51 protein-coding genes and 1 other RNA gene (2 of these 52 only partly in view) are annotated in these 56,317 nt (G+C 71.5%); 21 read left to right on the forward strand and 31 right to left on the reverse strand.

The annotated features are described in order from the left end of the window. Together AC07FA_RS03235 and AC07FA_RS03240 are read left to right on the forward strand one after the other, a co-directional pair. On the forward strand, positions 1-438 hold the end of the coding sequence (locus AC07FA_RS03235; RefSeq protein ID WP_479072944.1) for a bifunctional RNase H/acid phosphatase. The gene continues 813 nt to the left of window position 1, outside the view; the window shows 438 of its 1,251 coding nt (coding positions 814-1,251); its start codon lies off the left edge, out of view; its stop codon occupies positions 436-438. A 2-nt stretch (positions 439-440) separates the two neighbouring features. Further along, positions 441-1,223 (forward strand): sulfite exporter TauE/SafE family protein, encoded by a 783-nt coding sequence (locus AC07FA_RS03240; RefSeq protein ID WP_479072945.1) that lies wholly within the window; start codon positions 441-443, stop codon positions 1,221-1,223. A 3-nt stretch (positions 1,224-1,226) separates the two neighbouring features. Here AC07FA_RS03240 and eda read toward each other — a convergent pair whose 3' ends face one another. Further along, complete coding sequence (gene eda, locus AC07FA_RS03245) at positions 1,227-1,868, reverse strand: bifunctional 4-hydroxy-2-oxoglutarate aldolase/2-dehydro-3-deoxy-phosphogluconate aldolase (protein WP_479072946.1); 642 nt, start codon at positions 1,866-1,868, stop codon at positions 1,227-1,229. Positions 1,869-1,926: 58 nt separating this feature from the next. Beyond that, the gene (yaaA, locus tag AC07FA_RS03250; protein WP_479072947.1) at positions 1,927-2,727 is read right to left on the reverse strand and encodes a peroxide stress protein YaaA; all 801 of its coding nucleotides are present in this window, start codon (positions 2,725-2,727) and stop codon (positions 1,927-1,929) included. A gap of 159 nt (positions 2,728-2,886) precedes the next feature. On the opposite strand from yaaA, the gene AC07FA_RS03255 reads away from it, so the two are divergent. From AC07FA_RS03255 to rnpB, 3 genes are all read left to right on the forward strand, one after another. Beyond that, positions 2,887-4,395, forward strand: a complete 1,509-nt coding sequence (locus AC07FA_RS03255) for an RNB domain-containing ribonuclease (RefSeq protein ID WP_479072948.1) — start codon at positions 2,887-2,889, stop codon at positions 4,393-4,395. A 314-nt stretch (positions 4,396-4,709) separates the two neighbouring features. Then, positions 4,710-5,279, forward strand: coding sequence for a Uma2 family endonuclease (locus AC07FA_RS03260; RefSeq protein WP_479073432.1), 570 nt, complete (start codon positions 4,710-4,712; stop codon positions 5,277-5,279). 53 nt (positions 5,280-5,332) lie between these two features. Beyond that, positions 5,333-5,734, forward strand: an RNA gene (rnpB, locus tag AC07FA_RS03265) — RNase P RNA component class A. A 68-nt stretch (positions 5,735-5,802) separates the two neighbouring features. Here the strand turns inward: rnpB and AC07FA_RS03270 are convergent. Together AC07FA_RS03270 and AC07FA_RS03275 are read right to left on the reverse strand one after the other, a co-directional pair. Further along, positions 5,803-6,807: an NEW3 domain-containing protein gene (locus AC07FA_RS03270; protein ID WP_479072949.1), complete on the reverse strand. Its 1,005-nt coding sequence runs from the start codon at positions 6,805-6,807 to the stop codon at positions 5,803-5,805. Between the two features lie 39 nt (positions 6,808-6,846). Continuing rightward, positions 6,847-8,292 (reverse strand): Gfo/Idh/MocA family protein, encoded by a 1,446-nt coding sequence (locus AC07FA_RS03275; protein WP_479072950.1) that lies wholly within the window; start codon positions 8,290-8,292, stop codon positions 6,847-6,849. Between the two features lie 509 nt (positions 8,293-8,801). On the opposite strand from AC07FA_RS03275, the gene AC07FA_RS03280 reads away from it, so the two are divergent. Together AC07FA_RS03280 and AC07FA_RS03285 are read left to right on the forward strand one after the other, a co-directional pair. Further along, entirely contained in the window at positions 8,802-12,776 is a 3,975-nt protein-coding gene (locus tag AC07FA_RS03280; RefSeq protein WP_479072951.1) for a golvesin C-terminal-like domain-containing protein, read from the forward strand. 1 nt (position 12,777) lies between these two features. Continuing rightward, positions 12,778-13,218 (forward strand): hypothetical protein, encoded by a 441-nt coding sequence (locus AC07FA_RS03285; RefSeq protein WP_479072952.1) that lies wholly within the window; start codon positions 12,778-12,780, stop codon positions 13,216-13,218. Positions 13,219-13,303: 85 nt separating this feature from the next. On the opposite strand, the gene AC07FA_RS03290 is transcribed toward AC07FA_RS03285, so the two are convergent. The 3 genes from AC07FA_RS03290 to AC07FA_RS03300 form a co-directional block, all read right to left on the reverse strand. After that, positions 13,304-14,206 carry a glycosyltransferase family 2 protein gene (locus AC07FA_RS03290; RefSeq protein WP_479072953.1) on the reverse strand — a complete coding sequence of 301 codons (903 nt, stop codon included), beginning with the start codon at positions 14,204-14,206 and terminating at the stop codon, positions 13,304-13,306. A gap of 62 nt (positions 14,207-14,268) precedes the next feature. Next, entirely contained in the window at positions 14,269-14,850 is a 582-nt protein-coding gene (locus tag AC07FA_RS03295) for a GNAT family N-acetyltransferase (RefSeq protein ID WP_479072954.1), read from the reverse strand. A gap of 73 nt (positions 14,851-14,923) precedes the next feature. Then, on the reverse strand, positions 14,924-16,372 hold the full coding sequence (locus AC07FA_RS03300) for an MFS transporter (RefSeq protein WP_479072955.1): 1,449 nt from the start codon (positions 16,370-16,372) through the stop codon (positions 14,924-14,926). Positions 16,373-16,484: 112 nt separating this feature from the next. Between AC07FA_RS03300 and AC07FA_RS03305 the strand changes: the two genes are divergently transcribed. Next, entirely contained in the window at positions 16,485-17,096 is a 612-nt protein-coding gene (locus AC07FA_RS03305; RefSeq protein WP_479072956.1) for a TetR/AcrR family transcriptional regulator, read from the forward strand. 24 nt (positions 17,097-17,120) lie between these two features. Here the strand turns inward: AC07FA_RS03305 and AC07FA_RS03310 are convergent, their stop codons facing one another. Together AC07FA_RS03310 and AC07FA_RS03315 are read right to left on the reverse strand one after the other, a co-directional pair. Continuing rightward, on the reverse strand, positions 17,121-17,990 hold the full coding sequence (locus AC07FA_RS03310) for a PhzF family phenazine biosynthesis protein (protein ID WP_479072957.1): 870 nt from the start codon (positions 17,988-17,990) through the stop codon (positions 17,121-17,123). A gap of 89 nt (positions 17,991-18,079) precedes the next feature. Further along, positions 18,080-18,835, reverse strand: a complete 756-nt coding sequence (locus AC07FA_RS03315) for an SDR family oxidoreductase (RefSeq protein ID WP_479072958.1) — start codon at positions 18,833-18,835, stop codon at positions 18,080-18,082. Positions 18,836-18,977: 142 nt separating this feature from the next. Here AC07FA_RS03315 and AC07FA_RS03320 point away from each other — a divergent pair, with 142 nt between their 5' ends. Continuing rightward, the gene (locus AC07FA_RS03320) at positions 18,978-20,645 is read left to right on the forward strand and encodes an alkaline phosphatase D family protein (RefSeq protein ID WP_479072959.1); all 1,668 of its coding nucleotides are present in this window, start codon (positions 18,978-18,980) and stop codon (positions 20,643-20,645) included. Between the two features lie 9 nt (positions 20,646-20,654). On the opposite strand, the gene AC07FA_RS03325 is transcribed toward AC07FA_RS03320, so the two are convergent. Then, positions 20,655-21,659 carry a Gfo/Idh/MocA family protein gene (locus tag AC07FA_RS03325; RefSeq protein ID WP_479072960.1) on the reverse strand — a complete coding sequence of 335 codons (1,005 nt, stop codon included), beginning with the start codon at positions 21,657-21,659 and terminating at the stop codon, positions 20,655-20,657. A gap of 82 nt (positions 21,660-21,741) precedes the next feature. On the opposite strand from AC07FA_RS03325, the gene AC07FA_RS03330 reads away from it, so the two are divergent. After that, a complete protein-coding gene (locus AC07FA_RS03330; protein ID WP_479073433.1) occupies positions 21,742-23,058 on the forward strand; it encodes a multidrug effflux MFS transporter in 1,317 nt (438 codons plus the stop codon). A gap of 42 nt (positions 23,059-23,100) precedes the next feature. Here AC07FA_RS03330 and AC07FA_RS03335 read toward each other — a convergent pair whose 3' ends face one another. Then, positions 23,101-24,411: a hypothetical protein gene (locus AC07FA_RS03335; RefSeq protein ID WP_479072961.1), complete on the reverse strand. Its 1,311-nt coding sequence runs from the start codon at positions 24,409-24,411 to the stop codon at positions 23,101-23,103. 153 nt (positions 24,412-24,564) lie between these two features. On the opposite strand from AC07FA_RS03335, the gene AC07FA_RS03340 reads away from it, so the two are divergent. Continuing rightward, on the forward strand, positions 24,565-25,563 hold the full coding sequence (locus tag AC07FA_RS03340) for a small ribosomal subunit Rsm22 family protein (protein ID WP_479072962.1): 999 nt from the start codon (positions 24,565-24,567) through the stop codon (positions 25,561-25,563). Here the strand turns inward: AC07FA_RS03340 and ddaH are convergent. Then, positions 25,552-26,436: a dimethylargininase gene (gene ddaH, locus AC07FA_RS03345; RefSeq protein WP_479072963.1), complete on the reverse strand. Its 885-nt coding sequence runs from the start codon at positions 26,434-26,436 to the stop codon at positions 25,552-25,554. The genes AC07FA_RS03340 and ddaH overlap by 12 nt on opposite strands. Before the next feature lie 113 nt (positions 26,437-26,549). Between ddaH and AC07FA_RS03350 the strand changes: the two genes are divergently transcribed. Both AC07FA_RS03350 and AC07FA_RS03355 read left to right on the forward strand, forming a co-directional pair. Beyond that, on the forward strand, positions 26,550-27,164 hold the full coding sequence (locus AC07FA_RS03350; protein WP_479072964.1) for a TetR/AcrR family transcriptional regulator: 615 nt from the start codon (positions 26,550-26,552) through the stop codon (positions 27,162-27,164). A gap of 140 nt (positions 27,165-27,304) precedes the next feature. Continuing rightward, positions 27,305-28,051 carry a bifunctional DNA primase/polymerase gene (locus tag AC07FA_RS03355; protein WP_479072965.1) on the forward strand — a complete coding sequence of 249 codons (747 nt, stop codon included), beginning with the start codon at positions 27,305-27,307 and terminating at the stop codon, positions 28,049-28,051. Between the two features lie 11 nt (positions 28,052-28,062). On the opposite strand, the gene AC07FA_RS03360 is transcribed toward AC07FA_RS03355, so the two are convergent. Genes AC07FA_RS03360 through efeO form a run of 4 tightly spaced genes read right to left on the reverse strand, consistent with a single transcriptional unit; the run spans position 28,063 to position 32,359 of the window. Then, the gene (locus AC07FA_RS03360; protein WP_479072966.1) at positions 28,063-29,001 is read right to left on the reverse strand and encodes an SCO2278 family lipoprotein; all 939 of its coding nucleotides are present in this window, start codon (positions 28,999-29,001) and stop codon (positions 28,063-28,065) included. Further along, the gene (gene efeU, locus AC07FA_RS03365; RefSeq protein WP_479072967.1) at positions 28,934-29,902 is read right to left on the reverse strand and encodes an iron uptake transporter permease EfeU; all 969 of its coding nucleotides are present in this window, start codon (positions 29,900-29,902) and stop codon (positions 28,934-28,936) included. Before efeU ends, AC07FA_RS03360 begins: the two co-directional genes overlap by 68 nt. A 28-nt stretch (positions 29,903-29,930) precedes the next feature. Further along, entirely contained in the window at positions 29,931-31,199 is a 1,269-nt protein-coding gene (gene efeB, locus AC07FA_RS03370; protein ID WP_479072968.1) for an iron uptake transporter deferrochelatase/peroxidase subunit, read from the reverse strand. Positions 31,200-31,222: 23 nt separating this feature from the next. Next, a complete protein-coding gene (gene efeO / locus AC07FA_RS03375; RefSeq protein ID WP_479072969.1) occupies positions 31,223-32,359 on the reverse strand; it encodes an iron uptake system protein EfeO in 1,137 nt (378 codons plus the stop codon). 282 nt (positions 32,360-32,641) lie between these two features. Between efeO and AC07FA_RS03380 the strand changes: the two genes are divergently transcribed. Continuing rightward, complete coding sequence (locus tag AC07FA_RS03380) at positions 32,642-33,364, forward strand: PhzF family phenazine biosynthesis protein (RefSeq protein WP_479072970.1); 723 nt, start codon at positions 32,642-32,644, stop codon at positions 33,362-33,364. 21 nt (positions 33,365-33,385) lie between these two features. Here AC07FA_RS03380 and AC07FA_RS03385 read toward each other — a convergent pair whose 3' ends face one another. Continuing rightward, positions 33,386-34,051 carry a biliverdin-producing heme oxygenase gene (locus tag AC07FA_RS03385; protein WP_479072971.1) on the reverse strand — a complete coding sequence of 222 codons (666 nt, stop codon included), beginning with the start codon at positions 34,049-34,051 and terminating at the stop codon, positions 33,386-33,388. A gap of 130 nt (positions 34,052-34,181) precedes the next feature. Beyond that, positions 34,182-35,039 (reverse strand): type I methionyl aminopeptidase, encoded by an 858-nt coding sequence (gene map / locus AC07FA_RS03390; RefSeq protein WP_479072972.1) that lies wholly within the window; start codon positions 35,037-35,039, stop codon positions 34,182-34,184. Between the two features lie 58 nt (positions 35,040-35,097). On the opposite strand from map, the gene AC07FA_RS03395 reads away from it, so the two are divergent. Further along, positions 35,098-35,325, forward strand: coding sequence for a hypothetical protein (locus AC07FA_RS03395; protein WP_479072973.1), 228 nt, complete (start codon positions 35,098-35,100; stop codon positions 35,323-35,325). A 104-nt stretch (positions 35,326-35,429) separates the two neighbouring features. On the opposite strand, the gene AC07FA_RS03400 is transcribed toward AC07FA_RS03395, so the two are convergent. Together AC07FA_RS03400 and AC07FA_RS03405 are read right to left on the reverse strand one after the other, a co-directional pair. Further along, a complete protein-coding gene (locus AC07FA_RS03400) occupies positions 35,430-36,728 on the reverse strand; it encodes an MFS transporter (protein WP_479072974.1) in 1,299 nt (432 codons plus the stop codon). Between the two features lie 44 nt (positions 36,729-36,772). Beyond that, complete coding sequence (locus AC07FA_RS03405) at positions 36,773-37,375, reverse strand: hypothetical protein (protein ID WP_479072975.1); 603 nt, start codon at positions 37,373-37,375, stop codon at positions 36,773-36,775. Between the two features lie 140 nt (positions 37,376-37,515). Between AC07FA_RS03405 and npdG the strand changes: the two genes are divergently transcribed. Both npdG and AC07FA_RS03415 read left to right on the forward strand, forming a co-directional pair. Further along, positions 37,516-38,226 (forward strand): NADPH-dependent F420 reductase, encoded by a 711-nt coding sequence (gene npdG, locus AC07FA_RS03410; protein WP_479072976.1) that lies wholly within the window; start codon positions 37,516-37,518, stop codon positions 38,224-38,226. Between the two features lie 99 nt (positions 38,227-38,325). Beyond that, on the forward strand, positions 38,326-38,508 hold the full coding sequence (locus tag AC07FA_RS03415) for a hypothetical protein (protein WP_479072977.1): 183 nt from the start codon (positions 38,326-38,328) through the stop codon (positions 38,506-38,508). On the opposite strand, the gene AC07FA_RS03420 is transcribed toward AC07FA_RS03415, so the two are convergent. Further along, complete coding sequence (locus AC07FA_RS03420) at positions 38,505-39,314, reverse strand: site-2 protease family protein (protein WP_479072978.1); 810 nt, start codon at positions 39,312-39,314, stop codon at positions 38,505-38,507. The genes AC07FA_RS03415 and AC07FA_RS03420 overlap by 4 nt on opposite strands. Before the next feature lie 183 nt (positions 39,315-39,497). Here AC07FA_RS03420 and AC07FA_RS03425 point away from each other — a divergent pair, with 183 nt between their 5' ends. After that, positions 39,498-42,857, forward strand: a complete 3,360-nt coding sequence (locus AC07FA_RS03425; RefSeq protein WP_479072979.1) for a BTAD domain-containing putative transcriptional regulator — start codon at positions 39,498-39,500, stop codon at positions 42,855-42,857. A gap of 26 nt (positions 42,858-42,883) precedes the next feature. On the opposite strand, the gene AC07FA_RS03430 is transcribed toward AC07FA_RS03425, so the two are convergent. The 3 genes from AC07FA_RS03430 to panB all read right to left on the reverse strand — a co-directional run bounded on the left by AC07FA_RS03430 (position 42,884) and on the right by panB (position 45,747). Further along, on the reverse strand, positions 42,884-43,732 hold the full coding sequence (locus tag AC07FA_RS03430) for an ABC transporter permease (RefSeq protein ID WP_479072980.1): 849 nt from the start codon (positions 43,730-43,732) through the stop codon (positions 42,884-42,886). Continuing rightward, positions 43,729-44,751: an ATP-binding cassette domain-containing protein gene (locus AC07FA_RS03435; protein WP_479072981.1), complete on the reverse strand. Its 1,023-nt coding sequence runs from the start codon at positions 44,749-44,751 to the stop codon at positions 43,729-43,731. The genes AC07FA_RS03430 and AC07FA_RS03435 overlap by 4 nt, the downstream gene beginning before the upstream one ends. Positions 44,752-44,862: 111 nt before the next feature. After that, positions 44,863-45,747, reverse strand: coding sequence for a 3-methyl-2-oxobutanoate hydroxymethyltransferase (gene panB, locus AC07FA_RS03440; protein WP_479072982.1), 885 nt, complete (start codon positions 45,745-45,747; stop codon positions 44,863-44,865). Between the two features lie 387 nt (positions 45,748-46,134). On the opposite strand from panB, the gene AC07FA_RS03445 reads away from it, so the two are divergent. Further along, on the forward strand, positions 46,135-47,157 hold the full coding sequence (locus AC07FA_RS03445; protein ID WP_479072983.1) for an endonuclease/exonuclease/phosphatase family protein: 1,023 nt from the start codon (positions 46,135-46,137) through the stop codon (positions 47,155-47,157). A gap of 190 nt (positions 47,158-47,347) precedes the next feature. Then, complete coding sequence (locus AC07FA_RS03450) at positions 47,348-48,580, forward strand: MFS transporter (RefSeq protein ID WP_479072984.1); 1,233 nt, start codon at positions 47,348-47,350, stop codon at positions 48,578-48,580. A gap of 64 nt (positions 48,581-48,644) precedes the next feature. Here the strand turns inward: AC07FA_RS03450 and AC07FA_RS03455 are convergent, their stop codons facing one another. The 6 genes from AC07FA_RS03455 to AC07FA_RS03480 all read right to left on the reverse strand — a co-directional run bounded on the left by AC07FA_RS03455 (position 48,645) and on the right by AC07FA_RS03480 (position 54,618). Beyond that, on the reverse strand, positions 48,645-50,399 hold the full coding sequence (locus AC07FA_RS03455; protein ID WP_479072985.1) for an NAD+ synthase: 1,755 nt from the start codon (positions 50,397-50,399) through the stop codon (positions 48,645-48,647). A 78-nt stretch (positions 50,400-50,477) separates the two neighbouring features. Then, the gene (locus AC07FA_RS03460; RefSeq protein ID WP_479072986.1) at positions 50,478-52,061 is read right to left on the reverse strand and encodes a multicopper oxidase family protein; all 1,584 of its coding nucleotides are present in this window, start codon (positions 52,059-52,061) and stop codon (positions 50,478-50,480) included. Positions 52,062-52,121: 60 nt separating this feature from the next. Next, positions 52,122-52,541: a hypothetical protein gene (locus tag AC07FA_RS03465; RefSeq protein WP_479072987.1), complete on the reverse strand. Its 420-nt coding sequence runs from the start codon at positions 52,539-52,541 to the stop codon at positions 52,122-52,124. A 90-nt stretch (positions 52,542-52,631) separates the two neighbouring features. Further along, entirely contained in the window at positions 52,632-53,057 is a 426-nt protein-coding gene (locus tag AC07FA_RS03470; RefSeq protein WP_479072988.1) for a CBS domain-containing protein, read from the reverse strand. Between the two features lie 119 nt (positions 53,058-53,176). Continuing rightward, positions 53,177-53,941, reverse strand: a complete 765-nt coding sequence (locus AC07FA_RS03475; RefSeq protein WP_479072989.1) for a DUF305 domain-containing protein — start codon at positions 53,939-53,941, stop codon at positions 53,177-53,179. Beyond that, complete coding sequence (locus AC07FA_RS03480) at positions 53,938-54,618, reverse strand: DUF3105 domain-containing protein (RefSeq protein WP_479072990.1); 681 nt, start codon at positions 54,616-54,618, stop codon at positions 53,938-53,940. Before AC07FA_RS03480 ends, AC07FA_RS03475 begins: the two co-directional genes overlap by 4 nt. Positions 54,619-54,860: 242 nt before the next feature. Between AC07FA_RS03480 and glnA the strand changes: the two genes are divergently transcribed. Then, positions 54,861-56,222, forward strand: coding sequence for a type I glutamate--ammonia ligase (glnA, locus tag AC07FA_RS03485; RefSeq protein WP_382734398.1), 1,362 nt, complete (start codon positions 54,861-54,863; stop codon positions 56,220-56,222). 7 nt (positions 56,223-56,229) lie between these two features. Here the strand turns inward: glnA and AC07FA_RS03490 are convergent, their stop codons facing one another. Beyond that, positions 56,230-56,317 carry the 3' portion of a hypothetical protein gene (locus tag AC07FA_RS03490; protein ID WP_479072991.1) on the reverse strand. Its footprint extends 650 nt past the window's final position, so the window shows 88 of its 738 coding nt (coding positions 651-738); the start codon falls outside the window, past its right edge — the gene reads right to left on this strand; it ends in the stop codon at positions 56,230-56,232.

The following is a 56,317-nucleotide window of genomic DNA, read 5'->3' on the forward strand; positions in this document are numbered from 1 at the left end:
CGCTGTCGCGAGACGGCGGCCGCGGTGGCCGGGCGCCTCGGTCTCGACGTCCGCGTCGACGACGGCCTGCGCGAGACGGACTTCGGTGCCTGGGAGGGCCTGACGTTCGCCGAGGTACGTGAGCGGTACGGCTCCGACCTGGACGCCTGGCTTGCCTCACCCGATGTCGCCCCCACGGGCGGCGGCGAGAGCTTCACCGAGGTGGCCGACCGCGTCTCGGCCGCGCGGGACCGCCTCGTCGCCCGCCACCAGGGCCGCACCGTCCTCCTGGTCACCCACGTCACCCCGATCAAGACCCTGGTCAGGCTGGCCCTGGGCGCCCCGCCGGAGTCCCTGTTCCGCATGGAGCTCTCTGCGGCGTCCGTCTCGGCCGTGGCCTACTACGCGGACGGCAACGCCTCCGTACGGCTGCTGAACGACACCTCGCACCTGCGGTAGCGGTGACCTGGCCGACGGAACCGCTGGGCTTCGCCGCGGGCCTGCTGATCTCCGTGGTGACCGCCCCGGTGGGGGTGTCGGGTGCGGTGTTCCTGCTGCCGGTCCAGGTCAGCGTGCTCGGTGTGCCGAGTCCCGCGGTGACCCCGACCAACCTGCTGTACAACGTGGTGGCCGGCCCCGGGGCGCTCCTGCGCCACCACCGGGCCGGCCGGCTGCGCGGCCCGCTGACCCGGCTGCTCGTCCTCGGCACGGTGCCCGGGGTGGTCGTGGGAGCGCTGATCCGGGTCTTCGCCGTGCCCGGCCCGGCCGTCTTCCGCCTCTTCATCGCCGTACTCCTGCTGCCCCTGGGCGCCTGGCTGTGCGCCCGCACCCTGCGCCCCGCGCCCCGCGCCGCGGCGGCCGGACCCTCGCCCCGCACCACGACCGCGCTCGCGCTGGCCGTCGGCGTCGCCGGGGGCATCTACGGGATCGGCGGGGGCTCCCTGCTCGGTCCGATCCTGGTCGGACGCGGGGTCCCGGTGGCGAAGGTCGCCCCGGCGGCCCTCGCCGCCACGTTCGTGACCTCCGTCGTGGGCGCGGCCACGTACGCGCTGCTGTCCCTGACGACGACCGCGGCCGTCGCACCCGACTGGACCCTGGGGCTGGCCTGCGGACTCGGCGGACTCTGCGGCGGCTACCTCGGCGCCCGCCTCCAGCCCCGGCTGCCCGAAACCGCGCTCAAGCTGATGCTCGGCACCCTGGCCCTCGCCATCGGCGCGCTGTACGCGGTCCAGGCCGTGCGCTGAACGTCAGCCGCGCAACGCCGACGCCTCGCGCGCCAGCCGCTCTACCCGGGCCCAGTCCTTCGCCGCCACCGCGTCGCCCGGAACCATCCAGCTGCCGCCCACGCAGCCGACGTTCGGCAGGGCCAGATACGTCGGCGCCGAGGCGAGCGAGATGCCTCCGGTGGGGCAGAACCTGGCCTGGGGGAGCGGGGCGGAGAGCGCCTTGAGATAGGCGGTACCGCCCGCCGCCTCGGCCGGGAAGAACTTCATCTCGGTCACTCCGCGCTCCAGCAGCGCGACCACCTCGGAGGTCGTGGAGACGCCCGGCAGGAACGGCACACCCGACGCCTTCATCGCGTCGAGCAGGAGATCCGTCCAGCCGGGGCTCACCAGGAAACGGGCCCCCGCGCCCACGGTGTCGGTGACGTTCCGTACGGAGATCACCGTGCCCGCGCCCACCACCGCGTCCGGCACCTCCGCCGCGATCGCCCGTATCGCGTCGAGCGCCGCCGCGGTCCGCAGTGTCACCTCGATCGCCGGAAGCCCGCCCGCGACCAGGGCCCGTGCCAGCGGCACCGCGTCGGCCGCGTCCTCCAGGACGACGACGGGGACGACGGGTGCGAGATCCAGGACGGAGGGCGCGGCAACGGGCACAGGAGAGGTCATGGCCTCATCCTGCCGCGCCGCCACACTCCACGCAACGAGCGTTGCGCATGGTGCAACGTCAGTGGATCTCCGTCACCACCACGTCGAGCGCCCACGCCCGTCCGGCCCGCTCCGGGGCCTTGGCCTCCACCACGAATCCGAGCTGCCGCAGCACGTCCACCAGCTCGGCGGGATCCTTCGGCCGGGCCCCGGCCATGAGGAGTTCGCGCACCATCCGGCCCTTGGTCGCCTTGTTGAAGTGGCTGACCACGGACCGCTTCTCGACCCCGTTCACCGTCTGCGACTGCAGGACACGCACGCTCGCGGTGCGCTCGGCGACCGCACCCTTCGGCTTCCACGCGGCGGTATAGGCCGAGGACCGCAGATCCAGGACGAGCCCGTCCCCGGCGGCCTCCGGCATGACCTCCGCCATGGGCTCGCGCCAGTACGCCCCGAGCGCGCCGAGACCGGGCAGCTTCACGCCCATCGAGCAGCGGTACGAAGGAATCCGGTCGCCCACCCGTACCGCGCCCCAGAGCCCGGAGAAGACGAGCAGCGACCTGTTGGCCAGCCGACGGGCCGCCGTGTCCAGCGAGGCCAGGTCCAGCGCGTCGTACAGCACGCCGGTGTAGATCTCCCCGGCCGGCCGGGTCCCCGCGGTGCGGAGCTCGGCGTTCTTCGCGATCTCACCGCGCAGCCCTTCGCTCAGCCCGAGCACGTCGCGGGCCTTCTCCTCGTCCGCCATGCACAGCCCGACGAGCTCGTCGAGGATCGCCTCCCGCGCGGCGGCCAGACCCGGCAGGGAAAGGGACTCCGCCTTCAGGGGCGCACCACGCCCCGAGGCGGCCTTTCCTTCGGAGGGCGGCAACAGCACGAGCACGGCGACTCCTTCATACGCAGACGGGCCTTGCAAGGGTACGGGCTCCGGGTGGGGCGCCCGGTTCGCCCACCTGGGCGGTGGACCCGTCCGGCGCTTGAGGACGGACCCCTCACCCCGGACCGGGATGCCCCCCACCCGCCCCCGCCCTACGCTCGGGACATGCCCCGCCGCCATATCCACGTGACCGGCCCAGCGGACACCCCCCTGCGGGCAGCCCTCCGCGCCCTGCGCGCCGAGCTGAAGCTGCCCGACGCCGGTGAGGGACCCGGCGCCGGTGAGGGCCCCGGCCCGGACTCCGGCTCCGGCCCCGCCCCGGACGCGTTCCCGCCCGCCGCACTCGCCGAGGCGGAACAAGCCGCCCGTTCCCCGGACCTCTCGGCCCACGAGGACGCGACGGAGCTGCCGTTCTTCACCATCGACCCGCCCACCTCCAGGGACCTGGACCAGGCGATGCACCTGGAGCGGCGCCCGAACGGCTTCCGGGTGCGGTACGCGATCGCCGACGTCGCCGCCTTCGTCCGGCCCGGCGGGGCCCTGGACGCCGAGGCCCACCGCAGGGTGATGACGCTCTACTTCCCCGACGGCAGGGTGCCGCTGCACCCGCCCCTGCTCTCGGAGGGCGCCGCCAGCCTGCTCCCCGGCGAGACCAGACCGGCCGTGCTCTGGCAGATCGACCTCGACGAGGAGGGCCGCGCGGTCACCACGGACGTGCGCCGCGCCCTCGTACGCAGCCGGGCCAAGCTCGACTACGAAGGGGTCCAGCGACGGATCGACGCGGGCACGGCCGAAGAACCCCTGGCCCTGCTCCGGGACATCGGGAGGCTCCGGGAGGCGCAGGAGACCGCCCGCGGCGGCATCTCGCTGAACGTGCCCGAACAGGAGATCGTCGAGCGCGACTCCACGTACGGACTCGAATACCGCGTGCCCCTGCCCGCCGACGGCTGGAACGCCCAGATGTCCCTGCTCACCGGCATGGCCGCGGCCCGGCTGATGGCGGACGCGGGCACCGGCATCCTGCGTACGCTGCCCGTCGCACCGGACGGCGCCGTCGCCCTGCTGAGGCGCTCCGCGCAGGCCCTGCACATCGACTGGCCGCACCATGTCCCGTACGCGCAACTGATCCGTTCGCTCGACCCGGAGAAGAGCAGCCACGCGGCGTTCCTCCAGGAGTGCACCACGCTGCTGCGCGGGGCCGGGTACACGGTCTTCGACCACGGCGAACTGCCCACCCCCGCCGTGCACGCAGCCGTCGCCGACCTCTACACGCACTGCACGGCCCCGCTGCGCCGGCTCGTCGACCGGTACGCGGCTGAGCTCTGCCTCGCGGCGGTCGCGGGACGCGAGCCACCGCAGTGGGTACGGGAGGCGCTTCCCGCCCTGCCCAAGGAGATGGCCGCCGGCGCGCGCCGCGCCAACACGGTGGAGCGCGAATCCGTCGACCTGGTGGAAGCGGCACTGCTCAAGGACCGGGTGGGCGAGGTCTTCGACGGATACGTGGTCGACGTCAAGGACCCCGGATCGGCCGTCGGAACCGTCCACATCGAGGACCCGGCGATCGTCGCCAGGATCGAGGGCACCGCCGCCGGGCTCCCGCTGGGGGAGCGGCTGCGGGTACGGCTCATGCAGGCGGAGCCGGGTTCGGCGAAGGTGCTGTTCGCACCCGCGTGAGAGCGGCGACCGCGGCCGGCGGGCCGTCGGAGTGCAAGCGGTGGTCTGGCTGCCCACCGCCCGACCGGCGAACACTGCTGGCCACCCGCTCACCGTCTCCGGTACGGCCGGATCGTCGACCAGCGGGCGCGGCGCCGCGTACATCTCGCTGCCGACTCCTGTGGCATCGAGCGGCTCCGGATGGGCCACCGTCCTCCGGCGAGTTCGCACGGTCCTGTGCCACGATCGGGGGGAGAACTCCCATCTCACGGACGGCGGGCCCACCGATGTCCCCATCTGGCGAGCGACCGAGGAAGGGGCGTGACATGAGTGCCATGCCGCACGAACCGCTCACGCAGGCGGACGTCCTGCTGGAGGGCTTCCTGGCGCTGGATACGCCGGAGGGCTTCCGGGCCGAGCTGATCGAGGGGGAGATCGTCGTGACGCCGCCGCCGGACGGGGACCACGAGGACTACATCAGTCCGATCTTGAAGCAGGTCATCAGGCTCGGCCGCACCGACATGGACTTCTCGGGGAACAAGGGGCTGAAACTCAGGAGCGGCGGAGGCTGCCCCAAGAATCACGTCATCCCCGACGGCACCTTCGCCCCCGCCGATCTGCGTCTGTACCGGGGAGCGGAGCCCTGGATGCCGTGCGAGGGCGTGGCGCTCGTCGTGGAGGTCACCTCGTCCAAGCCCCGGGCCGACCGCACGGACAAGCGTCACTGCTACGCGCGCGGCCCGATCCCCCTCTATCTCCTCGTCGACCGTGAGGAGTCCTCGCTGACCCTGTTCAGCGACCCCGAGGGGGACGACTACCGCCAGCACTGCACGGTTCCGTTCGGTAAGGCGCTCGCTCTTCCCGCTCCCTTCTCCTTCGATCTGGAGTCCGCGGCGTTCGTCTGAGCGCCCCGTCCGGTGGCCCCGGGCCCGGCGGGTAGCATGGTCGGCACGGCAGACGAGCCGGGCGGACGGCCGCGTGGGGATCTTCGGATCCTCCCGAGGAACGTCCGGGCTCCACAGGGCAGGGTGGTGGCTAACGGCCACCCGAGGTGACTCGCGGGACAGTGCCACAGAAAACAGACCGCCCGGGACCTCGGTCCCGGGTAAGGGTGAAACGGTGGTGTAAGAGACCACCAGCGCCTGAGGTGACTCAGGCGGCTAGGTAAACCCCACCCGGAGCAAGGTCAAGAGGGGCCGTCGCACGACGGCTCTGCGTGAACGTTCGAGGGCTGCCCGCCCGAGTTCACGGGTAGACCGCAGGAGGCCGGTAGCAATGCCGGTCCTAGATGGATGGCCGTCTCCCCGGCCGCCGCGAGGCGACCGGGTGACAGAACCCGGCGTACAGCCCGACTCGTCTGCCGCCACTCGCGGTTCTACCGGAAAGGGCCTCCGACCCGTGTCGGAGGCCCTTTCCGCGCTCCGTGGGTCAGGGAGCGATCGCCATGTCGAAGATGTGGACGTTGGCGTTCGCGGGCAGGACCACGAACTCCACCGTCTTCGCCGGGTCCAGCGGGACCGAGTGCGCGAAGACGCTGTACTTCACGGTGGCGTTGCCGTAGCCGTCCGGACGGTTGCGGCCGTCGGTCGACCTGACCAGGGTGGCGCCGTGCGCGGTGACCGGGTCGAAGGACCAGTTGGGGAAGCCGAACGAGCCGGTGCCGGTCGTGCCGTCGGTGTAGTACACGGTCGCGCTGCCCGTCGCGGCGCTCGTGACGCCCGAGCCGAGGAACACCAGCTTGCTGCCCTTGCCGCTGAGCGTGATGGCCTGTCCGGAGCTCGCCACGTTGTCCTTCGTGCCGGCCGGTACGTCCGGCCAGGTCAGGGTGGCGCCGAGGGCGTCGACGGTCGCTCCCGGGGTCAGGCCGACCGCGGCGAGCTTCTGTGCCGAGAAGCTGTTGCCCCCTCCGTCGTAGTCCCCGGCCGTCGTGGCGGACTCGTCGGTGATCGCCACGTTGTTGTACGCGGCCGCGAGGTCGGCCTGCGGCGAGCCGCTGCGCTCCGAGCGGGTGCCGGTGGCCGTGCCCCGGCCGTCCCCGCCCGTGTACGTGGCGGTCGCCGTGAACGTACGGATCACGAAACCGTCCCGCTTCTCCGGGACCTGGATGCGGAAGGCCGTCGTGGCCGAGGCGCCGGTGGACAGGGAGCCGTCCACGCTGCGCAGTGACGGCTGGACCGCCCATCCGGCGGGTCCGGCGAACGTGACCTTCAGCGAGCGCAGGCGCTGGGGGCCCGTGTTCCTGACCGTGACGTCGACCGTCGAGATCGCCGGACCGTCGAGGTCGACGGGGGAGATGGTCACCTCGGTCCTCGCCTCGGACGCCGTCGGTGCGGCCGGCACGGCCGGTGCGGCGGTGGCCGCCTGGGCGGGGACCAGCATGACCGCCGCCACGGCCAGGGCTCCGAGCGGGTTCATCAGTCGGGTGGATCTCATGGTCTGCTCCTTCGACGGGGACGCGTCAGTGGGTTTCCGCTAGGCGACGGGGGGCATGTCCGTCTCGCGCGAGTCCAGGCCCGTGCGCAGGTTGACCCAGGAGCCCCGGGTGAAGTCGGGTATGGCGACCGGACGGCCCTTGTCCGCGAGCGACTTGACGCTGAGGGGTACGGGGGAGCACCAGACGGCCGAGTCGTACACGTCGATGTCGGGGACCAGCCCGGCCCGCATCAGCTGGATCGTGCGCCACTGCAGGACGTAGTCCATGCCGCCATGACCGCCGTTGTTCGCGGCGTCGTCACCGATCTTCTTCCACAGCCAGTGGTCGAACTCCTTGCGGTACGTGTCGAAGTCGCGCCAGGCGTGTCCGCCGTGGTCCGGCTCCACGTAGACGCGTCCGCCGGTCGTCGAGGTGCCGGCGTAGTCCTCGAAGATGCCGCGGCTGCCGGCGAGGGTGTTGATCCGGCTGTACGGGCGGGGCGAGCTGACATCGTGCTCGGCCCGGATGGTCCTGCCGTTCGCCGTCTCGATCGCGCAGCTGATCAGGTCACCGTTGATGTACGTCTCGTTCCACGACGGGTGCGACTTGGGGACGAAGCGCTCGCGGTAGTCGGCGAGGCCCTTCGGCGCCGTGGCGGTGGCCTTCAGCGTGGTCATCCGGTCGCCCCGGTTGATGTCCATCGCCGCCGCGATCGGGGCCAGGCCGTGCATGGCGTAGAAGGACGCGGTGGAACGGGTGTGCCAGAGCCTGCGCCAGGAGTCGGTGTAGTACGTGTTCGAGAAGAGCAGGTCGCGCAGGTCGTGCAGATAGCCGCCGTGGCCGTTGGTGATGTCGCCGAACAGGCCCTCGTGGGCCATCTTCAGCATGGCCAGCTCGTTGCGGCCGTAGTTGCAGTTCTCGGCGAGCATCAGGTTCCTGCGGGTGCGCTCGGAGGTGTTCACGAGGTCCCACAGCTCGTCCAGCTCGGTGGCGATGGGGAGTTCGACGATCACGTGCTTGCCGGCCAGGAGCGCGGCCTTGCCCTGCTCGTAGTGGAACTCCCAGGGCGTCGCTATGTATACGAGGTCGATGTCGTCGCGTTCCAGCATCTTCGCGTACGAGTCGGCGGAGCCGCCGAACTCCGCCGGGCGCGACTTGCCCTTGGCCACCAGCTGGTCGGCTGTGCGCTTCACGCGGTCGGCGCGGATGTCGCACACCGCGGCCACGGTGCAGCCGGGGACGACGGACCAGCCCGTCGTCATCCCGGAGCCCCGGTTGCCGAGTCCGATCACACCGACGCGGACGGTCGCGTACGGCTCGAACGGCACATTGATCATGGACTTCTGGCCCGGTGCGCGGCGCGGCACGGCGGCGTCCGCCAAGCTGGAGGCGCCGGCCGGTGCCGCCGAGGCGCCGGTGGCCGAGCCGATCCCGACGGCGAGCGCGCCCGTGGCCAGCGTCCCTCCCAGGACCAAGCGGCGTGAGACTGCGGGGATTTCAGACATGGCGACAACGCTCCTTGTCATGTGACCGGCATCACTGGCGGCAATGACTCTCGCCGGAATGTCAGCCGCATGTCAATAGCTGCTCGCAGTGGCCCTGTTGCGAGCAAAATCAAACATCCGGTGCGGGCGGGGCGGTCGACGGGGGGAAGGGGGCCGCGCACCTGGGAAGACGGGTGCGAGAGCGTGTCGAGAGGGCGTGCTCCCAGGCTGGGCCGGTGAATCACCCAGCGGGTTCCGGTTCCGGGTTTCCCCGGCGCGGGACGTCTTCGGGTTCTGGGTGACATGTCCCCATCAGGCACGGTGCTCCCGCTCCTCCCGCTCCTCCCGCTCCTCCAGCGCTTCCAGCACTCCCCGCTCCTCCGGCGCTTCCAGCACTCCCGGTACCTCCCGCACTTCCCGTACTCCGCACGGCAGGCACTGCGCGCGACCCGATGCCGCGACGGGGCGGCAACACGCGCAGCCGGGACCACCGCACGGCCCACTCTCCGTTCTCCGACAGGAGTCTCCCCATGGCATCGACCGAGCGACCAGGGCGGCGCAGACCCGCCGCCCTGGTCACTGGCACGGCGCTCGCGCTGTGCGCATCCCTTCTCGGACTCGCGCAACCCGCTGCCGCCCAGGACCCGGACGGCCGCAAACCGATCGGCACGGTCCGGCCAGGACCGGCGGACACGCCCGCCGACGACCCTTCGGCGATTCCGCAGCGGGACCGCGCCAAGGTCATCGGCAAGGAATGGAAGACCTCGGGCGACCGCGCGTGGACCACCACCAGTGACGCGGAGGGCTTCCACCTCCTGGTCGCCGACGCCAAGTCGGGCTACGCCTGGCGCACCGCGGCCTCGCTCAGCGAGCCCGGTTTCGACACCGACATGTGGATCGGCAACGCCTGTGTGACCGGCTCGGGTCGGCGGGCCGTCGTCGTGTACGGTCCGCGGACCTTCACGAACAAGGGCGAACTGTTCACCCGGGGCGGGTTCTCCGCCGTCGTGGACCTCACCACCGGCGCGGTGCGCAAGCTGCCGGTCCAGACCTCCCTCGCGTACTACAACCCGGGCTGTGGCAGCGGCGAGAGTGCCGCGCTCACCCAGGGCGGCGTCGAGGACAAGAAGCAGACCCGGCTGATCCGGCTGGACGCCGCGACCGGCAAGCTCGCCAAGCCCGTCGCGCTCGCCGGACAGGTCACCTCCGCGATCCCGCTCAAGGAAGGCGGCTTCGCGGCCGCCGACGCCGCCCGCGTCGTACGGATCACGGACAAGGGCGCGCGGTCCACGCTCGCGCGGACCGGCAGGATTCCGCTGCGCCTCACCCAGGACGCCGACGGCGCCGTCGTCTTCATGGACCGGGGCAAGGACGGCAAGGCGAAGGTCTCCCGGGTCGCCGCGGGGGAGAAGAAGGCACGCACCCTCGCCTCCGGCACGTGGGGCGGACTCGGTCTCGTACGGGGCGGACAGGGCCGCAGCTTCATCACCGGTTCCGCGGACTCCGTCTCCGCCGATCTCCCCGAAACCGTCGAGCGGCTGACGGGCACGCCCAAGGACGCGCGGGTCTCCACCCGCGGTGCGGCCGTGGTCGCGGGCACCGTGTGGGCGGACGGCAAGGACGCCCGCGCCGTCGAGCCCGACCGGGCCGGCAACCGGGCGGTCGCGGTGGGACTCACCGTACGCACGACGGGCAAGAAGGCCTCGTTCACCGTCGAACCGGGCGCCAGGACCTCCAAGTTCGAGGCGCAGAGCCGGGCCCTGTCGCCCGCCATCGGCGCCCCGGCCCCCAGCAGGCTGTCGGCCGCCGCCTCCGGTTCCCCCAGTGATCCGGTGGAGGCCGAGCGCTACTGTTCGGTGCCGCGCAACGACCCCCACAACCAGGCCATGCAGCCCAAGCCCCGGCAGGTGGAATGGGCGGTCGACCAGGCCATCATGGGCACCCTGAACAACCACATCAGCCGCCCGGCGGGCTGGAAGAACCTCGGCATGCCCGCGTACCAGCCGCAGACGCTCTTCCCCAAGCGGACGCTGGCCGGCGGCGGGCACGTGCCCGCGCAGGTGATGCTCGGCATCACCGCGCAGGAGTCCAACATGTGGCAGACCTCCCGCGTCGCGGTGCCCGGTGTCACCGGCAATCCGCTGATCGGGAACTTCTACGGCCGTGACATCTACAACAGCAACGAGGCCGACGACTGGGACATCAACTGGGCCGACGCGGACTGCGGTTACGGCGTCACCCAGATCACCGACGGCATGCGTCTCGCCGGCCGCGAGAAGCCCGGCGAGACGGCCTACGCGTACAACACCCAGCGTGCGATCGCCCTGGACTACACCGTGAACGTGGCGGTCGGTGTGCAGAAGCTCAGCGACAAGTGGAACGAGGTCGCCGCCGCCGGGATGCAGGTCAACAACGGTGACTGGTCCAAGCTGGAGAACTGGTACTTCGCCATCTGGGCCTACAACTCCGGTTTCCACCCCAACGTCGGTTGCTGCGAGCCCTGGGGCGTGGGCTGGCTGAACAACCCGGCCAACCCGGACTACGTGGCCGACCGGCCGTCCTTCATGGACTGGAGCTACGCCGACGCCGCGCACCCGCAGGACTGGCCGTACACCGAGAAGGTCCTCGGCTTCGCGGGTCACCCGCCGGAGCTGATGGAGTCGCCGGGCACCCTGGTCGCCGGCTTCCGGGCGGCGTGGTGGAACGGTGACGCGACCACCGGGCCGATGAACCGCACCCGGGTCAAGGCGCCCGAGGACACCTTCTGCACCGCGGCCAACTGGTGCGACCCCAGCAAGATCAACAACACCAACGGCAACGACGCCAGCGGTCCGTGCACGCACAAGGACGCCTCGGGCACCCTGGACTTCAAGTGCTGGTGGACCTCCGACGTCACCTGGAAGTCGGACTGCAGTTACAGCTGCGGCAACGAGCTCGTACGGTTCGACTCGACGTACGCGGAACAGGCCGACGGCAACCCGTACAAGCCCAACTGCAGCCGCTCGGCGACTGCTTCGGGCAATGCCCTGCCCTCGAACGCGCTCGTCGTGGACAACACCACCCATGCGTCGGCGAGACCCGCCGACTGCGCTTCCCGAGTGGCCACCACCGGTAGCTTCACGTTCAATTTCTCCTCCGACAGCAGTGGGAACCACACCTCCAAGGTGGACCTCCACCAGCTGGGCGCCGGGTTCAACGGCCACTTCTACTTCGGCCACAGCCGCACCTCCTCCGACTCCAAGCTGGAGTTCGACGGGACCTGGAGCCTGGGCGCCTCGCGCACGGACTGGCAGCGGGTGCTGGTCCATTTGCCCGACCACGGCGCACACACCCAGCAGGCCAAGTACGAGATCGACACCGGCAGCGGCTCGTTCACCAAGACGCGCTACATCAACCAGAAGCGGTTCGCCAACAACTGGGTCTCGCTCGGCGTCTACAAGATGAGCGGCGTTCCCCGGGTCCGGCTCACCACCCAGACCGACGACGGTGTCGGCGAGGACGACGTGGCCTTCGACGCGGTGGCCTTCCAGCCCCTGCCGGGCAAGCCCAAGCACATCGTCGCCGTCCTCGGTGACTCGTACACCTCGGGCGAGGGCGCCGGCAGCTACCTGCCGGAGAGCGACAACGACCACGGGACCGAGCGCTGGAACGCCTGCCGCCGCAGCAACAACGCCTGGGGCCGCAAGATCACCCTGCCGAACACGTCGGGTTCGCTGGGTGCCCTGTCCGACGGCTGGAGCAACGATGCCGAACTGGGCTTCGTGGCCTGCTCCGGCGCCATGACCCACAACGTCTGGGACGCGTCCTGGGGCAGCAACTGGCAGTCGTACAAGGAGGGCCAGTTCCACGAGCAGGCCCAGGCGCGGTCCGGGGTGCTCACCGCCGACACCACGCTCGTCATGCTCACACTCGGCGGCAACGACGGCGGCGGGTTCGCCGGCGCCATGACCGAGTGCTCGGATCTGGGCAACTGCGCGAACGACGACAACTTCCTGCCCAAGTACAAGGGCAAGGTCGACACCATGATCCCGAATCTCAGGACCACGCTCTCGGACATCAGATACAAGGCTCCGAACGCCCAGATCGTCCTGATGGGATATCCGGAACTGCTCAGCCGTACCGTGAAGTGCACGGGCTCCTGGTACATCGACGGAACGGAGGCGGACGCGCTCGCCGAGCTCGTCAACTACGCCGACGGCAAGCAGGAGACGCTCGTCAACGACCTGAAGTCGAGCGGCATGAAGATCGACTACGCCAACCCGGTCAGCGCCTTCATCGGACACGCGGGCTGCGACGACCCGGAGTGGATCAACAAGATAGTCATCGGCCCCAACGGCGACGGTGACTTCCACAAGGACGACGAAGCCAGCCCCTTCTGCACCTGGTCGTGGCTGGGCGGCGACTGCCTCAGCCGCGAGTCGTTCCACCCGAAGTCGGCCGGCACCACCGGCTACGCGGGCGTGATGCAGACCCGGCTCGGCCAGATCGGGTATCAAGGGTCCTGACGTGACCTCCTGCGACAACAGCGATCGGCGGCGCCCCCGGACGGCCTGGCTGTCCGGGGGCGCCGCCCTGCTCGCGCTCGTCGCCGTGCTCGCCGCGGCCGGACTGGTGATCTACGTCGTCGGGTTCGCCCTGCCCGGTCACCGGGAGCGGATCGGGGCCAACGAACGGGACAACGTCCGCGGGCAGATCGAGAGCACGGCGGCCGCACTGGGAACAGCCGCGCGGGACGGTGAGCTGACGGACACCGAGATCGGCGGGGTGGCCCCCAAGTACTGGGCCGTGCACCGGGGGCCGGAGGAGATCCGGGTGGTGGCGCGCTTCGGCGGCGGCGGGTCGGCCGCGTGCCGGACGTTCACGCTGCCGCTCCCGCTGGGGCCCGCGACAGCCGTACGCACGAGTGACCGGCCGGACGGCTGCCCGGAGGCCACGGCGCACCGGTAGGAGCGTCCGCGAGAGCCCATGGGACGGCCGCGCGAGGCCGGGCCGGGCCGGTCGGATCAGCGACGGCCCGGCCGGGGCCGTGCGGTCAGATCACCGGCGGGCGGCCCAGCATCGTCATGCGCCACACCGTGCGCCAGCGCATCGGGCTGCGGGGGCCGCACGGGGTCCGTACCCCCTCGGCGAAACCGCCCGCCCAGGCCCGCAGGCCCTTGGGGGAGCGGGTCCGGGCCACCGTGAGGAGGGTCCAGGTGCCGAGGTAGGCGGGGACCAGCGGCAGGGGCAGATTGCGGCGGGCGAGCCAGACGCGGTTGCGGGCCGTCATCCGGTAGTAGACCGCGTGCCGGGCCGGGGAGGTCTTCGGGTGCTGGAGGAGCAGGTCGGGTTCGTAGAGGATCTTCCAGCCCGCGTCGAGCGCCCGCCAGGACAGGTCCGTCTCCTCGTGGGTGAAGAAGAACTCGGCGGGCCACGGGCCGGTCTCCGCGAGCATCTTCATGGAGAGGGCGTGGCCGCCGCCGAGGAACGCGGTGACCGGGCCGCCGCGCATCGGGTCGGTGGCCCGCAGCCGGGGTACGTGGCGGCGCTGGGTCTCGCCGTGCTCGTCCGCGATACGGAATCCGACGATGCCGAGCCGGGGGTCGGCCGCGTACAGCTCCCGCACCTTGCGGAACACCCCGCTGTCGACCAGCAGCCCGTCGTCGTCCAGCTCGATGACCACGTCCACGTCTCCGAGCTCGGCGAGCCGGCTCAGGGCCACGTTGCGCCCACCGGGGCACCCGAGGTTCTCGTCGAGCTCGATCGTGGTGACACCGCCCGCCAGGTCGGACAGGCCGGGGAAGCGGCTGAAGTCCGGCAGGGGCGAGCCGTTGCCCACGACGACGAGCCGGGTGGGCGGGACGTCCTGCATGGCCACGGACGCCAGGAGCGCTTCGACCTGCTGCGGCCGGTCTCCCATGGTCACGATGGATACGCCGATGCGTGGTTCGGACAAGGGTCGGCACTCCTGGGTTCGGCGGTTCGGCTGCGGTGCGCGTGATCGTAACGTCTCGTGGTTCACCTGTCCGTGGCCGCCCGGTCATCGCAAAGGTGTTCGTCGTTCAGAGCCGCGTACATCAGCATGTCCCGGCGCCGGTCGCCCACCTGCTGCCATCCCCTCATCAGCCCCTCGCGCCGGAACCCTGCCTGCTCGGCGGTCCGCACCGACGCGGTGTTCCACGGTTCGACGAGGAGCTGTACGCGGGGGACCCGCAGGTCGTGCAGCGCCCAGGTGCTGACCGTGCGCAGGGCAGCCCCGGCCACGCCCTGGCCGCGGGCCCCGGCCACCAGCCAGTAGCCGACCGACGCACGGCCCTCGGGCAGGTCCCGCAGCCACAGACCGATCGCGCCGACCGGCCGCCGGTCGCGGGTGCGGGCGACGACGAACGGATACCCGGCGCCGGTGGCCGCCCGGTCCCACTGCCGGCGGACGAAGGCCTCGGCGGCGTTGTCCGAGTACGGGGAGGGGACCGTGGTCACCAGCGGGATGTAGTCGTCCGCCGCGGCCTCCCGTACCAGCGGGAGGTCGCTCAGCTCCCACGGCCGCAGTACGAAGTCGGGGCCCGCGGTCAGGCTCGGAACGGTCAGCGGCTGCACCATGTCCGTATCCTGCCGCGACGCGCCCCGCGCCCCGGCCCCGACGTGGGCGCGCCCCGGCTGATCGGGAGCCGGCTCACCCGGCCGGGCTCCGCACCTCGCGCCGTCCGAGGAAGGCCCAGGCGGCCAGGGCGCCCGCCAGGACGAGCGCGGAGTTCACCAGGACGGCGAGCGAGACGCCGGACAGCACCGCGTCCGGTCCCGTGGCCCCTCCCATACGGGCGGTGGCGACGGCGCTCATGACGGGGATGCCCATGGTGATGCCGACCTGCTGGGTCATGGTCGCCAGCCCGGTCGCGAGGCCCTGCTCCTCGTCGGGGAGGCCCGATGTGGCGGTGACCATGAAGCCGACGATCATCAGCATGTTGCCGATGCCGCCGATGAAGGTGGCGGCCAGGACGAGCTGGATCCAGCCGCCCGAGGTGCCGAGCGCCACCAGGGAGAGGGTGGCGGCGGCCTGGACGATGCCGCCGAAGGCGATGGTGCGCCGGTTGCCGAAGCGGCCCACCGCGCGGCCGCCGAGGGTGCCGCCGATCACCGTGCCGATGCCCAGGACGCCGAAGGCGAGGCCGGTGGCGAGCGGCGAGTAGCCGAGGACCTCCTGGAGGTAGAGGGTGAGGAGGAAGACCAGCGAGGTCTCGGTGACGAAGGCGATCAGACCGGTGGCGTTGCCCCAGATGACGCTGCGGCGCTTGAGGATGTGTACGGGGACCAGGGGCGCCGCCGCCCGCTTCTCGATGAACCAGAAGCCGATGAGGAGCGCGGCGCCCGCGAGCAGGGCGGCGAGGGTGGTGGGCGTGGTCCAGCCGGACTCGCCCGCCTGCGTCAGCCCGTACACGAGGAGCAGCAGGCCTCCGGTGACGGTGGCGGCGCCGGGCACGTCGAGCTTCGGGCGTACGGCGGGCCGGGAGTCGGTGATCACGGACGGGGCGAGGACGACGACGAGCGCGGCGACCGGCACGTTGATGAAGAAGGCCCAGCGCCAGGAGAGCAGATCGGTGAGCAGTCCGCCGAGGATCGCTCCGGCGGTGAACCCGGCGGACATCAGGGCGCCGTTGAGCCCGAGGGCCCGTTCGCGCAGCCGGCCCTCCCTGAAGGCGGTGGTGAGCAGCGCGAGCCCGGCCGGAGTGACGGCCGCGGTGGCGAGGCCCTGCAACACCCGGGCGGTGAGAAGGACTTCGGGCGAGGTGGCGAGGCCGCCCAGCGCGGAGGAGAGGCCGAGGACGACCATGCCGCCGATGAACAGGCGCTTGCGGCCGACGAGGTCGGCGACACGGCCGAAGAGGAGCGTGAATCCCGCTGCGGCGAGTGCGAAGGAGGTGGCGATCCACTGGAGGTGGGAGAGGGAGAAGCCGAGCCCCTCGCCGACGACCGGAAGCGCGACGTTCAGGATCGAGAAGTCCACGGCGATCATGAACTGGGCGCCGAGGAGGAGAGTGAGAACGAGCTTCTGCCGTCCCGTCATGCGAGGGTCGGCGACGGGGGGTGCGAGAGGTGTGAGGGGTGCCGTGCTGGAGGTGGACATGGGTGCCCTTTCCTGGGACGGGACGGGACGGGATGCCTTAATGGTCTTGTGGTTCCATTAAGATGAGTCACCGTAGCAGGAAGAAGCAAGCTAATGGAACTGGAGACCCGTTATGGATGCTGAGGGTGGGGAGCCGGGCATGGTCCGGCCCGGCGGGCGTACGGCCCGGGTGCGGGACGCGGTCCTGCGGGCGGCGGGCGACGCCCTGGCCGAACACGGCTTCGGCGGGCTCGACCTCGCCGATGTCGCGCGACGCGCGGAGGTCGGCAAGACGACCGTCTACCGGCGCTGGTCCACCCCGGCCGGACTGGTCGCCGACCTGCTGGCGGACATGGCCGAACAGTCCGTGCCGCGTACGGACTCCGGTTCACTCGACCAGGACCTCGCGGCCAACGCCCGCCTGGTCGTCCGGACGCTCACCGACCCCCGGCAGGGCGCACTCTTCACGTCCGTGATCGCGGCGGCGACCTGCGACGCCCGCACGGCGGAGGCGCTGCACCGTTTCTACGAGGTGCGCGTGAAGGAGTGGGCGGGCTGCGTGGAAGCGGCCGTCGAACGCGGTGAACTGCCCGCCGGTACGGACGCGTACGAGGTGATCCGGGCGGTCTCGGCGCCGCTCTACTACCGGCTGCTGACCGGCGGGGGCGCACTCGACGAAGCCGCCGCCGACCGGGCGGCCGAAGCCGCCGCGGTGGCGGCGAGGGCGGGTGTGTACGTGAGCTGAGGGAGCGGGCGGTGCCGCGCGGGGTCAGCCGATCCGGGTGCCCGTACCGCTCACCCGGACACGCGTGTCGTCCGGGCGCAGTTCCACGGTCAGGGTGCCGGGGCGGCCCATGTCCTGGCCCTGGTACAGGGTGAGGACCGCCGCCTCCGGGACGAGCGACAGCTCGCGTGCGTACGCGCCGAAGGCCGCCGCGGCGGCGCCCGTCGCCGGGTCCTCGACGACCCCGCCGACCGGGAACGGGTCGCGCGCGTGGAAGACCGCCGGACCCTCGCGCCACACGAGCTGGACCGTCGTCAGGTCGAGGCGGTGCATGAACGCTTCGAGGCGCGCGAAGTCGTACGCCAGGTCCGCGAGCCGCTCGCGGGTCGCGGCGGCCAGCACCAGATGGCGGGCGCCCGCGTACGAGATACGGGGCGGGAGGGCCGGGTCCAGGTCGGCGGCCGGCCAGTCCAGCGCGGCCAGGGCCTCCGCGAGATCGTCGGGTGAGACCTCCATGACCTGCGGCTCGACGCTGGTGAGCGTGGCGCGCAGCTCGTCGCCCTCGCGGGTGACGGTGACCGGGACCGTACCCGCGCGGGTGGAGAACACCAGGTCACCGGGGCCGTCGCGTTCGGCGAGGGCGATCGCCGTCGCGACGGTGGCGTGACCGCAGAACGGCACTTCGGCCTTCGGGCTGAAGTAGCGGATCGTGTAGGCCCGGCCGGTCGACTCGGTGAGGAAGGCCGACTCGCTGTAGCCGAGTTCGGCGGCCGCGGCGAGCATCGCCGCGTCGTCGAGGCCGGAGGCGTCCAGGACGACCCCCGCGGGGTTGCCGCCCTCCGGATCGGCCGAGAAGGCGGTGTACCGGAGCATGTCGGACGCGGGGGTGCCGGGGGCACCGGTGAGCTGACTCATGTCGCAGCTCAACCCCGGTGATGCCGGGGGCATTCCCGCTGCCGGTCACCGCCTGTCCGCAATCGCCGGACGGGCGTGTCTGCACGGCCCTAGCCCCGGCCCACGTACGGCATCGTCGTCGCGAGGACCGTCGCGAACTGCACGTTAGCCTCCAGCGGCAGCTCCGCCATGTGCAGTACCGTCCGCGCCACGTCCGCCGCCGCCATCACCGGCTCCGCCGCCAGTTCGCCGTTGGCCTGGAGGATTCCGGTCTGCATCCGCTCGGTCATCTCCGTGGCCGCGTTGCCGACGTCGATCTGCCCGCAGGCGATCCGGTGAGGGCGCCCGTCCAGGGACAGCGACTTCGTCAGACCGGTCATGGCGTGCTTCGTCGCGGTGTACGCGACCGAGTGCGGACGCGGGGCGTGCGCGGAGACCGAACCGTTGTTGATGATCCGGCCGCCCTGCGGGTCCTGCTCCTTCATCTGCCGGTACGCCGCCTGTGCGCACAGGAAAGCGCCCGTCAGGTTCACGTCCACGACCGCGCGCCAGTCCTCGTACGCGATGTCCTCGACCGGCACCGCGCGCGGGCCGAACGTGCCCGCGTTGTTGAAGAGCAGGTCCAGTCGGCCGAACCGCTCACGCACGGCGGCGAAGAGCGCGTCCACCTCGTCCGGACCGGTCACATCGGTACGTACGCACAGAGCGTCCTCGGTCCCCGCCTCCCGCGCGGTGGCCTCCAGCGTCTCCAGCCGCCGCCCGGCGAGGGCGACCGACCAGCCGGCACCGGCCAGGGTCAGCGCCACGGCCTTCCCGATGCCCGACCCGGCCCCCGTCACGACAGCGATTCTCTGCTCAGCGTTCATGGCTCGGCAGCGTACGGGAGGTGGGGCGACCGGCGGCACACGGTGCTCATCGAGCCGCCATCCGGATGTTGTGCACGTGACAACGTGGGGTCGTCGCCCCGCACTGCAATTCTCCTGACAGCATCCGTCAGGGGAGGGGCATATGACACCCGCACAGATCGCCGGAACGCCCGCACACCAGGGCCACTCGAACGAACTCCGCGCCGCTGCCCAGCGTCTCGGGGCCGGCCTCGGCCGCCGCCGCTTCCTCACCGTCACCGGCGCCGCGGCCGCACTCGCCTTCGCCGTCAACCTGCCCACCGCGGGCGCCGCGGGCGCCGCCGAGCTCGATCCCCGGCAGATCACCGAGGACCCCTTCACACTCGGCGTCGGCTCGGGCGACCCCCTGCCCGGCTCCGTCCTGCTCTGGACGAGACTCGCCCCGCGCCCCTACGAGACCGGCAGCGGCATGCCCGCCGCCCGCGTCCGGGTCCGCTGGGAGATCGCCCGTGACGAGCGCTTCAGCCGCATCGTGCGGCGCGGATGGGCCACCGCCCACCCGGAGTACGCCCACAGCGTCCACGTCGACGTCGACGGGCTCGGCTCCGACCGCGTCTTCTACTACCGCTTCCGCGCAGGCACCTGGATCAGCCCGGCCGGCCGGACCCGTACGGCCCCCGCCCCGGGCGCGGCCAACAGCTCGCTGAGCATCGCCGCCGTCTCCTGCCAGGCGTACCACGACGGCTACTTCACCCCGTACAAGCATCTGGCCGAGGAGGACGTCGACGTGGTCTTCCACCTCGGCGACTACCTCTACGAGTACGCCGTGAACGCGACCGGCGGCGCCCGCGCCTACACCGACCGCAGGCTCCCGGCCCACTTCAACCGCGAGACGGTCACCCTGGAGGACTACCGGCTGCGGTACGCCCTCTACAAGTCCGACCCGGACCTGCGGGCCGCCCACGCCGCCCACCCCTTCGTCGTCACCTGGGACGACCACGAGACGGAGAACAACTACGCGGGCGGCACCCCCGAGAACGACGTACCGCCGGAGGAGTTCCTGCTGCGCAGGGCCGCCGCCTACCGCGCGTACTGGGAGAACCAACCGCTGCGCACCCCGCAGCGGCCGGCCGGCCCCGACATGCGGCTCTACCGCCGGCTGACCTTCGGCCGGCTCGCCCAGTTCGACATCCTCGACACCCGCCAGTACCGCAGCAACCAGGCGTTCGGCGACGGCTGGAAGGTGCCGGGACCGGAATCCGAGGACCCCGCGCGCACCATGACGGGCGCCGAGCAGGAGCGCTGGCTGATCGACGGCTGGCACGCCTCACGGGCCCGGTGGAACGTCGTGCCGCAACAGGTCGTCTTCGCCCAGCGGCGTGACGTGCCGACCGACGCGTACAAGCTGTCCATGGACTCGTGGGACGGCTACCCGGCCTCCCGGCAGCGGCTCCTGAACGGCGCGGAGGCCGCCGGGGTCGACAACCTGATGGTGCTGACCGGCGATGTGCACGTCGGCTACGGCCTCGACCTCAAGAAGGACTTCGACGACCCCTCCTCCCGCACCATCGGTACGGAGATCGTCGCCACGTCCATCAGCAGCGGCAAGGACGGCGCCGAGCGGCCGGCGAACTGGGCCAGCCTGACGCAGGCCAACCCGCACATGAAGTTCTACAACGGCCGCCGCGGGTACGCCCTCGTCACCCTCGGCACGAAGGAGGCCCGCGCCGACTTCCGTACGGTGTCCGCCGTCACGACGCCCGGTGCGCCGGTGACGACGGCGGCCTCCTTCGTGACCGAGGCGGGCAACCCGGGACTCACACCGGCCTAGGGCAGAACGTCAGCCCCGCACGTCGGCCGGGTAGCGGACGCCGATGCGGTCGCGTACCGCGTCGAGCGTCCGCATCACCGCGAGCGAGCCGTCCAGCGGCACGAGCGGGGACTCCGTCTCGCCCGCGCGCACCGCGCGCATCACCTCCGCGGCCTCGTACTGGAGTCCCGCGAGCCCCTGCGGGCCCGGTCCCGAGACGAACTCCTCGGGCTCCCGGCCCGGCCGGTGCAGCACGAACCGCTCCGGGTGGAAGAAGCCGTGCGGGAAGTCGATCCGCCCGGCCGTCCCGGTGACCGACGCGGTCGTCGGGAGGTCGCCGACGAGCGAGCAGGCGAGCAGCGCGGTGGCACCCGAACCCGACCAGCCCAGCAGCATCCCGGTGTTCACGTCGACGCCCTCGGGGGAGAGCAGCGCGTCGGCCTGCACCCGGTCCGGCTCACCCAGCAGCAGCTGGGCGAACGAGACCGGGTAGACGCCGAGGTCCAGCAGCGCCCCGCCGCCCAGGGCCGGATCGAGCAGCCGGTGCCCGGCGCCGAACGCGCCCGCGAACCCGAAGTCGGCCTGGACGGTGCGGATCTCTCCGATGGCGCCCTCGCGCACCAGCTCCGTCATCCGCCGGATGACGGGGTTGCAGTACGTCCACATCGCTTCCATGAGGAACAGCCCGCGCTCCCGGGCCAGGGCCACGAGCTCCTCGGCCTGCGGGGTGTTGAGCGTGAACGCCTTCTCGCACAGCACGTGCTTCCCGGCTTCGAGGGCGAGCCCGGCAGCCTCCCGGTGCGCGGAGTGCGGCGTGGCCACGTACACCACGTCGACCTCGTCGTCGGCGACGAGCTCCGCCCAGCTCCCGTACGCCCGCCCGATCCCGAACCGTTCGGCGAACGCCTTCGCGGAGGCGTCCGTACGGGAAGCGACCGCCACCACCTCGGCATCGGGCAGGCCGAGGAGATCCTCGGTGAACCGCGCGGCTATACCGCCCGTCGCCAGCACGCCCCATCGCACAGTTCTGCTCATGTCCGCCCCCACAAATAAACGGTTCCGACCACCGTGGTTGAGCTGAGAGCATAGATGCGGATTCAACGATGCGGAGATGAGAATGCCGGACAGCGGCGGAAGCCGGGCCCAGAAAGAGCACATACCAACGACAGGGGCCGGCGCCGGACCCGGCACCGCCCCGATCACGTCCACCCCCGCCGCCCGGCGGACCGGACTGCTGGTCACCCTGGTCCTCGGCGGACTGACCGCGCTGCCGCCCCTCTCCATGGACATGTACCTCCCGGCCCTGCCGGAGGTCACCGACGTCCTGCACGCCCCCGCCTCCACCATCCAGCTCACGCTGACCGCCTGCCTGGCCGGCATGGCGCTCGGACAGCTCGTCGTCGGGCCGATGAGCGACCGGTGGGGCCGGCGCACACCGCTGCTCCTCGGCATGATCGTCTACGTCGTCGCCACCGCGATCTGCGCCTTCGCGCCCACCGCCGAACTCCTCATCGGCTTCCGCCTCCTCCAGGGGCTGGCGGGTGCCGCCGGCATCGTGATCTCCCGGGCCGTGGTGCGTGATCTCTACGACGGCGTGGAGATGGCCAAGTTCTTCTCCACCCTGATGCTGATCTCCGGAGTCGCCCCGGTCATCGCCCCGGTGATCGGCGGCCAGGTGCTCCGGTTCACCGACTGGCGCGGCATCTTCGTCGTGCTCACCGGCGTCGGCATCGTGCTCACCCTGGTCGTGTGGAAGTGGCTGCACGAGACACTGCCGCCGGAGCAACGCCACACCGGCGGCGTCGGCGAGGCGCTGCGCACCATGCGCGGCCTGCTCGCCGACCGGGTGTTCACCGGCTACATGATCGCGGGCAGTCTCGCCTTCGCCGTGCTCTTCGCCTATGTGAGCGCCTCGCCGTTCGTCGTGCAGGAGATCTACGGCGCCTCGCCGCAGACGTTCAGCCTGCTCTTCGGCATCAACTCCATCGGCCTGATCGCCGTCGGCCAGATCAACGGCAAGGTGCTGGTGGGCCGGGTCAGCCTGGACAAGGCGCTCGGCTTCGGCCTCGGCGTCATCTCGCTGGCCGCCGTCGCACTGCTGCTGATGACCTCCGGCGCCTTGGGCGAGGTCGGTCTGGTGCCGGTGGCGGCCGGACTCTTCGTGCTGATGTCGGCGATGGGCCTCGCGATGCCCAACACCAACGCCCAGGCCCTGATGCGTACGAAGCACGCGGCCGGTTCGGCCTCGGCGCTGCTCGGCACGTCGTCGTTCCTGATCGGGGCGGTCGCCTCGCCGCTCGTCGGGATCGCGGGGGAGCGGACGGCCGTTCCCATGGCCGTGGTGCAGGTGGTGTGCGCGCTGGGAGCGGTGGCGTGCTTCCTGTTGCTGTGCCGCCCGTGGCAGCGGCAGGCCCGTACGGCGGGCGAGCTCTGATCTGAGTGCGGGGCGGGCGCTCGCGCCGGCCCCGCACCCTCGTCAGCCGCCGGTCCGGGGGTAGCCGATCAGATGCAGCCGGTCCCTGCGGTCGGTCCAGCGGAACAGCCCGACGCCCGCCGTCTCCATCCCCGGCAGTCGCACATTCGGTGACAGCGGCGAGGTCGCCCCGGTCGTGAGCGCCATCTCGACCGGCGCACCGCCCCCCTCCAGGGCGTCCGACGCGTCGCGCACGTTCATCGCGCCGTAGGCCACGCCCCGGTCCGTCACCGAGGCCAGCGTCACCGACGTCGAGCCGTCCTCGTCCTCCAGGCAGAACCCCTTCGCCGTGCCCAGGCCGAAGGCGAGGTTCCCGGCGACCAGATAGCCGTCCGACGGCGACACGACGGCCTGGGGATACCGCCCCGGCTCGATCGCCGGCTTGTGGCACTCCACCGAGACCACCGGCTTCCCGGTCGCCGCGTCGTGCACCGCCCACAGCTCATGGCTGGCGGCACGCTTCGCGCCCTTGGCCAGCTGCCACTTCGCCAGAATCCACCCCGGCGCCACGGACGTCGGCACCCCGCTCCGCCGGTCGGCGCCCTTGGGCGCCACGTTCCGGCTGAACCAGCCGCCCCGCACCCAGAACTCCCGTCTCCCGCTCACCAGCAGCCCCTGCTCCGTCTGGCCGCGCACCTCCGTGAGCTGCTTGCAGGCCGGGCAGTCCTTCGGGTACTTCAGCGCGGTCGCGGCGATCCGCGACACCTCACCCGTGGCCGGATCGACCACCGCGCTGTTCGCGCGCCCGTCACTGATCAGGATGTCGGGCCCGGTGGCCGTGACCTTGGGCGCGCCGCTCCACGGCACCTCGACGCGGCGCCGGGTGCCGTCGGCCGCGTCGTACACATCGAGGGAGACGAAGGTGTCCGTGGCGGAGAGGCCGTCGCCGACCTTCCCGTACGCCCAGGTCACGAAGAACTGCCGGTCCTCCGTGGCCACGGAGAGCAGCTTCGGGAAGTGCAGGGGGTCCGGCGGGCGCCAGGCCGTGCCGCTCCACGCCAGCTTTCCGGATGCCGCGTCGATGGTCCGCAGCCGGTAGCGGTTCCCGGAGGCCGTCACCAGGAAGGCCAGCCGGCCGGTCGGGCGGGCGACCGCGTACTCGGGGGCCGCCCCGACGATCTCCCAGCCGTGCGACGTCGTGTACTCGGGCGGGACGGTGAGCCGCGTCGAAGGACCCGCGCTCGTCTTCTCCGGCTTCTTCGGTTTCGTGTCGCTCCTGTCGCCGCCGTCGCCCCCGCAGGTCGCCAGCAGGAGCAGCAGGGCCAGGACCAGCACTCCCCCGGCCAGAGCCAGGCGCACGATCCTCTGTCTCATGGTCCCCCCGATGAGCATTCCCCGTACCTCGCGCCGGTCAGCGTAGCAACAGGCCGCAGGGGAAAAGCAGTTCGGTTCCGTCGCCGTTCCGTCCCGGTTCCGTACCGGTGGACGGACGGCGGCCGGCCGGTTGCCTGCGCCTACAATTCGGCGGTGAACGCCTCCACCCCCACCGCGGAATCCCTGCGCACGGCCCTGGCCGCGCTGCTCGACGGGCTGCCGCCCAAGCAGGCCACCCAGGCCGTCGAGCGGCTGATCGCCAGCTACCGCGGGACCACTCCCACGGACGCCCCGGTCCTGCGCGACCGGTCCGACGTCGTCGCGTACGCCGCGTACCGGATGCCCGCGACCTTCGAAGCGGTACGGTCCGCGCTCGCCGCCCTGCGCGAGGCCGCCCCGCACTGGGTGCCCGCCACACACACCGACGTGGGGGGTGGCACGGGCGCGGCGAGCTGGGCGGTCGCCGGAGCCTGGCAGGGGCCGGCGACCACGGTCCTGGACTGGGCCGAGCCCGCGCTCGTCCTGGGCCGCGAACTGGCCGCCTCGTCGGACCTCCCCGGGCTGCGCGGCGCCCGCTGGCAGCAGGCCAGGATCGGGGCGGCGCTGGAGCTCGCGCCGGCGGACCTGGTGACCGTCTCGTACGTGCTCAAGGAGCTCACCCCGGCGGCCAGGGCGGGGCTGGTCGACGCCGCCGCGGGCGCCGCGCAGGCCGTGGTGATCGTCGAGCCGGGCACGCCCGACGGATACGAGCGCGTCATCGAGGCCCGCACCCGGCTGATCGCCGCCGGTCTGACCGTCGCGGCGCCCTGCCCGCACGACGACGCGTGCCCCATCGAGCCGGGCACCGACTGGTGCCACTTCTCCGCCCGGGTCAGCCGTTCCTCGCTGCACCGGCAGGTGAAGGGCGGCTCGCTGAGCCACGAGGACGAGAAGTTCAGTTACGTCGTGGCGACCCGTTTCCCCGTGACGCCGGCCGCGGCCCGGGTCATCCGCAGGCCGCAGATCCGCAAGGGGCAGGTGCTCCTCGAACTCTGCACCCGCGACGAGGCCCTCCAGCGCTCCACGGTCACCAAGCGGCACGGCGAGCTGTACCGGGCGGCCAGGGACACCGCGTGGGGTGACGCCTGGCCGCCCGGCAGCTCACAGGCGTAGCTCCTGGGTGCAGCACTTCACGCTGCCACCGCCCTTCAGGAGTTCGCCCAGATCCATCGGCACCGGATCGAAGCCGCGGTCGCGCAGCGGGTCGAAGAGCCCCGTGGCGGCCTGCGGCAGCAGGACGTGGAGCCCGTCGCTGACCGCGTTGAGCCCCAGCGCCGCGGCGTCCGGCTCCTGGGCGATCAGCGCGTCCGGGAAGAGCCGGGCCAGCACGGACCGGCTGCCCGGCGAGAAGGCGCCCGGGTAGTACATGATCTCGTCGCCCGCCTCGTCGAGCACGCACAGGGCCGTGTCCAGGTGGTAGTAGCGCGGGTCCACCAGATCGAGACCGATGACCGGCCGCCCGAAGAACTCCTGGGCCTCGTCGTGCGAGAGCGGACTGGAGCGGAATCCGCGGCCCGCCAGGAGGTACGAGGAGGTGACCGCGAAGTCCCCCTCGCCCTCGTTGACGTGCTCCGGCTCCCGGATCTCCGTGAAGCCGGCTTCCCGGAACCAGTCCCGGTGGGCCTCCGCCTCCGCGTACCGCTCCTGGTAGGCGAACAGGGCGCCCAGCACGCGTCCGTCGATCACGGTGGCCCCGTTGGCGGCGAAGACCATGTCCGGCAGCTCGGGCCGGGGCGTGAGCAGGTCGACGGTGTGCCCGAGCGTGCGGTACCGGTCGCGCAGGTCCTCCCACTGGGTCCGGGCCAGCGGCAGGTCGACCGGTTTCGATGGGTCCATCCACGGGTTGATGGAGTACGTGACCCTGAAGTGGTCGGGGGCGCACATCAGATAGCGACGAGGGGTGGCGTCACGAGTCAATGCGGGCTCCTCTCGAACGGCAGCCTCGGCTGCGGAACGGTGGGACGCACGGTCGGTGCGTGAGCTCATGGTGCGCCGCGCGGGCCCGATCCGCAGTGGACCGATCGGGTGGTTCGCGCGTGACCAGGGCCCGGCGAACCGAGACGAGACGTATCGGCTGGCTCCGCGCTAGATTGACGGACATGGCACCCACCAAGATCCCCGACTCCAGCCGCCGCAGCGACCGCTCCCGCCGCGCCATCTACGACGCCGCCCTCGCCCTGGTCGTGGAGGTGGGCTACGGGAGGACGACCATCGAGGGAATCGCCGCCCGGGCCGGGGTCGGCAAGCAGACGATCTACCGCTGGTGGCCCTCGAAGGCGGCCGTCCTGCTGGAGGCGTTCACCGACCTCGGGGAGCGGGCGGCCGAGGTCGCCGGGGAGGTGCACGGGCTTCCGGACACCGGCGATCTCGCGGCCGACCTCAAGCTCGTCCTGCGGGCCACCGTCGACGAACTGAACGACCCGGCGATCGAGGCGCCGACCCGCGCACTCACCGCCGAAGGGATCGTCGATCCGAAGCTGGGAGCCGAATTCACCGAGAAACTGCTCGACCCCCAGCTCCAGTTCTATGTCACACGGCTGCGCGCCGCCCAGGAGGCCGGACAGCTGCGCGCCGACATCGACCCCCGGATCGCCCTGGAGCTGCTGATCGCCCCCCTGACCCACCGCTGGCTGCTGCGCACCCTCCCGCTGACGCACGCGTACGCCGACTCGGTGGTCGACTACGCCCTCCGGGGCCTCTCGGCGGAGCACTGAGTCATACCCGGTATGTCATGACATCGGGCGTGATGGTACTCACCTTGGCGCGCCCGCCCCCGTACCCGCTTGAGAACTCTGGCCACCCGAGGCGCAGGATGGTGGGACGATGGAGAAGCAACGCTGAGGTGAGGGGATAGATGGGCGCCGATTCCGGCCGTTTTCGCGGCACAGAGAACAGGATTTCCCAGTGGCTGCGGCGACGACCCAAACCGCAGCGGGCCGAAGCGGATGACTCGGCCCGCCTGGAGCTGCTGCTGGCCGTCGCCGACGCGGGCATGCCGATCTCGCCCGCCGCGCATCCGAACGGCTACCGATGTTCGTGCGAACGCATCGGCTGCCCCACTCCCGCGCGCCACCCCATCTCGTTCGCCTGGCAGACGCAGTCGACGACCGACCGCGCCCAGATCGAGCGCTGGGCCGAAGGCCAGCCGCTGGCCAACTTCATCACCGCGACCGGCATGATCCACGACGTCCTGGACGTCCCGCTGACGGCGGGCGCGGGAGCCCTGGAGCGGCTCCTCGCGGCGGGGATCGACGTCGGCCCCGTGGCCAGGTCCGGTCAGGACCGGATGCTCTTCTTCACCGCCACCCGCGGCACCCCCGAGGACGAGGACGAGTGGTGGCCCTGCGAGCTGGACTGCCACCCCGAGACCATGGACGAGCACCCGGGGCTGCGCTGGCACTGCCGCGGCAGCTACGTCCTCCTGCCGCCCGCACGGCTCCCCGGTGAGCTGGACGTGCACTGGCTCCGCGGTCCCGAGCACCCGCTGCCCGACCCGCTGACCCTGCTGGAGACGCTCACCGACGCGTGCGCGCAGTACGCGGACTCCGCGGAGCAGAGCGACCTCGACCACGATTCGGTGGCCTGGCCGCTCAGCCGCTGAGCCGACGGGGACTACGAACCCTGCGCGGCCGTCAGGCCGGGCAGGCGGTTCAGCACGCGCACCTTGCCGCCGGAGTCCCCGGCGCCCCGCTCGGGGACGTACACGAGCTGGCTGGAGACGCGCTCCTTGGTGAGCGTGCTCTTCACCTCGCCCGACAGCAGCGCTTCCACGTCCGAGTTGAGCGTCGGCTTCAGACCCTTCGCCGCCGTCTGCCGCTCGAAGTGCTTGCTGCTGAAGAAGACCAGGGCCCCGCCGTCCTCCGTCGTGAGACCGAGCGGCGCGAACGTCCCCGTGTCCAGGGGCTGGTCGACGTACTGGTACGAGAAACCGGCGACGCGGGTGTTCCTGCGCGTGTCCCGCCAGGCCGACGTGGACGGCCCCGGAGCGAACACATCCGGCTCGCCGTCCTTGAGATACCCGGTGTACGTGGTGCCCAAGTCCTCAGGTGCCACGGTCAGTTCACCGGACCCGGGGGCCACGGGCTCCGCCCAGCCGTCGTCGTCCACCCGGAAGCCGGGGAGCTGGGCGGGAGTGACGACCGACAGATAGGCGGCCTTCCACAGCGCGTCGGGACCGGTCCGCACGAAGACCAGCAGCCAGCGGGTGTCCAGCTTCCCGGCGTCCTGGTCACGGTTGGAATCGGTGTCCGCGACGAACCAGCGCGGCCAGCCGGTCTTCTTCGGGATGGTGAACGAGGCGTCCGTCAGCTCCAGCGGCTGGTGGGCCCTGTTGCCTTCGGGGCTGTTCTTCTGCCGCGCCTTGAGGCCCGCCTGGTTGATCGCACCGAGCGAACCGGTCACCCGGTCCGCGTCGAGCGTCGGATCGAACGCCTTGTCCGCCTTGTTGTAGGCGGTCGTGAAGTCCTCCAGGGCCTGCGCGGCCTCAGACTTCGTCGCTCCCGGCACGACTTCCAGCTCGCCGTGCACCGTCACGCAGCCGCTCGCCGTCACGCTCAGCACTGTCGCCGTCGCGAGCCCCGCCGCCAGTCGCCCCAGCCTTCTCATCCGTTGCCTTCTGCGCCTTCTGATCCGTCCCCCGCACTGACCGTCCGAACCCTACCGGGGCGAGGAACAGCGCGAGCGTGGGGATCAGATACAGCGCCCACACCGTGACCTGAAGAACGGTCGGGTCGGGCTGGAAGTTGAACACGCCCTTCAGCAGGGTGCCGTACCAGCTGTCCGGCGGGATCGTGGCGCTGATGTCGAACGCCTTGTTCCGCAGACCGCCCAGGAACTCCGCCTCCTGGAGGTCGTGCACGCCGTACGCCAGCACGCCGGCCGCCACGACGACCAGCATCCCGCCCGTCCAGGTGAAGAACTTCGCGAGGTTGATCCGCAGCGCCCCGCGGTAGAACAGCCAGCCCAGCACGATGGCGGTGGCGATACCCAGCAGCACACCGATCAGCGGCGACGAGGAACCCTCCCCGCTCGCCCGCACCGACGCCCACACGAACAGGGCGGTCTCCAGGCCCTCACGGCCCACCGCCAGGAAGGCGGTGGCCACGAGCGCGCCGGTGCCCATCGCGAGGGCCGCGTCGAGCTTGCCGTGCAGCTCCGCCTTGAGGTGCCGCGCGGTGCGCCGCATCCAGAAGACCATCCACGTCACCAGGCCGACCGCGACGATCGACAGCGAACCGCCCAGCGCCTCCTGGGCCTTGAACGTCATCTCCTGCGAGCCGAACTCCAGCGCGGCACCGAAGGCCAGCGAGATCGCACAGGCGATCCCGATCCCCGCCCACACCGGGCGCAGCGCGTCACGGCGCTCCGTCCTGACCAGGTAGGCGACGAGGATGCAGACGACGAGACTGGCCTCCAGGCCCTCGCGCAGGCCGATCAGATAGTTGCCGAACATGCCGGTCCTTCCGCGGTGCAGATGCAGGTCATGAGAACAGCGCCCGGCCCCACCAGTCGTCCCCGTCGCGGACGCCCGGCGGGACGGCGAAGACGGCCGAACCCACGTGCTGGATGTACTCGTTGAGCGCGTCGTGCGCCGCCAGACTGCGCTGCACCGGGATGAAGCCCTTGCGGACGTCACGCTGGTACGCGAGGAAGAACAGGCCCGCGTCGAGCCGGCCGAGACCGTCCGTACCGTCGGTGAAGGAGTAGCCGCGGCGCAGGATCGTCGCCCCGTCGTTGCTGTCCGGGTGCGCCAGACGGACGTGCGCGCTCGGCAGCATCGCCTTCAGGAACGGCTCGTCGCGCTCCTTCGACTTGCCCACCGGGGCGCCCTCGCCCTTGTCCCGGCCGAAGATGTCCTCCTGCTCCTGGAGCGGGGCCCGGTCCCAGGTCTCGATGTGCATCCGGATGCGCCGTGCGACGAGGTAGGACCCTCCGGTCATCCAGCCGGAGCCGTCCTTCTCGCCGACCCACACGTGCTTCTTGAGGGCTGCCGCGTCGGTACCGGAGATGTTCCGGGTGCCGTCCTTGAAGCCCATCATGTTGCGCGGGGTCTGCGCGTCGGGCGTCGTCGACGAGGTCTTGCCGAAGCCCAGCTGGGACCAGCGGATCGCCGTACGTCCCATGCCGATCCTGGCGAGGTTACGGATGGCGTGCACCGCGACCTGCGGGTCGTCCGCGCACGCCTGGACGCACAGGTCGCCGCCGCTGCGGGCGGCGTCGAGGTTGTCGAAGGGGAACTTCGGCAGCTCGACGAGCGCTTCGGGACGCCGGTCCTCCAGACCGAACCGGCCCTTCGCGAACAGGGAGGGGCCGAAGCCGATGGTGAGGGTCAGACGGCACGGCTTGAGGCCCAGTGCCTCGCCCGTGTCGTCGGGCGGCGCCTCGGGGAGGCCCCCGTACGCCCCGTCGCCCACCGGGCGCCCGGCCGTCATCCGCTCCGCGGCCCGCGTCCATTCCTGGAGCAGGGCGGCGAGTTCGGCCCGGTCCTCGGTCGTCACGTCGAAGGCGGCGAAGTGCAGCCGGTCCTGTACGGCGGTGGCGATCCCGGCCTGGTGGGTACCGTGGAAGGGCACCGCGGCCCCGCTCTGCCCGGCGGGCACCGTGCCCCCGTCGGACCGCACCGCGGCGACCGCGCCGCCCGCCGCCACGGCACCGAGCGCCAGCCCGGAGCCGCCCCAGCCGAGCAGGGCACGGCGTGACGGTCCTGAACCGCCCTCTTCCGCGGTACCGCTCCGCGCGTCCTCGGTCATGACCGGAACCTCCTCGCCCTGGATTACTTCGTCACCGCGGCGGCGAGCCTGGACAGCGGCTCGGCGAGCGCGTTGACCGCGTCCGACAGCTCCTTGCGGTCCGCCTTGCCGACCTTGTCGTACGAGGTGAACTCGTAGGAGTTCTTGTCCTGGCGGTACTTGTCCAGCAGCGTGTCCAGGGCGGCGAACTGCTTGTCCAGGGAGGCGGTCAGCGCGGCGTCGTTCTTCGAGGCGATCGGCTTGAGCAGCGCGTACGACTTCTCCGCGCCCTCGACGTTGGCCTTGAAGTCGACGAGGTCGGTGTGGCTGTAGCGCTCCTCCTCACCGGTGACCTTGCCGGTGGCGACCTCGTCGAGGAGTTCCTTGGCGCCGTTGGCCATCGAGGTCGGGGTGATCTCGGCCTTGCCGACCCGGTTCTGCCAGTCGACGAGGTCCTTGTAGAGGACGGGCGCGAGTGCCTTCTCCTCGGCGCCCAGCTTCTTGTCCTCCCACAGCGCCTTCTCCAGGCGGTGCCAGCCGGTCCACTTCTGGCCCTCTTCCAGGCCGTCCGCGCGGACGTCGACCTTCGGGTCGATGTCGCCGAAGGACTCGGCGACCGGCTCGGTGCGCTCCCAGCCGATACGGGAGTCGGCGTACGCCTTCTTCGCGGCCTCGATGTCACCGGCGGCGACGGCGTCGGTGAAGACCTTCACCTTGGGCAGCGTCTCGTCGGCCTGCGCCTGCACGTAGGTGCGGTACTCGGCGACGGCCTTGTCCATCTCGGGGCTGCGCTTGGCCGCCGAGCCACCGGTGACCTCGATCTTCTGCCGGATGCCGTGCCCCTTCATGCCGGGCTTGCAGGCGATCTCGTACGAACCCGCCTTCACCTCGGCGGTGATCTTCGCCTTGGTGCCGGGGCCGATGTTCTCGCGCTCGGTGACGATGCGGTCGTCCGGGAAGAGGACGTAGACCTCGGTGACCTTCGTTCCCTTGTTCTCGACGGCCAGTTCGACATGGCCGGCGGGGATCTTCGTCTGCGAGACCTCGCAGGAGTCGTCCTTGGCGACGACCCGCACAGCGCCGTCGCCCTTGCCGTCGCTCTTCTCGGCGCAGCCGGTGACGGCGGTCAGTGCGGCCACGGTCGCGGCAGCGGTGACGACGGAGAGACGAACGGCTCGCATGCGGGCTCCACAGAAGAGGTGAGAGGAACGGGGAACAGTCGGGCAAAGCCGGGTGAGGCCGACCTAACTTAACCGAGCCTTACCTGACCGGCACCCCCTCGTGCGGTGATTCACCTCTCACCTCCCCCGCCGGAGAACGGCCTGGTCACAGTCGACCCACCAGCGACCCAGGGGACGGTCAAGCGACGGTCAAGAACCCCCTGCCGGTACGACGGGAGGCGCCCCGGTCCGCGGGTGCGGGCCTGTGGCGCCGGGTGAGTCGCGCGGTGCTTGAATGCCCACGTGAACGACTTCGACGTACCCGACGGCATCGACGTACTGCGTGTGTTCTGCGGCCCGGACGGCCGGCACGGCAACGCGCTGGGGGTCGTGCGCGAGGGGGCCGCGTACCCCGGCGAGGCGTCACGGCAGGAGCTCGCGCGCACACTCGGCTTCAGCGAGACCGTGTTCGTCGACGACCCGGAGCGGGGGAGCGTCGACATCTACACCCCGGGCCTGCGGCTGCCGTTCGCCGGGCATCCGCTCGTCGGCGTGGCCTGGCTGCTCGACCTGGAGGTCCTGGAACTGCCGGTGGGGGACGTGTTCGCCCGCCAGGACGGCGAGTTCACCTGGATCACGGCCCGTCCCGAGTGGGCGCCGCCCAGGACGCTGGAGCGGTACGCGTCGGCCGCCGAGGTCGAGGCGCTGACCGGGCCGCCGCCGGGCGAGGGCTGGCTCTACGTATGGGCCTGGGAGGACGAGGCGGCGGGGCGCGTCAGGGCGCGCGGCTTCCCGCGGCGCGGAGACGAGCGCGGCGCCGGCCGCTCCGGCGGAGGGGCCGGCACCGGGGGGATCGTGGAGGACGAGGCGACCGGCGCGGCGGCGCTGCTGCTCAGCGCCGCGCTCGGCCGTGCCCTGAACATCAGGCAGGGGCGCGGCTCCCAGATCCTCACGGCGCCCGCGCCGGACGGCACGGTGGAGGTGGGGGGCCGCGTCCTTCTGACGCGTACGAGTCCGGCCGGCTGAATACCCGTCCGGCCGTGTGCGTTACGCGCTGAGCGGGAAGACCTCGCCCAGCTCCCGGAAGACGGCGGTGTTGAGCGCGAAGGCGCGCTTGCACTCGTCGATGATGCGCTGCTTCTCCAGATCGTCCACGTTCACCGCGTCCAGCAGCTCCCGGTAACCCCGCTTGAACGCGGCGGGGTTGGCGATCTCCTCGAAGACGTAGAACCGCACCCCGTCACCCTTGCGCGCGAAGCCCCAGGTCCTCTCCGCCTTGTCCCTGATGATCTGGCCGCCGGAGAGGTCCCCGAGGTAGCGCGTGTAGTGGTGCGCTATGTATCCGGCGGGCCAGGTGCGGGCGCACGCGGTGACCCGCTCCGCGTACGCGGCGGTGGCGGGCAGCGGTACCAGGCCCTCGCGCCAGCCGGGACCGCGCAGATGCGCCAGATCGCGCTCCAGCTCCGTGGCGCGCATCAGCTCGGACTGTATGAACGGCCCGGCGACCGGGTCCTCGCGCAGGGCCTCCGCGCCGTCCTCCAGCGCCCGGTACACGAACCACAGCTGCTCGGTGTAGCGCGTGTACGCGTCCACCCCCAGGCGTCCACCGAGCAGATCGCCCATGAACGTCGAGGTCTCCGCCTCGGTGTGCTGCTCGTGCGACGCCGTGCGGATGAGCGTGGAGAAGGGGGTGGCGGTGCCGGGTGCGTCCAAGGCGGGCCTCCGAAGACCGAGGGGGCGGGAAGTCCAGTTGCACCGATCTCGTACTTAGGCTTACCTAAGTCAACTGGTTCCCGACTGCCTGTCGGTAAAACCGTACCCCCGGACGCTCCCGGGCGGAGGGTTACGGAAGGGTGAGAATCTCCGCTCCCGTCTCCGTCACCACCAGCGTGTGCTCGAACTGCGCGCTGCGCTTGCGGTCCTTCGTCACCACGGTCCAGCCGTCGTCCCACATGTCGTGCTCATGGGTACCGAGCGTCAGCATCGGCTCGATCGTGAACGTCATTCCGGGCTGCATCACCGTGGTGGCATGCGGGCTGTCGTAATGGGGAACGATGAGACCGGAGTGGAACGAGGAATTGATCCCGTGTCCGGTGAAGTCGCGCACCACCCCGTAACCGAAGCGCTTCGCGTACGACTCGATGACCCGGCCGATCACATTGATCTGGCGCCCCGGGCGGACCGCCTTGATGGCCCGGTTCAGGGCCTCCCGGGTCCGCTCGACGAGCAGCCGCGACTCGTCGTCGACGTCGCCGCAGAGATACGTGGCGTTGTTGTCGCCGTGCACCCCGTTGATGTACGCGGTGACGTCGAGGTTCACGATGTCGCCGTCCCGCAGCACGGTGGAGTCCGGGATGCCGTGACAGATGACCTCGTTGAGCGAGGAGCAGAGCGACTTCGGGAAACCGCGGTATCCGAGCGTCGACGGGTACGCGCCGTGATCGACCATGAACGCGTGGGCGACCCGGTCGAGCTCGTCGGTGGTGACACCCGGAGCGATGTGCTTCGCGGCCTCCTCCATCGCCTGCGCGGCGATGCGGCCCGCGATCCGCATCCGTTCGATGGTCTCGGCGTCCTGGATCTCCGGGCCGGTGTAGGGCGCCGGAGCCGGTTTGCCCACATACTCGGGGCGCCGGATGTTTCCGGGGACGGAACGAATGGGAGTGATCTCCCCTGGTACGAGCAGCGACTGGCCAGACATGCCAGCGAGTTTAACCAGCGGGCTCGGGGCAGCATGATCGTAAGGAAAGGAAGGGACGATGGCCCTGTTCAAGAAGCGCACCGTCGGCAAGCCGGGTGAGTGGTACTACTGCCTGGAGCACAAGAAGGTCGAGGAAGGCCCCGAGTGCCCGGCGAAGGACCGCTTCGGCCCCTACACGACGCCGGAGGAGGCCCAGCACGCCATGGACACCGCCCAGGAGCGGAATCTGGAGTGGGAGACCGACCCGAAGTGGCACGACAAGTCGACCCCCGAAACCCCGGACTGACCCCTGTGGCGGCCGAGTCCCGCGGCGGCCTGCGCGCCCGCGGCCGCTGAGAGTCACGCCTGCGGAGCGGCCCCTCCGGTGCCCGGCTCCCGTACCCCTCCTGCTCACACCCCGGAGGGGTTCGCGTGCTGCGCCCGGCGCAGGGCCGCGTCCTCGTCCGTCTCGGAGTCGTACGACAGCAGCTTCGGCAGCGCCGCGGCCAGCAGAGCGACCGACGCCACGCACGCCACCCCGCCGGTCCAGATCGCCGGCCGCGTCCCCGTCCAGCCCGCCATCGCACCGGCCCTGACCTGGCCCAGCTGCGGGCCGACGCTGTACGACAGCACCTCGATGCCCGCGAGCCGGCCCCGCAGCTCCTCCGGAATGGTCTGGTTCCAGATCGTCGAGCGGCCCAGACCGCTCAGCATGTCGCCCGCGCCCGCCACCGCCAGGCACGCCAGCACCAGCCACACCTCGGCGAACCAGCCCGCCGCCGCGATCGCCAGACCCCAGACGGCCGCGCCGAACACCACGAAGAGACCGTGCCGCCGCACCCGTGAGGTCCAGCCGCTGGTCAGCCCCAGCACCAGGGACCCGACCGACCCCGCCGCGTACATCAGGCCGAGCGACCACTCCGCGTCCAGCTCGTCCGCCAGGAACGGGAAGATCGTGTTCGGGAAGGCGAAGAACATCGCCGCCAGGTCGATCGCGTACGTCCCCAGCAGCACCGGCCTGCTCCACGCGTACCGCGCGCCCTCCGCGATCCCCCGCAGCGACGGCTTCTGCGCGTCGTGGGCCGGGGGCGCGGGGGCGAGCCGCAGACAGAGCAGGACGGAGACGGCGAAGGTGACCACCGTGACGGCGTACGCGGTGGCGTGCCCCGCACAGGCCACCACCAGGCCCGCCAGCGCCGGCCCGGCGATCGCGCCGATCTGCCAGCGCAAGGAGTTCAGGGCCGCCGCGGCCGTCTGCTGGCCGTGCGGCACGATCCGGGCGATCAGCGAGTCCAGCGCGGGCCGCTGGAGCCCCGCCAGCGCGGACACCCCGGCGGCCACCACGTACAGCGGCCAGAGCGCCGGATCGGGCATCAGCGCGTTCACCAGCAGGATCACGGCGAGCAGCCCGAGCCCCGCCTCCGTGCCCAGGATGACCTTGCGGCGGTCCACCGCGTCGGCCAGCGCCCCGCCGTACAGCCCGAACACGATCAGCGGCACCAGCTCCACGGCGCCCATCGCGCCGACGGCCAGCGGCGAACCGGTGAGGTGCTTGATCTGCAACGGCAGCGCGATCAGGGCCATGAAGCTGCCGAAGTACGTGATCAGCCCCTGGCTCCACAACAGCCTGAAATCGGCCGAGGAACGCCAGGGCGAAAGATCGGGAAGAAGCGCGGCAAGCCTGGCCCGCCAGGGAATCGGGGACGTCACGAGGGGTCATGGTCCGGCGGCCCGTGCGCCCCGCGCAACCTGATTTACCAGCGGGCGGGCGGCGGCGCGGTCAGCTGGTCCGCCAGCCGGGAGAGCCGGTCGCGGAACGTACGGCGACCGCGCGGCGCGGGCCTGCTGTTCTCCCCGGCCGCCGCGCTCACCAGGTGCTGCACGGTGTCGAGGTCCACGTCGTCCTCGCCGGTGACCGAGAGCGCCTCATGGGCCAGCCCCCGTACCTCCGGATCGCCGCCGTCCAGCGCCAGCACGGTCGCGCCGGCCCGCCGCGCGTCGTGCACCCGCTCCAGCAGTCCGCCGTCCGGCCGCTCCGGGGCCACCACGAGCAGTGTCTCGCCCCGCCGCGCCGCCTCGATCCGGCCCAGACCGACCGCCAGATGCACGGGGTCGCCCGCCTCCACCCGATGCCGCACCAGGGTCGGCCGCAGTTCCGGCAGCCCGGACCAGGTGGACTCGTCGACCAGATGCGCGGCCAGATGCCACGGCTCGTACACCTCGGTCCCCACCAGGAGCAGCCCGCCGCCGTGCGGGACCACGGACGAGCGGAGCGTCCTGGCGAAACGCCGGGTCGCCGCGGGCCACTCGGTCCCGGCGAGCACTTCACGCAGCAGCGCGACACGTACGGCGTCCATGGTCCGGCATGATGCCCCAAACCCCGCCTTTCCGTCCGGTGTTGACGCCGAATCCACCCGAACGAGAGCGGCCGTGACACCCCGCGGCTCCGGTCGGCGCCGCCGCGTCCCACGCCCTACCTGGCAGTAGTGTCGGGGCCATGACTACCCACGACAGCGGCAGCGCGCCCAAGCCCCCCGCCAAGGACCCCTGGGACCTTCCCGACGTCTCCGGACTGACCGTAGGCGTGCTCGGCGGGACCGGCCCGCAGGGCCGCGGCCTCGCCTACCGCCTCGCCCGCGCCGGCCAGAAGGTGATCATCGGCTCCCGGGACGCAGGACGGGCCGGCACGGCCGCCGCCGAGCTCGGCCTCGGCGTCGAGGGCGCCGACAACGCGGACTGCGCGCGGCGCAGCGACATCGTGATCGTCGCCGTGCCGTGGGACGGCCACGCCAAGACCCTGGAGTCCCTGCGCGAGGAGCTGACCGGGAAGCTCGTCGTCGACTGCGTCAACCCGCTCGGCTTCGACAAGAAGGGCGCCTACGCCCTCAAGCCCGAGGAGGGCAGCGCCGCCGAGCAGGCCGCCGCCCTGCTGCCGGACTCCCGGGTCACCGCGGCCTTCCACCACCTCTCGGCGGTGCTGCTCCAGGACGAGACGATCGACGAGATCGACACCGATGTGATGGTCCTGGGCGAGGCCCGCGCCGACACCGACCTCGTGCAGGCCCTCGCGGGCCGCATCCCCGGCATGCGCGGCGTCTTCGCGGGCCGGCTGCGCAACGCCCACCAGGTCGAGTCGCTGGTGGCCAACCTGATCTCGGTCAACCGCCGCTACAAGGCCCACGCGGGACTGCGCACCACCGACGTATGACGGCCCCGGGGCCGGCCGGCCCCGGACCGGACACCGAGCGGAATGGGGCATGAGGGACACTGGACGGGATCGCGCACCATCCCCGGACAGGAGCCCCCCATGCCCCGCCTCGCCCTCTACGCCCTCGTCGTCTGCGTGCTCGCCGTCGGCGCAGCCGTGGTCTCCTTCGTCCAGGGCAGCTGGCTCGGGATCGTCTGGGTGCTGATGGCCGGGCTCTCCTCCAACATGGCGTGGTTCTACCTGCGCCGGCACCGCGCGACAGCGGCCCCGGACGCCCTCTAGCGGCCCACCGGGCAGACCGGGTTCTGCTCACCCCAGAACTCCTGCCAGAAGCGGTAGGCGTCCTGGCCGCAGTACGACTCGATCTCGCTGACGCCGAGCCCGCGCAGCAGCGCGTCGACCGCGTCGAAGAACGCGATGTTCACCTCGGGAATCCACAGGATGCCGAAGACCGCGATCAGGCCGAACGGAGCGAACGGCTCGACCTGCCGGCGAATTCCGTACGAGAGCCAGGGCTCGATCACCCCGTAGCCGTCCAGCCCCGGGACCGGCACGAAGTTCAGGATCGCGGCCGTGACCTGGAGCAGGGCCAGGAACGCCAGCGCGTCCCGGAAGGTGGTCGGCACCCCGTCCAGGGCGTCCAGCCAGAACGGCGCCGTGCAGACGACGGCGAACAGCACGTTGGTCAGCGGCCCGGCCGCGGAGATCAGGCTGTGCCGCCAGCGGCCGGTGATCCGGCCCCGCTCGATGTAGACCGCACCGCCCGGCAGCCCGATCCCGCCCATGATCACGAAGAGCACGGGCAGCACGATGCTCAGGAGGGCGTGCGTGTACTTCAGGGGGTTGAGAGTCAGATAGCCCTTCGCCCCGACGGAGATGTCCCCGCTGTGCAGCGCGGTACGGGCGTGGGCGTACTCGTGCAGGCAGAGCGAGACGATCCAGGCCGCCGTGACGAACAGGAAGATGGCGAATCCGGTCTGTCCGGCGAAGTCCGTCCACACCGCCCAGCCCGAGACCGCCATGACGGCGACGATCGCGAGGAAGACCGGGCTGATCCTCCGGTCGCTGCGAATGGCTGCGGTGGTCATCGGTGGAACTCCTGGTGGCTGGACGGAAGGCGGCGAGCCCCGACAGTACGGCGAGAACGTCTCGTGCCGGGAGGTTGGTTCCTGACCGGCCGTCGGCGGTGCCCGGCGCCCCCGGAAGGACGCGCGGACGCGTGGTGACGGGTGCGGTGTGGTCGAGCGGCCGTGGTCACGGACAATGGGCGGGTGCGCTACAGCATTCTCGGAACCACCCGGGCTCTCCGCCCCGACGGCACGGCCGTCGCCCTCGGCGGGGCGCGGCTGCGTGCCCTGCTGACCGTTCTCGCCCTGCGCCCGGGCCGTACGGTCGGGGCCGCCGCACTCGTCGACGAGGTGTGGGACGGTGATCCGCCCGCGGACGCGGTGGGCGCTCTCCAGGCACTCGTGGGACGGCTGCGGCGGGTACTCGGCCGGGCGGCGGTCGAATCCGTCGAGGGCGGCTACCGGCTCGCCGCCGAGGCGGACGACGTGGACCTGCACCGGTTCGAGCGGCTGGTGGGGGAGGGGGCGCGCGCCCTGGCGGAGGGGGAGGCGGAGAACGCCCTCGCCGCTCTCGACGACGCCCTCGGCCTGTGGCGCGAGCCCGTACTCGCCGATCTCCCCGACCGCGCCGTCGCCGCGGCCGGCCTGGAGGCGCGGCGACTGGACGCCCGCCGCACCCGGCTCGCCGCGGTCCTGGCCCTCGGCCGCCCCGAAGAGGCCCTGCCGGAACTCACCGCGCTCGCCGCGGCCCACCCGATCGACGAACCCTTCCAGGCGCTGCGCATCCGGGCGCTGCGCGACGCCGGGCGTACGGCGCAGGCGCTGGCGGCGTACGAGGAGGTCCGGCTCGTGCTCGCGGACCGTCTGGGGGCCGCGCCCGGCCCCGAACTCCGCGACCTGCACATGGAGTTGCTCCAGGTGGACCGGCCTGCGCCCGCCCCGCCCGGCCCGACTGCCCCCGCCCCGGCCACGCCCGCCCCCGTCGCGCCGCCCCGGGGAAACCTGCGGGCCAGGCTCACCAGCTTCGTCGGGCGGACAGGCGATATCGCCGCCCTGCGCCAGGACCTCGCGCAGGCGCGCCTGGTCACCCTCCTCGGCCCCGGCGGCGCGGGCAAGACACGGCTGTCCCAGGAGGTCGCCGAGACGCTCGCCGGGACCTGGCCGGACGGCGTCTGGCTGGCGGAACTCGCCCCCGTCGACGATCCCGACAGCGTGGCCGAGGCCGTGCTCGGCGCGATCGGAGCCCGGGAGACCGTACTGCGAGGTGCGGGCGCCGAAGAGCTCCGGGCCGCCGAACGGAACGCGGGCGACCCCCTCGTACGGCTCACCGAGCACTGCTCGCGGCGCCGGATGCTGCTGCTCCTGGACAACTGCGAGCACGTGATCGACGCGGCCGCCTCGCTCGCGGACCACCTGCTCGCCCACTGTCCGGAGCTCACGGTCCTCGCGACCAGCCGGGAACCCCTCGGTGTCCCGGGGGAGTTCGTCCGTCCCGTCGGCCCGCTGCCCGACCCGATGGCGCTGCGGCTGCTCGCGGACCGGGGCGCCGCGGCGAGCCCCGGATTCCGGATCGACGCGGACCCCGCGACGGCCGCCGCCGCCGCGGAGATCTGTCAGCGGCTCGACGGGCTGCCGCTCGCCATCGAACTCGCCGCGGCCCGGCTGCGGATGCTCGGTCCGCGCCAGATCGCCGACCGCCTCGACGACCGCTTCCGGCTGCTCACCAACGGCAGCCGCACCGTGCTGCCGCGTCAGCAGACCCTGCGCGCCGTCGTCGACTGGTCCTGGGACCTGCTGGACACGGACGAACGCGCGGTGCTGCGCCGGCTCTCCGTGTTCGCGGGCGGTTGCGCGCTTGACGCCGCCGAAGAGGTCTGTTCCGTCGCCGCCGAGGATCTGCCGGACGGCGCCGCCGCCGACGCGGTCGACGTCCGTGACGTCGCCTCTCTGCTGGGTCTCCTTGTCGACAAGTCCCTCGTCGTCGCGGCTCCGGGCGACGACGGCGAAATGCGCTACCGGTTGTTGGAGACCGTTGGTGAGTACGCCTCGGAACGGCTGGACGAGGCGGGGGAGCGGGCGGTCGTCGAGCGGCGGCACCTCGTGTACTTCCGCGAGCTGGCCCGGACCACCGGTCCGGACCTCCGCAGCGCCGGTCAGCGGACGGCGATCGACCGGTTCCAGCGCGAGTACGAGAATCTGCGCACCGCGCTGCGCCACGCCGTGGCGGCCCGGGACGAGCAGGAAGCGCTCTGCTTCGTCCTCTCCCTGTCCTGGTACTGGATGATGCGCGATCTGCGCGCCGACGCCCGCCACTGGGCCGAGGCCGCCGCGAGCCTGGGCCCGGACCCGTTCGCCCCGCCCGGCAGCCGGGCGCCCTCGCTCATGGAGCGGTGCACCGACCGGCCGCCGCCCTGGGTGCCCGAGCAGCTTCAGGAGGCGCGGCGCGGGGTGCGGCTGGTCCAGCTGGTCAGCATGGACCACCACCTGGACGTGTGGATGACCGAGGAGAGCCAGGCCCGTCTGCGGGTGATCGTGGACACGTACCGGGTGGGGCAGCCCCAGACGTGCCGGTCGCCGGGCTCCCTCTGGATGTTCGCGATCCTGCTCACCGGCGAGGTCGGTCAGCTGCACGAGCTGATGGACGAAACGGTGCGCGCCTGCCGGGAGTTCGGCTACGAGTGGGAGCTGGCGTCCGCCCTTCAGATGCGGGCCAACATCCTGGCCAACCACCCCGACCGGGCGGGCGAGGCGCGCGCGGACGCCGACGAGAGCCTGGAGATCTTCGTCCGGCTCGGAGATGTCTGGGGAGCCGCGGAAGCGCTCGCCTCACGGGGCGAGGCCAATGAGCGGGGCGGCGAGTTCGCCCGTGCCGCCGAGGACTACCGGGCCGCGATCGACTACGCCGAACAGCTCGGCGCCCGCGCCCAAGTCGCGCTGTTGCGGTCGCGGTACGCGGGCGTGCTCACCGAGAACGGCTTCGGCGAGGAGGGGGAGCGCATCCTGCGGGACATCCTGGAGGGCGGGCCGCAGCAGGGGCACGAGGCGCTACCGGCTGCGCGCATGCACCTGGGGCTGTGGCTGGGGCGCACCGGCCGCATCGCCGAGGCGCGGGAGCAGTTCGCCGTGCTGCGCGAGGAGTTCGGTTCGGAGACGGTCGCGATGTTCGACGGGTTCGTGCTCGGGGCGCTCGCCTGGCTGGACAACCTCGAAGGCGACCACGCCACGGCTCTGGACCGGGCCCTGCGCGCGGTGGAGCGGTCCCGGGACCGGCTGTCCCTGATGGTGGCGCCGCAGATGACCTCCGCCCACCTGATCTCGGTCGCCTGGGCGATCGGTGGAATGGGTGGCGCGGAGGCCGCCGCCGACGCGGCGCGGGTGCTGGGGCTGCAGGCGATCCTGCCGCCGAAGGGGCACCGGCTGACGACGACAGAACGGCAGAGCCTGGTCCGGGCGGAGGAGACCGCCCGCGCGGCGATCGGTGAGGCGGCCTTCGCGGCGGCGTACGCTGAGGGCGGTGACCTCACCCTGGATGAGGCCACCGCCCTGGCCGACGCGTACCGCTAGGCCGGGTCCGCACAAGTCCGTCCGGATCAGGTCTTCTTGCGGAACTTGCTGACCGCGATCGGCGCCGTCACCACGGTGATACCGACGGCCCAGGCGAGCGTCACCCACACCGAGTGGGCGACGGGCCCGCCCATCATCAGCCCGCGCACGGCGTCCGCCAGGTTGGACAGCGGGTTGTAGTCGGTGAACGTCTGGAGCCAGCCGGGCATCGTCTGCGTCGGGGCGAAGATGGAGGAGCCGAACTGCAGGGGCATCAGCACCAGGAACCCCGTCCCCTGGACCGCCTGGGCCGTCTTCATGGCCAGCCCGAGCAGGATGAAGATCCACATGATGGCGGCGGAGAACACCGCCGACAGTGCGACGGCCGCGAGGAGGCCGGGCACCGAGGTCCCGAGCTCCATGCCGAGCGCGAAGCCCATGCACAGCAGGATGACGGTGGCGACCATCATCCGGCCCAGCTCGACCACGATCTTCGCGATGAGGACCGAGGAGCGGGCGATCGGCATCGTACGGAACCGGTCCATGACGCCCTTGCGGAAGTCGTCGTTGACTCCGGTGCCGACCGCCGAGGCGATGTTCATCCCCATCATCGCCATCAGGCCGGGGACCAGGTAGTTGAGGTACTCCTGCCGGCCGCCGCCCATGCTCCCGCCGACGGACCCGCCGAAGACGTACACGAAGAGCAGTGTGAAGACGATCGGCATCAGGAGCACATCGAACATCGACTCCGGATCCTTCTTGATCTGGAGCAGATTGCGCCGCGCCAGGGCGCTGATGTGCCGCAGATTGCCACGCAGCCCGATCCGCCCCTCGTCGGTCGCGGCCTTCACCGGCGCGGAACCGGTGGGGGTGGGCGTCAGAGTCGCTGTGGTCATGCCGCGACCTCCTCGGGAATCGTGTCGGTCGTCTGCGAGCTCTTCTCGCCGGTGATGGCGAGGAACACCTCGTCCAGGCTGGGCAGTGCGGTGGCGACATGGGCGAGCGAGAAGCCGCGGGTGCCGAGCAGCCCGATGACGGCGGTCAGCTGCGCGTCGCTCAGGATCGGTACGTACAGCAGGCCCTCGTCGGGGACGGCCTGCGCGCCCGCGATCCCGTCGAGACCGGCCTCCCGGACCGCCTGCGCCATCGCGGCGAGCTCCGCCGGGTCCGACGGCCGGATCTGCAGAGTGCGTCCGCCGACCTTCGCCTTGAGCTCGTCGACACCGCCGTTGGCGATGATCTTTCCCTTGTCGATGACGGTCAGCTCGTTGGCGAGCTGCTCCGCCTCTTCCATGTACTGGGTGGTGAGCAGGACGGTCGCCCCCTCCGCGACCATCCGCTGCACCTCGTCCCAGACCTCGTTACGGGTGCGGGGGTCGAGCCCCGTGGTCGGCTCGTCGAGATAGAGGACGGACGGGCTGCCGATCATGGAGGCGGCCAGGTCCAGCCTGCGCCGCATACCGCCGGAGTAGTCCATCGCGGGGCGCTTGGCGGCTTCGGTGAGCGAGAACCGCTCCAGCAGCTCGTCGGCGCGGGCGCGGGCGGTCCTGCGGGGCAGGTCGAGCAGCCGCCCGATCATGTAGAGGTTCTCCCAGCCGGAGAGCTTCTCGTCGACCGAGGCGTACTGACCGGTCAGGCCGATGGTGCGGCGCAGCTGCCGCGGCTGCTTCACCACGTCGAAGCCGGCGACGACGGCGTGTCCGGCGTCCGGCAGGACCAGGGTGGAGAGGCAGCGCACGAGGGTGGTCTTGCCCGCGCCGTTGGGGCCGAGCACACCGAGGACGGTGCCCTCGCGTACGTCCAGGTCGACTCCGTCGAGTGCTTTCGTCTCCCCGTAGTGCTTGACCAGGCCCCGCACTTCTACGGCGTTCCCGCCGCGCCTGGGGTTCTTGTCGATTCGCGTCATGGGCCCCATGGGACCACCCGCCACTGACAGCGCGCCGATATTTTTCCGACAGCGGGCCGACAGCCCGCCGGAGGGGGAAGCCGGCGGGCTGTCGGTGGTGCGGGATGTGGTCCGTGCGGATCAGTGGAACGTGTGCTCCGGCTGCGGGAACGTCCCGCCGACGACCTCGTCCGCGAACTCCTTCGCGGCGTCGCCGAGCACCTTGCGCAGGTTCGCGTACTGCTTGGTGAAGCGCGGCACCTTGCCGCCGGTCAGACCGACCATGTCCGTGTAGACGAGCACCTGGGCGTCCGTGTCCGGCCCGGCGCCGATGCCGACGGTCGGGATGTGCAGGGTGCGGGTGACCTCGGCGGCCAGCTCGGCCGGTACGAGTTCCAGGACGACGGCGAACGCCCCGGCGTCCTGCACGGCCTTGGCGTCGCGCAGCAGCTGCTGGGCGGACTCCTCGCCGCGGCCCTGTACGCGGTAGCCCATCGCGTTGACGGACTGCGGGGTCAGGCCGATGTGGCCCATGACCGGGATGCCGGACTCCACCAGGAGACGGATCTGCTCGTGGGAGCGTTCGCCGCCTTCCAGCTTGACCGCGCCGACGCCGGCCTCCTTGACCAGCCTGGTGGCGTTGCGCAGGGCCTGGACGGGCCCTTCCTGGTACGAGCCGAAAGGCAGGTCGCCGACGACGAGGGCGCGCTTGGTGCCCCGGACGACGGCGGCGGAGAGGATGGCGATCTCGTCCATCGTGACGGGCACGGTGGTCTCGTAACCGAGGTGACAGTTGCCCATGGAGTCGCCGACGAGCATGACCGGGATGCCGGCCTCGTCGAAGACGGACGCGGTCATCGCGTCGTACGCGGTGAGCATGGGCCACTTCTCGCCGCGCTCGGTGGCGGCGGCGATGTCGTGGACGGTGATGCGGCGGGTGGACGTGCCTCCGTACAGCGCCTTGCTGCTGTCGGCGGGCCCCGCGGCGGGAGTGGCGGACTGGTTGTGCGCAGCCTGAAGCGACATTGCCAACGGCTCCTTCGTCATCTCGAGGCGCCCTGACGGCGTCCCCGGATCCCCTCCATGGTGGCATCCCGTGCCGGTCCCCGTGAAGTGGCCCCGCGCGGGACCTTCCACGGCGAGGTCTGCCGGGATCCCCGCCGGCCGCGTCGTCCACGCCGTACTCCGCGGCCCGGCCCGCGTAACCGCAGGTCACAGCTGACGCGCCGAAGGTCCGCGCGAGTGTGCCCGTTCTGTCACAAGGCCCCTCGGCCGTGCCCTGAACGGAACCCGCGGCGCCGCTCCGGTCGTCCTGTGAGGGGTACGGCCGTCGTCGACGGCAGGAAAGCGCCGTTCATCGCCTAGGGTCGTGGGGCGCGGCGATGTGTAGGGCAAGGCAGTGAGGACAGCGCGATGGTGCAGGCGTACGGAGCGGACACCGGCAACGGCAGCGTGGAGCCGCCCCACACCGGAAGCCGCTTCCAGGGCCTGCGCGAGAGATGGACGTCGGACCGCGGGATCTGGCGGCGCGGAATCCTGCTCGCCGCCTGCTCGGTCCTCATCACGCTTCTGATGATCTTCCACGCGCAGATGCCGAACACCATCGGCAACCTGGGCAGCCTCACCGAGACGTTCCTGCCGTGGCTCGCGGTGTTCATCCCGCTGCTGCTGGTCCTGGGGCTCGTGCGGCGCTCCGCCACCGCGCTGGTGGCCCTGCTGCTGCCGGTCGTGGTCTGGCTCAACGTCTTCGGCGGCCTCCTCACCGACAAGTCCGGCGGGGGCGGCGACCTGACCGTCGCCACCCACAACGTCAACGCCGACAACCCCGACCCCGCGGGCACGGCCCAGCAGGTGGCGGGCTCGGGCGCGGACGTGGTGGCCCTCCAGGAACTGCCGGGCGACCAGGTGCCGACGTACGAGAAGTCGCTCGCCGCCCACTATCCGTACCACTCGGTGCAGGGCACCGTGGGGGTGTGGAGCAAGTTCCCGGTCAGTGACACCCGTCCCGTGGACATCAAGATGGGCTGGACCCGGGCGATGCGAACCACGGTGGCCGCGCCGGAGGGCCGGGTCGCGGTGTACGTGGCCCATCTGCCGTCCGTCCGGGTGAAGGTGAACGCCGGCTTCACGGCCAACCAGCGCGACAACAGCGCCGACGCACTCGGCGAGGCCATCGCGGACGAACCGCTCGCCCGCGTCGTCCTGCTCGGCGATCTCAACGGCACGATGAACGACCGCTCGCTGAACGCGGTCACCTCCCAGCTGCGCTCCACGCAGGGCGCCGCCGGCGACGGCTTCGGCTTCAGCTGGCCCGCCTCGTTCCCGATGGCGCGCATCGACCAGATCATGGTGAAGGGCGTCGAGCCCCTGTCGTCGTGGACGCTCCCGGCGACGGACAGCGACCATCTCCCGATCGCCGCCCGCGTCGAACTCTGACGCAACGGCCCGTTCACCTCCGGGCATAAAACGTCTGCGACACTTTGTTCCGGGAACATACTTAACCCGTACCGGCAATGAAGCCGGCGCACGCCTCCCGCACGCCTCCACCGCCGGGCCCCACGGGCCGGGCTGCGTCCGGCTGCCCCCGCCCCGCTCCGCCTCGCCCTGCTCCGAAAGGTTCTTCACCATGCCCCTGGCCCTGCTCGCGCTGGCTGTGAGCGCCTTCGGCATCGGAACGACAGAGTTCGTGATGATGGGCCTGCTGCCCAATGTCGCCGACGACCTGGGAACGTCCGTGCCCACCGCCGGCTACCTCGTCTCGGCGTACGCGATCGGCGTGGTCCTCGGCGCCCCGCTGCTCACCGGCCTCGGCTCCCGGATCCCGCGCAAGCGGATGCTCCTGCTGCTGATGGCCCTGTTCACCGTCGGCAACCTGGCCTCGGCGTTCGCCCCCGGCTTCGGCTGGCTGCTCGTGGGCAGGCTGCTCGCCGGGCTGCCGCACGGAGCCTTCTTCGGCGTCGGCGCGGTCGTCGCCGCGACGCTGGTGGCGGAGGGGCGCCGGGCGCGGGCCGTCGCGACGATGTTCCTCGGCCTCACCGTGGCCAACATCATCGGCGTACCGGCGGCGACGCTGCTCGGCCAGCATCTGGGGTGGCGGGCGACCTTCCTGGTCGTCGCGGTGATCGGACTGTGCGCGATGGCCGCGCTCGCCCGGCTCGTCCCGCAGATTCCGCTCGACGCCCAGCAGAACGTCCGCCGCGAGCTGCGGGCGCTCGGCAACCGTCAGGTGCTCCTCGGACTGCTCACCGCCGTCTTCGGCTTCGCCGGGGTCTTCGCCGTCTACTCCTACCTCTCGGCCATGACGACCGAGGCGATGGGCTTCGGCGAGTCCTCGGTGACGCTGGTGCTGGCGCTGTTCGGCATCGGGATGACCCTGGGCGCACTCGCGGCGGGACCGCTCACCGACCGCGCCCTGCGTCCCACGCTGTACGGGTCGCTGGCTGCCCTCGCCGTCGTCCTGGTCGTCTTCCCGTTCACCGTCCACGTGCAGTGGGCGGCGCTGGTGATGGTGGTGCTGCTGGGCGGGGTCGGGTTCATGACGACCACACCGCTGCAGATGCTGGTCATGAACAAGGCCAAGGACGCGCCCACGCTCGCGTCCGCCTCCAACCACTCGGCCTTCAACCTCGCCAACGCGGGCGGCGCGTGGCTGGGCGGAGTGGCGATCGCGGCGGGCTGGGGCTGGACCTCACCGGCACTCGTGGGAGCGGTGCTGGCGGTGGTGGGCCTGGCGATCGCGGTGACGGCGGGCGTGCTGGACCGTACGCCGGGCGCGGCCGCGTCCGCGTCCCGGGTCGTGGCGGCCGGCGACCGCGCCACCCGCGAAGCGGAGTCCGGGGCCCGGGCAGAGACCCACTGACCGCCAGCTCGCCCGGCGACCGAGGACGAACCGGCCGCCGGGGCGGCCCCCGGCGACCACCCCGTCACCCCGACTCGCGCCACCGGTTCGTGATCGGCAACCGCCGGTCCTTCCCGAACCCCTTTGGCGAGATCTTCGTACCCGGCGGGTACTGCCGCCGCTTGTACTCCGCGGTATCCACCATCCGCAACGTCTTCACCACGAGCGCGTCATCGAACCCGGCCGCCACGATCGCCTCCCGGCCCTGGTCCCGGTCCACGTACAGCTCCAGGAGCCGGTCCAGTACGTCGTAGTCCGGCAGCGAGTCCGTGTCGACCTGTCCCGGCCGCAGCTCGGCGCTCGGCGGCTTGGTGATCGACGCCTCGGGGATCGGCGGCGTCTGCCCCCGCTCCTCGGCCGCCCGGTTGCGCCACTTCGCGAGCCGGAAGACCGACGTCTTGTAGACGTCCTTGATCGGACCGTACGCACCGACGGAGTCCCCGTACAGCGTCGAGTACCCCACCGCCAGCTCGGACTTGTTGCCCGGTGCGAGGACGATATGGCCCTCCTGGTTGGAGACGGCCATCAGCATCGTGCCGCGCAGGCGTGACTGCAGGTTCTCCTCGGCGAGCCCGGTCAGCTCCAGCGACCCCATGTACGCGTCGAACATCGGCTCGATCGGCACGGTGCGGAAGTTCAGCCCGGTACGCCGGGCCAGCTCGGCCGCGTCGCCCTTGGAGTGCTCCGAGGAGTACTTCGACGGCATCGAGATGCCGTACACGTTCTGCGCCCCCAGCGCATCGCACGCGATGGCCGCGACGAGCGCGGAGTCGATGCCGCCCGAGAGCCCGACCAGCACACTGCTGAAACCGTTCTTCGCGGTGTACGCCCGCAGGCCCACGACCAGCGCCGAGTACAGCTCCTCGTCGGCGTCGAGCCGCTCCGCGTAGCCGCCCATCAGCTCCGGTTCGTACGCCGGGAGCGGCTCCCCGGAGAGCACCACATGATCGATGCGCAGCCCGTCGTCCACGATCCCGGACGGCGCCGCGGCCGCTGCGGCCGGCAATTCCAGGTCGAGGATCATGCTGCCCTCGGCGAACTGCGGGGCGCGGGCGATCACCTCGCCCCGCTTGTCGACGACGATCGAGTCACCGTCGAAGACCAGCTCGTCCTGACCGCCGATCATCGCGAGGTACGCCGTGGTGCAACCGGCCTCCTGCGCGCGCCTGCGGACCAGTTCGAGCCGGGTGTCGTCCTTGTCCCGCTCGTACGGCGAGGCGTTGACCGACAGGAGCAGCCCGGCCCCGGCGGACCGCGCGGCCGGCACCCGGCCGCCGTCCTGCCAGAGGTCCTCGCAGATCGCGAGCGCCACATCGATGCCGTGCACCCGCACGACGGGCATCGAATCGCCCGGCACGAAGTAGCGGAACTCGTCGAAGACGCCGTAGTTGGGCAGGTGGTGCTTGGCGAAGCTCAGCGCGACCCGCCCCCGGTGCAGCACCGCGGCGGCGTTCTGCGGGGACCCGGCGGGCTGGCCGTACCGGGCGCGGTCCTTCGCGGACCGGTCCAGATAACCGACGACGACCGGCAGCTCGCCGAAACCCTCCGCCTGGAGACGGGCCGCCAGCCCGTTCAGCGCGTCGCGCGACGCCTCGACGAAGGACGACCGCAGGGCCAGATCCTCGACGGGGTAGCCGGTCAACGCCATCTCGGGGAACGCCACAAGATGGGCGCCCTGCTCGGCGGCGTGCCGGGTCCAGTGGACGATCGACTCGGCGTTGCCGGCGAGATCGCCGACCGTCGAGTCGATCTGATTTAGTGCGAGGCGTAGTTGAGGCACGCCCCCAGTCTAATCGTCTTTCTGACGCGATGTCCTGATGGACCGGCGGAACGGGGGCCGGCCCACCAGGACGGGCGGTCAGCGCCGGTAGCCGATGACCGCCATCATGCCCGCCTCCGCGTGGTAGACGTTGTGGCAGTGCAGCATCCACAGGCCCGGATTGTCGGCGTCGAAGTCCACCGTCAGCGGGCGCTTCGGCAGGATCACCGCGGTGTCCTTGCGGGCCCCGGCGGCCCCGCCCGCCAGCGCGAAGGTGTGGCCGTGCAGATGCAGCGGATGCCACATCGACGTGGTGTTGTGGAACTCCAGCCTGACCCGCTCCCCGGCCTCCACCGGATGGCGCTGATCCGCGCTGTACGGCTTGTTGTCGAAGGCCCAGTCGTACGCCGCCATGGAACCGGTGAGCCTGATCCGCACCGTGCGGTCCGGTGTGCGCGGGGCCAGCGCGACGGACGCGTCCGGGACCAGCCGGTCGGCCGTCACCAGCTTCCCGTCCAGCTCCTTCGGCTGTACGGAGGCGGCCGGCGCCGCACCACTTCCCGTACGCAGCAGGGCCAGCGCGGACGCCTTCTTGCCCTCGGCGAGCGCGGTCAGCGGGAACACCCCGTCCCCGGCGGTGACCAGCACGTCGTACCGCTCGCCCATGCCCACCAGCAGAGCGTCGGTCGTCGTGTGCCGGACCGGGAAACCGTCGGTGTGGGTGACGGTCATCCGGTGACCGCCGAGCGCGACCCGGAAAGCGGTGTCGCCGCCCGCGTTGACGACACGCAGCCGGACGCGGTCGCCGGGCCGGGCGGTGAAGGACGAAGGGGACTGCGGGGTACGGCCGTTGACCAGGTAGTACGGATAGGCGACGTCGCCCGCGTCGCCGCCGAGCAGTTCGCTGGTGGCGCCCATCATCATGCGCGAGGGCCCCTCGCCCCCGCTCCGCGCCGACATCTGCGACATGTCGTGCCCGCCGTGATCCATGCCGCCGGCGTCACCACCCCCGTCGCCACCGCCCATGCCCTCGCCGAGTTCGGCGAGGACCGCGTCGGGTGTCGAGCCGTCCACCCCGTCGACCCAGTCGTCGAGGACGACGACCCACTCGCTGTCGTAGGAGAGGGGCTCCTTCGGGTCCTCGACGATCAGCGGCGCGTACAGTCCGCGGTCCTGCTGGACGCCCGAGTGCGGATGGAACCAGTAGGTCCCGGGGTGCGGAACCGTGAACCGGTACGTGAAGTCCGCCCCCGGCGCGATGTCCCGCTGCGTCAGCCCCGGGACCCCGTCCATGTCGTTGCGCAGGGCGAGGCCGTGCCAGTGCAGCGAGGTCGGCCGGGGCAGATGGTTGGCGAGGGTGAGGGCCAGGGTGTCGCCGGCGGTGACCCGGACCTCGGCGCCGGGCAGCCGGTCCCCGTAGGCCCAGGAGGAGACCGTGCGCCCGCCGCCCAGATCCAGGCGGGCCGGGGTCGCGGTGAGCGAGACCTTCCGTACGGGACCGGAGCCCCGCTCGGCCTCGGCCGCCGCGACCTCCTTGCCGTCGGGCGAGACGAAACGGTCGCCGGTCTTCGCGCCGGAGGCCGTACCGGCTGACGTGTCCCCCAAACAGGCGGCGAGAACTCCCGTACCGGCCAGGGCGATTCCGGCGCCGAGCACGGCGCGGCGGGTGTGCTGTGCGGACATGACTGAGTGCACCTCAAGGAAGTCGGTGTGCTGAAGGAGGGCGGAGGTGTACGCCCGCTCCTAGACGCGCAGTACCGACAACGTGGCGAGAACGGTCTTGCGGGGCGGCGGATTCGGCCGGGGGAGCCGGGGCGTCCGCACCGCGGCCACCCCGCCGGAGCGCGGACCCCCGCGGCGCGGCCCGAGCAGTCCGACGGCGAGCAGGGCCACGGCCCAGGTGCTCAGCACGGCGAGGCAGACGGCCATCGGGTCCATCCCGCTCATCGGCGCCGCACCGGCGGCCGGAGCGGTGTGGGGGAGCGCGGAGGAGAGCACGGGGGTGGGGTCCGGGGCCGCGTGGTCTCCGTGCGGCGCCGTCGCCGAGGCCCCGGGCGGTGGGTGCTCGGCGGGATGGCCGACCGTGTGCATGGTGGCGATCCCGAACAGCAGCGCGACGAACAGCAGCCACTGCCCGAACCTCGTGCTTCTCTGCCGCTCCACGCCCGCCAGCTTACCCCTACCGGGTATATGAGCCGTGGCCCGACATTCCCTTCGCCAGGGGTGCCGGGTCACGGCTGTCACGGGGGCGCGTCAGCCGCGCGAGTAGACCTTCTCCGCCCAGCCGGCGATCTGTTCGTCCGAGAGGTGCAGCGCCAGATCGGCTTCGCTGATCATGCCGATCAGCTTCTTGTTCTCGATCACGGGGAGGCGGCGGATCTGGTGCTGCTGCATCTCCTCCAGCACCGCTTCGACACCCGCGTCCGCGTCGATCCAGCGCGGCGTGCCCTGGGCGAGGTCGCCCGCGGTCACCTTCGACGGGTCGTGGCCCATCGCCACACAGTCGACCACGATGTCGCGGTCGGTGAGGATGCCGATCATGCGGTCCTGTTCACCGTTGGCCGAGATGGGCAGCGCGCCCACCTTGTGGTGGCGCATCATCTGCGCCGCGCGGTCGAGCGTCTCGTGGGCCGGGATCCACTCGACCCCGGTGTGCATGATGTCTTTGGCGGTCGTCATGAAGGGTTTCCTCCTGCGTGCCGGTGGGCACTGGCGTACGGCCCCGAGCGCACCCATCGTCGTGGGGGCGCCCGGGGCACGCGACCGCTGCGACCCGTTCGGGTGGGCGGCCCCGCACCTCAGGGGCGGGGCTTCGCTCCCCTGGCCGCCAGCATGTCCGCCATCAGGTCCAGCTCGGACCGCTGGGCGTCGGCCATGCCCTGGGCGAGCCGCTTCTCGACCTTCACCGTGCACAGGCCGGCGCAGCCGCGGGCCATGTCGACCCCGCCCTTGTGGTGGTCGGTCATCAGCTGGAGATAGAGGACCTCGGCCTGCCTGCCGTCGGCGGCGCGGAGCCGGTCGAGCTCGGACCTGGTGGCCATACCGGGCATGAGGGCCCCGTCGTGGGCGGTGAACCCCGGGCCCCCGGCCCCCGCCGTGCCACCCATGCCGTGACCGCCGTGGCCTTCGTGACCACCGGCCATCCAGTGCATCGGCGGCTGCCCGTCCGGGGCGGTCTTCGGCAGTTCCCACAGATCCAGCCAGCCGAGCAGCATGCCCCGCTGATTGGCCTGGGTGTTGGCGATGTCGTACGCGAGACGCCTTACGTCCTCGTCGCGCGTACGGTCACGCACGATGAAGGACATCTCCACGGCCTGCTGATGGTGGACGGCCATGTCGCGGGCGAAGCCGGCGTCGGCCGACAGCGCCGAGGGTGGCGAGGCCACGCCCGCCCCCTCGGACGCCCCGTCGGACGCCCCGTCGCCCCGTGCGGAGGCGACCGTCGCCGCGCCCGCGAACAGCAGGGCCAGAACGACGGCGGAGCCCGCCACCCACCGGGTGCGCCGCGTACGCCGCGCGCTCTCGTCCGCCGGCTCCGCGCCGGTTCCGGGTTCCCGCGTCACCCGGCGGCTCCGATCCCGCCCGTGCAGGGGGCGCCGGGCTCGGGTGTCTGCGGGCCCTGGACGTACTTCGCGAAGAACTGGGCCACCCGCCGGTCGTCGGCACTGTCCACCGTGACCTGCTTGCCCCAGGCGCTCAGCATGATCGCCCCGGCCTGGCCCTCGTACGGACTCATCAGCGAGTACGGGGTGCTGTCGACGCGGCTCGCGAGCTTGCGCACATCGGCGTCGGCGGCCTTGCCGTTGTACGTCACCCAGACCGAACCGTGTTCGAGGGAGTGCACCGCGTTGACGTCGGGGACGGCCTTCTCGTATACGACGCCGTCGCAGTTCAGCCACGCCTGGTTGTGGTCACCGCCGACCGGCGGCTTCATCGTGTACGCCACCTCGCCCGCGACGTGGTTGCGGGTCAGCTTCTTCGCGTCCCAGGACTTCTCGTCCTTGATGGGCTCGGCCGCCAGTCCCGCCTTGTCCTCCGCGGGCGGCTTGGCGTCCTCCGCGACCGCGCCCGACGGCTTCTCCCGCGCCTCGGACCTGTCCAGCACGAGGTACGAGCCGAAGCCCACCAGACCGGCGACGACCAGGGTGCTCAGCGCTATGGCGACGATCCGGTTGCGGCGGTCGCGCGTGCGGTCGGCGTCGCGCATCTGATCGATGCGGGTCCTGCGGTCGAAGCTCATGTCGGCCAGTCCTTCTGCGAAGGGGTGAGAGGAGGAAATCAGGTCCAGAAACGGGCATGCGGGGGACCGTCGCGAAGCCGCGGACCCCCTTGCACGCCTTGGGCGCCGATCGTAGTGGGTGGCCGAGTGCTCTCTCTCACACCGAGTGCGTAATCTGGGTGAAATCCCGGGTCGTGATACTGGAGTTCCTCCCCTACCCCGGGCGGTGGTGCACAGACCGTCTGAACTGCAAGGATGTGGCTATGGACAAGCAGCAGGAATTCGTCCTCAGGACACTCGAGGAGCGCGACATCCGCTTCGTACGGCTGTGGTTCACCGATGTCCTCGGGTTCCTCAAGTCCGTCGCCGTCGCCCCCGCGGAGCTGGAGCAGGCGTTCGACGAGGGCATCGGCTTCGACGGCTCGGCCATCGAGGGATTCGCCCGGGTGTACGAATCGGACATGATCGCCAAGCCCGACCCCGGCACGTTCCAGATCCTTCCCTGGCGTGCGGAGGCACCCGGCACGGCCCGGATGTTCTGCGACATCCTCATGCCGGACGGTTCGCCGTCCTTCGCCGACCCGCGCTATGTGCTCAAGCGCATCCTCGCCAAGACCTCCGACCTGGGCTTCACCTTCTACACCCACCCGGAGATCGAGTTCTTCCTGCTGAAGAACAAGCCGCTCGACGGCACCCGGCCCACGCCCGCCGACAACTCCGGCTACTTCGACCACACCCCGCAGAACGTCGGCATGGACTTCCGCCGCCAGGCGATCACGATGCTCGAATCGATGGGCATCTCGGTGGAGTTCAGCCACCACGAGGGCGCCCCCGGCCAGCAGGAGATCGACCTCCGTTACGCGGACGCGCTCTCCACCGCCGACAACATCATGACCTTCCGCCTGGTCATGAAGCAGGTCGCGCTGGAGCAGGGCGTGCAGGCGACCTTCATGCCGAAGCCGTTCTCGGACTACCCGGGCTCGGGCATGCACACCCACCTCTCGCTCTTCGAGGGCGACCGCAACGCGTTCTACGAGTCCGGCTCCGAGTACCAGCTCTCCAAGGTGGGCCGCTCCTTCATCGCCGGCCTGCTGAAGCACGCCGCCGAGATCTCCGCCGTCACCAACCAGTGGGTCAACTCCTACAAGCGCATCTGGGGCGGCTCCTCGCGCGCCGCGGGCGCCGGCGGCGAGGCCCCCTCGTACATCTGCTGGGGCCACAACAACCGCTCCGCCCTGATCCGCGTCCCCATGTACAAGCCCGGCAAGACCGGCTCGGCCCGCGTCGAGGTCCGCTCCATCGACTCCGGCGCCAACCCCTACCTGACGTACGCGGTGCTGCTCGCCGCGGGCCTCAAGGGCATCGAGGAGGGCTACGAACTCCCGGCCGGCGCCGACGACGACGTCTGGGCCCTGTCCGACGCCGAGCGCCGTGCCATGGGCATCGAACCGCTCCCGCAGAACCTCGGCGAGGCGATCGCCCTCATGGAGAAGAGCGAACTGGTCGCCGAGACGCTCGGCGAGCACGTCTTCGACTTCTTCCTCCGCAACAAGAAGCAGGAGTGGGAGGAGTACCGCAGCGAGGTCACGGCCTTCGAGCTGAAGAACCTCCTGCCGGTGCTGTAACCGCAGCTCAGCAGGTGGGGGCCGGGGCCACGTCGGTGGCCCCGGGGCCCCAGGGCAGATGGCGCAGGACGCCGGGCTTCGTGGTCTTCTCCGCG

The organism is Streptomyces sp. NPDC045968, from assembly GCF_056430475.1.

Coding starts and splice junctions, on each gene's coding strand:
- eda (WP_479072946.1), bottom strand. CDS start 1,868: ATGACCTCTCCTGTGCCCGTTGCCGCGCCCTCCGTCCTGGATCTCGCA.
- AC07FA_RS03255 (WP_479072948.1), top strand. CDS start 2,887: ATGCCCCGCCGCCATATCCACGTGACCGGCCCAGCGGACACCCCCCTG.
- AC07FA_RS03260 (WP_479073432.1), top strand. CDS start 4,710: ATGCCGCACGAACCGCTCACGCAGGCGGACGTCCTGCTGGAGGGCTTC.
- AC07FA_RS03270 (WP_479072949.1), bottom strand. CDS start 6,807: ATGAGATCCACCCGACTGATGAACCCGCTCGGAGCCCTGGCCGTGGCG.
- AC07FA_RS03275 (WP_479072950.1), bottom strand. CDS start 8,292: ATGTCTGAAATCCCCGCAGTCTCACGCCGCTTGGTCCTGGGAGGGACG.
- AC07FA_RS03280 (WP_479072951.1), top strand. CDS start 8,802: ATGGCATCGACCGAGCGACCAGGGCGGCGCAGACCCGCCGCCCTGGTC.
- AC07FA_RS03295 (WP_479072954.1), bottom strand. CDS start 14,850: ATGGTGCAGCCGCTGACCGTTCCGAGCCTGACCGCGGGCCCCGACTTC.
- AC07FA_RS03300 (WP_479072955.1), bottom strand. CDS start 16,372: ATGTCCACCTCCAGCACGGCACCCCTCACACCTCTCGCACCCCCCGTC.
- AC07FA_RS03305 (WP_479072956.1), top strand. CDS start 16,485: ATGGATGCTGAGGGTGGGGAGCCGGGCATGGTCCGGCCCGGCGGGCGT.
- AC07FA_RS03310 (WP_479072957.1), bottom strand. CDS start 17,990: ATGAGTCAGCTCACCGGTGCCCCCGGCACCCCCGCGTCCGACATGCTC.
- AC07FA_RS03315 (WP_479072958.1), bottom strand. CDS start 18,835: ATGAACGCTGAGCAGAGAATCGCTGTCGTGACGGGGGCCGGGTCGGGC.
- AC07FA_RS03320 (WP_479072959.1), top strand. CDS start 18,978: ATGACACCCGCACAGATCGCCGGAACGCCCGCACACCAGGGCCACTCG.
- AC07FA_RS03325 (WP_479072960.1), bottom strand. CDS start 21,659: ATGAGCAGAACTGTGCGATGGGGCGTGCTGGCGACGGGCGGTATAGCC.
- AC07FA_RS03330 (WP_479073433.1), top strand. CDS start 21,742: ATGCCGGACAGCGGCGGAAGCCGGGCCCAGAAAGAGCACATACCAACG.
- AC07FA_RS03335 (WP_479072961.1), bottom strand. CDS start 24,411: ATGAGACAGAGGATCGTGCGCCTGGCTCTGGCCGGGGGAGTGCTGGTC.
- ddaH (WP_479072963.1), bottom strand. CDS start 26,436: ATGAGCTCACGCACCGACCGTGCGTCCCACCGTTCCGCAGCCGAGGCT.
- AC07FA_RS03350 (WP_479072964.1), top strand. CDS start 26,550: ATGGCACCCACCAAGATCCCCGACTCCAGCCGCCGCAGCGACCGCTCC.
- AC07FA_RS03355 (WP_479072965.1), top strand. CDS start 27,305: ATGGGCGCCGATTCCGGCCGTTTTCGCGGCACAGAGAACAGGATTTCC.
- efeU (WP_479072967.1), bottom strand. CDS start 29,902: ATGTTCGGCAACTATCTGATCGGCCTGCGCGAGGGCCTGGAGGCCAGT.
- efeB (WP_479072968.1), bottom strand. CDS start 31,199: ATGACCGAGGACGCGCGGAGCGGTACCGCGGAAGAGGGCGGTTCAGGA.
- efeO (WP_479072969.1), bottom strand. CDS start 32,359: ATGCGAGCCGTTCGTCTCTCCGTCGTCACCGCTGCCGCGACCGTGGCC.
- map (WP_479072972.1), bottom strand. CDS start 35,039: ATGTCTGGCCAGTCGCTGCTCGTACCAGGGGAGATCACTCCCATTCGT.
- AC07FA_RS03395 (WP_479072973.1), top strand. CDS start 35,098: ATGGCCCTGTTCAAGAAGCGCACCGTCGGCAAGCCGGGTGAGTGGTAC.
- AC07FA_RS03405 (WP_479072975.1), bottom strand. CDS start 37,375: ATGGACGCCGTACGTGTCGCGCTGCTGCGTGAAGTGCTCGCCGGGACC.
- npdG (WP_479072976.1), top strand. CDS start 37,516: ATGACTACCCACGACAGCGGCAGCGCGCCCAAGCCCCCCGCCAAGGAC.
- AC07FA_RS03415 (WP_479072977.1), top strand. CDS start 38,326: ATGCCCCGCCTCGCCCTCTACGCCCTCGTCGTCTGCGTGCTCGCCGTC.
- AC07FA_RS03420 (WP_479072978.1), bottom strand. CDS start 39,314: ATGACCACCGCAGCCATTCGCAGCGACCGGAGGATCAGCCCGGTCTTC.
- AC07FA_RS03430 (WP_479072980.1), bottom strand. CDS start 43,732: ATGACCACAGCGACTCTGACGCCCACCCCCACCGGTTCCGCGCCGGTG.
- AC07FA_RS03435 (WP_479072981.1), bottom strand. CDS start 44,751: ATGGGGCCCATGACGCGAATCGACAAGAACCCCAGGCGCGGCGGGAAC.
- panB (WP_479072982.1), bottom strand. CDS start 45,747: ATGTCGCTTCAGGCTGCGCACAACCAGTCCGCCACTCCCGCCGCGGGG.
- AC07FA_RS03445 (WP_479072983.1), top strand. CDS start 46,135: ATGGTGCAGGCGTACGGAGCGGACACCGGCAACGGCAGCGTGGAGCCG.
- AC07FA_RS03450 (WP_479072984.1), top strand. CDS start 47,348: ATGCCCCTGGCCCTGCTCGCGCTGGCTGTGAGCGCCTTCGGCATCGGA.
- AC07FA_RS03460 (WP_479072986.1), bottom strand. CDS start 52,061: ATGTCCGCACAGCACACCCGCCGCGCCGTGCTCGGCGCCGGAATCGCC.
- AC07FA_RS03470 (WP_479072988.1), bottom strand. CDS start 53,057: ATGACGACCGCCAAAGACATCATGCACACCGGGGTCGAGTGGATCCCG.
- AC07FA_RS03480 (WP_479072990.1), bottom strand. CDS start 54,618: ATGAGCTTCGACCGCAGGACCCGCATCGATCAGATGCGCGACGCCGAC.
- glnA (WP_382734398.1), top strand. CDS start 54,861: ATGGACAAGCAGCAGGAATTCGTCCTCAGGACACTCGAGGAGCGCGAC.